The organism is Caballeronia hypogeia (assembly GCF_001544875.2).
Classification (GTDB): Bacteria; Pseudomonadota; Gammaproteobacteria; order Burkholderiales; family Burkholderiaceae; genus Caballeronia; species Caballeronia hypogeia.
This window is the reverse complement of the sequence record NZ_FCOA02000024.1, coordinates 57,510-115,180: the sequence shown is the minus strand read 5'-3', so window position 1 is coordinate 115,180 and position 57,671 is coordinate 57,510. Positions and strand designations below refer to the sequence as shown.

At 65.4% G+C, this 57,671-nt stretch carries 51 protein-coding genes (2 of these 51 cut by a window edge); 35 read left to right on the top strand and 16 right to left on the bottom strand.

The window, feature by feature from the left end; all coding sequences use genetic code 11:
• The 6 genes from AWB79_RS27870 to AWB79_RS27845 all read right to left on the bottom strand — a co-directional run.
• A protein-coding gene (locus AWB79_RS27870; protein ID WP_061170682.1) for an NAD(P)/FAD-dependent oxidoreductase crosses the window boundary here: on the bottom strand, positions 1–350 show its start. The gene continues 883 nt to the left of window position 1, outside the view; only the first 350 of its 1,233 coding nucleotides appear in the window; the start codon lies at positions 348–350; its stop codon lies off the left edge, out of view.
• A 4-nt stretch (positions 351–354) separates the two neighbouring features.
• A complete protein-coding gene (locus AWB79_RS27865) occupies positions 355–987 on the bottom strand; it encodes an NUDIX hydrolase (protein ID WP_061170681.1) in 633 nt (210 codons plus the stop codon).
• Between the two features lie 82 nt (positions 988–1,069).
• A complete protein-coding gene (locus tag AWB79_RS27860; protein WP_061170680.1) occupies positions 1,070–2,329 on the bottom strand; it encodes a metal-dependent hydrolase family protein in 1,260 nt (419 codons plus the stop codon).
• Positions 2,330–2,337: 8 nt separating this feature from the next.
• Complete coding sequence (locus AWB79_RS27855) at positions 2,338–3,612, bottom strand: MFS transporter (RefSeq protein ID WP_061170679.1); 1,275 nt, start codon at positions 3,610–3,612, stop codon at positions 2,338–2,340.
• Positions 3,613–3,776: 164 nt separating this feature from the next.
• Positions 3,777–4,676 (bottom strand): LysR substrate-binding domain-containing protein, encoded by a 900-nt coding sequence (locus AWB79_RS27850; RefSeq protein ID WP_061170678.1) that lies wholly within the window; start codon positions 4,674–4,676, stop codon positions 3,777–3,779.
• 86 nt (positions 4,677–4,762) lie between these two features.
• Positions 4,763–5,035, bottom strand: a complete 273-nt coding sequence (locus AWB79_RS27845) for a hypothetical protein (RefSeq protein WP_061170677.1) — start codon at positions 5,033–5,035, stop codon at positions 4,763–4,765.
• Between the two features lie 99 nt (positions 5,036–5,134).
• Between AWB79_RS27845 and AWB79_RS27840 the strand changes: the two genes are divergently transcribed.
• Positions 5,135–6,523: an FAD-binding oxidoreductase gene (locus tag AWB79_RS27840; RefSeq protein ID WP_061170676.1), complete on the top strand. Its 1,389-nt coding sequence runs from the start codon at positions 5,135–5,137 to the stop codon at positions 6,521–6,523.
• Here AWB79_RS27840 and AWB79_RS27835 read toward each other — a convergent pair.
• Complete coding sequence (locus tag AWB79_RS27835; RefSeq protein WP_061170675.1) at positions 6,520–7,575, bottom strand: DMT family transporter; 1,056 nt, start codon at positions 7,573–7,575, stop codon at positions 6,520–6,522. The genes AWB79_RS27840 and AWB79_RS27835 overlap by 4 nt on opposite strands.
• 131 nt (positions 7,576–7,706) lie before the next feature.
• Between AWB79_RS27835 and AWB79_RS27830 the strand changes: the two genes are divergently transcribed.
• A complete protein-coding gene (locus tag AWB79_RS27830; protein WP_061170674.1) occupies positions 7,707–8,003 on the top strand; it encodes a hypothetical protein in 297 nt (98 codons plus the stop codon).
• A 67-nt stretch (positions 8,004–8,070) separates the two neighbouring features.
• On the top strand, positions 8,071–8,409 hold the full coding sequence (locus AWB79_RS27825) for a cupin domain-containing protein (RefSeq protein ID WP_061170673.1): 339 nt from the start codon (positions 8,071–8,073) through the stop codon (positions 8,407–8,409).
• On the opposite strand, the gene AWB79_RS27820 is transcribed toward AWB79_RS27825, so the two are convergent.
• Complete coding sequence (locus tag AWB79_RS27820; protein WP_061170672.1) at positions 8,406–9,308, bottom strand: LysR family transcriptional regulator; 903 nt, start codon at positions 9,306–9,308, stop codon at positions 8,406–8,408. The two genes, AWB79_RS27825 and AWB79_RS27820, sit on opposite strands and share 4 nt — an antisense overlap.
• A 122-nt stretch (positions 9,309–9,430) precedes the next feature.
• Here AWB79_RS27820 and AWB79_RS27815 point away from each other — a divergent pair, with 122 nt between their 5' ends.
• From AWB79_RS27815 to AWB79_RS27800, 4 genes are all read left to right on the top strand, one after another.
• A complete protein-coding gene (locus tag AWB79_RS27815) occupies positions 9,431–10,372 on the top strand; it encodes a hydroxymethylglutaryl-CoA lyase (RefSeq protein ID WP_061170671.1) in 942 nt (313 codons plus the stop codon).
• A gap of 7 nt (positions 10,373–10,379) precedes the next feature.
• Positions 10,380–11,528, top strand: coding sequence for a CaiB/BaiF CoA transferase family protein (locus AWB79_RS27810; protein ID WP_061170670.1), 1,149 nt, complete (start codon positions 10,380–10,382; stop codon positions 11,526–11,528).
• A 61-nt stretch (positions 11,529–11,589) separates the two neighbouring features.
• Positions 11,590–13,029 (top strand): MFS transporter, encoded by a 1,440-nt coding sequence (locus tag AWB79_RS27805; protein ID WP_061170669.1) that lies wholly within the window; start codon positions 11,590–11,592, stop codon positions 13,027–13,029.
• Between the two features lie 110 nt (positions 13,030–13,139).
• Entirely contained in the window at positions 13,140–13,400 is a 261-nt protein-coding gene (locus AWB79_RS27800) for a hypothetical protein (RefSeq protein WP_061170668.1), read from the top strand.
• 61 nt (positions 13,401–13,461) lie between these two features.
• Here the strand turns inward: AWB79_RS27800 and AWB79_RS27795 are convergent, their stop codons facing one another.
• Positions 13,462–13,782 (bottom strand): hypothetical protein, encoded by a 321-nt coding sequence (locus AWB79_RS27795; RefSeq protein ID WP_074169442.1) that lies wholly within the window; start codon positions 13,780–13,782, stop codon positions 13,462–13,464.
• Positions 13,783–14,664: 882 nt separating this feature from the next.
• On the opposite strand from AWB79_RS27795, the gene AWB79_RS27790 reads away from it, so the two are divergent.
• Positions 14,665–15,822 carry a porin gene (locus AWB79_RS27790; protein ID WP_061170666.1) on the top strand — a complete coding sequence of 386 codons (1,158 nt, stop codon included), beginning with the start codon at positions 14,665–14,667 and terminating at the stop codon, positions 15,820–15,822.
• A gap of 79 nt (positions 15,823–15,901) precedes the next feature.
• Here AWB79_RS27790 and AWB79_RS27785 read toward each other — a convergent pair whose 3' ends face one another.
• Positions 15,902–18,301: an ATP-binding protein gene (locus AWB79_RS27785; RefSeq protein WP_082862490.1), complete on the bottom strand. Its 2,400-nt coding sequence runs from the start codon at positions 18,299–18,301 to the stop codon at positions 15,902–15,904.
• A gap of 384 nt (positions 18,302–18,685) precedes the next feature.
• Here AWB79_RS27785 and AWB79_RS27780 point away from each other — a divergent pair, with 384 nt between their 5' ends.
• Positions 18,686–20,392, top strand: a complete 1,707-nt coding sequence (locus tag AWB79_RS27780) for a ShlB/FhaC/HecB family hemolysin secretion/activation protein (protein WP_061170701.1) — start codon at positions 18,686–18,688, stop codon at positions 20,390–20,392.
• A 39-nt stretch (positions 20,393–20,431) separates the two neighbouring features.
• On the opposite strand, the gene AWB79_RS27775 is transcribed toward AWB79_RS27780, so the two are convergent.
• From AWB79_RS27775 to AWB79_RS27755, 5 genes are all read right to left on the bottom strand, one after another.
• A complete protein-coding gene (locus tag AWB79_RS27775) occupies positions 20,432–22,777 on the bottom strand; it encodes a beta strand repeat-containing protein (RefSeq protein ID WP_061170664.1) in 2,346 nt (781 codons plus the stop codon).
• A gap of 289 nt (positions 22,778–23,066) precedes the next feature.
• Positions 23,067–23,435: a hypothetical protein gene (locus AWB79_RS27770; protein WP_061170700.1), complete on the bottom strand. Its 369-nt coding sequence runs from the start codon at positions 23,433–23,435 to the stop codon at positions 23,067–23,069.
• A 94-nt stretch (positions 23,436–23,529) separates the two neighbouring features.
• On the bottom strand, positions 23,530–26,397 hold the full coding sequence (locus AWB79_RS27765; protein WP_082862486.1) for an EAL domain-containing protein: 2,868 nt from the start codon (positions 26,395–26,397) through the stop codon (positions 23,530–23,532).
• 125 nt (positions 26,398–26,522) lie between these two features.
• Positions 26,523–27,806 (bottom strand): ATP-binding protein, encoded by a 1,284-nt coding sequence (locus AWB79_RS27760; RefSeq protein ID WP_061170662.1) that lies wholly within the window; start codon positions 27,804–27,806, stop codon positions 26,523–26,525.
• Positions 27,807–27,808: 2 nt separating this feature from the next.
• Entirely contained in the window at positions 27,809–28,465 is a 657-nt protein-coding gene (locus AWB79_RS27755; protein WP_061170661.1) for a response regulator, read from the bottom strand.
• 670 nt (positions 28,466–29,135) lie between these two features.
• On the opposite strand from AWB79_RS27755, the gene AWB79_RS27750 reads away from it, so the two are divergent.
• The 23 genes from AWB79_RS27750 to AWB79_RS27640 all read left to right on the top strand — a co-directional run bounded on the left by AWB79_RS27750 (position 29,136) and on the right by AWB79_RS27640 (position 53,996).
• A complete protein-coding gene (locus tag AWB79_RS27750) occupies positions 29,136–30,461 on the top strand; it encodes a T6SS effector BTH_I2691 family protein (RefSeq protein ID WP_157695869.1) in 1,326 nt (441 codons plus the stop codon).
• A 349-nt stretch (positions 30,462–30,810) separates the two neighbouring features.
• Positions 30,811–32,235, top strand: coding sequence for an aldehyde dehydrogenase (gene aldA / locus AWB79_RS27745; RefSeq protein WP_061170659.1), 1,425 nt, complete (start codon positions 30,811–30,813; stop codon positions 32,233–32,235).
• Between the two features lie 116 nt (positions 32,236–32,351).
• Complete coding sequence (locus AWB79_RS27740; RefSeq protein ID WP_061170658.1) at positions 32,352–33,650, top strand: MFS transporter; 1,299 nt, start codon at positions 32,352–32,354, stop codon at positions 33,648–33,650.
• Positions 33,647–34,864 (top strand): mandelate racemase/muconate lactonizing enzyme family protein, encoded by a 1,218-nt coding sequence (locus tag AWB79_RS27735; RefSeq protein ID WP_061170657.1) that lies wholly within the window; start codon positions 33,647–33,649, stop codon positions 34,862–34,864. The genes AWB79_RS27740 and AWB79_RS27735 overlap by 4 nt, the downstream gene beginning before the upstream one ends.
• Positions 34,865–34,882: 18 nt before the next feature.
• On the top strand, positions 34,883–36,532 hold the full coding sequence (locus AWB79_RS27730) for a GMC family oxidoreductase (protein WP_061170699.1): 1,650 nt from the start codon (positions 34,883–34,885) through the stop codon (positions 36,530–36,532).
• Between the two features lie 598 nt (positions 36,533–37,130).
• Entirely contained in the window at positions 37,131–37,817 is a 687-nt protein-coding gene (locus AWB79_RS27725; protein ID WP_061170656.1) for a beta-ketoacyl synthase chain length factor, read from the top strand.
• Positions 37,804–38,595 (top strand): lysophospholipid acyltransferase family protein, encoded by a 792-nt coding sequence (locus tag AWB79_RS27720; protein WP_061170655.1) that lies wholly within the window; start codon positions 37,804–37,806, stop codon positions 38,593–38,595. Before AWB79_RS27725 ends, AWB79_RS27720 begins: the two co-directional genes overlap by 14 nt.
• Positions 38,576–38,875, top strand: a complete 300-nt coding sequence (locus tag AWB79_RS27715; protein ID WP_061170654.1) for a phosphopantetheine-binding protein — start codon at positions 38,576–38,578, stop codon at positions 38,873–38,875. The genes AWB79_RS27720 and AWB79_RS27715 overlap by 20 nt, the downstream gene beginning before the upstream one ends.
• 2 nt (positions 38,876–38,877) lie before the next feature.
• Positions 38,878–39,129, top strand: coding sequence for an acyl carrier protein (locus AWB79_RS27710; protein WP_198399113.1), 252 nt, complete (start codon positions 38,878–38,880; stop codon positions 39,127–39,129).
• A complete protein-coding gene (locus AWB79_RS27705; RefSeq protein WP_096031623.1) occupies positions 39,126–39,761 on the top strand; it encodes a COG4648 family protein in 636 nt (211 codons plus the stop codon). Before AWB79_RS27710 ends, AWB79_RS27705 begins: the two co-directional genes overlap by 4 nt.
• Positions 39,758–41,446, top strand: coding sequence for an ApeI family dehydratase (locus AWB79_RS27700; protein WP_061170652.1), 1,689 nt, complete (start codon positions 39,758–39,760; stop codon positions 41,444–41,446). Before AWB79_RS27705 ends, AWB79_RS27700 begins: the two co-directional genes overlap by 4 nt.
• Entirely contained in the window at positions 41,443–43,182 is a 1,740-nt protein-coding gene (locus AWB79_RS27695; protein WP_061170651.1) for a glycosyltransferase family 2 protein, read from the top strand. Before AWB79_RS27700 ends, AWB79_RS27695 begins: the two co-directional genes overlap by 4 nt.
• Complete coding sequence (locus AWB79_RS27690; protein ID WP_061170650.1) at positions 43,169–44,749, top strand: HAL/PAL/TAL family ammonia-lyase; 1,581 nt, start codon at positions 43,169–43,171, stop codon at positions 44,747–44,749. The genes AWB79_RS27695 and AWB79_RS27690 overlap by 14 nt, the downstream gene beginning before the upstream one ends.
• Positions 44,742–45,179 carry an acyl-CoA thioesterase gene (locus AWB79_RS27685; RefSeq protein ID WP_061170649.1) on the top strand — a complete coding sequence of 146 codons (438 nt, stop codon included), beginning with the start codon at positions 44,742–44,744 and terminating at the stop codon, positions 45,177–45,179. Before AWB79_RS27690 ends, AWB79_RS27685 begins: the two co-directional genes overlap by 8 nt.
• Positions 45,167–45,802: a LolA family protein gene (locus tag AWB79_RS27680; protein ID WP_061170648.1), complete on the top strand. Its 636-nt coding sequence runs from the start codon at positions 45,167–45,169 to the stop codon at positions 45,800–45,802. The genes AWB79_RS27685 and AWB79_RS27680 overlap by 13 nt, the downstream gene beginning before the upstream one ends.
• The gene (locus AWB79_RS27675; RefSeq protein ID WP_061170647.1) at positions 45,799–48,240 is read left to right on the top strand and encodes an MMPL family transporter; all 2,442 of its coding nucleotides are present in this window, start codon (positions 45,799–45,801) and stop codon (positions 48,238–48,240) included. Before AWB79_RS27680 ends, AWB79_RS27675 begins: the two co-directional genes overlap by 4 nt.
• Positions 48,237–49,421: a beta-ketoacyl-[acyl-carrier-protein] synthase family protein gene (locus tag AWB79_RS27670; RefSeq protein ID WP_061170646.1), complete on the top strand. Its 1,185-nt coding sequence runs from the start codon at positions 48,237–48,239 to the stop codon at positions 49,419–49,421. The genes AWB79_RS27675 and AWB79_RS27670 overlap by 4 nt, the downstream gene beginning before the upstream one ends.
• Positions 49,422–49,426: 5 nt before the next feature.
• Complete coding sequence (locus tag AWB79_RS27665) at positions 49,427–49,894, top strand: hotdog family protein (RefSeq protein ID WP_061170645.1); 468 nt, start codon at positions 49,427–49,429, stop codon at positions 49,892–49,894.
• Positions 49,891–50,616 (top strand): 3-ketoacyl-ACP reductase FabG2, encoded by a 726-nt coding sequence (locus AWB79_RS27660; protein WP_061170644.1) that lies wholly within the window; start codon positions 49,891–49,893, stop codon positions 50,614–50,616. Before AWB79_RS27665 ends, AWB79_RS27660 begins: the two co-directional genes overlap by 4 nt.
• Positions 50,616–51,842 (top strand): beta-ketoacyl-ACP synthase, encoded by a 1,227-nt coding sequence (locus AWB79_RS27655; protein WP_061170643.1) that lies wholly within the window; start codon positions 50,616–50,618, stop codon positions 51,840–51,842. The genes AWB79_RS27660 and AWB79_RS27655 overlap by 1 nt, the downstream gene beginning before the upstream one ends.
• On the top strand, positions 51,839–53,065 hold the full coding sequence (locus AWB79_RS27650) for a beta-ketoacyl-[acyl-carrier-protein] synthase family protein (protein WP_061170642.1): 1,227 nt from the start codon (positions 51,839–51,841) through the stop codon (positions 53,063–53,065). The genes AWB79_RS27655 and AWB79_RS27650 overlap by 4 nt, the downstream gene beginning before the upstream one ends.
• Before the next feature lie 59 nt (positions 53,066–53,124).
• Complete coding sequence (locus AWB79_RS27645; RefSeq protein ID WP_061170641.1) at positions 53,125–53,550, top strand: hypothetical protein; 426 nt, start codon at positions 53,125–53,127, stop codon at positions 53,548–53,550.
• An 11-nt stretch (positions 53,551–53,561) separates the two neighbouring features.
• Positions 53,562–53,996, top strand: a complete 435-nt coding sequence (locus AWB79_RS27640; protein ID WP_061170640.1) for an excinuclease ABC subunit A — start codon at positions 53,562–53,564, stop codon at positions 53,994–53,996.
• A gap of 50 nt (positions 53,997–54,046) precedes the next feature.
• Here AWB79_RS27640 and AWB79_RS27635 read toward each other — a convergent pair whose 3' ends face one another.
• Positions 54,047–54,787, bottom strand: a complete 741-nt coding sequence (locus AWB79_RS27635; protein ID WP_061170639.1) for a class I SAM-dependent methyltransferase — start codon at positions 54,785–54,787, stop codon at positions 54,047–54,049.
• A 128-nt stretch (positions 54,788–54,915) separates the two neighbouring features.
• Here AWB79_RS27635 and AWB79_RS27630 point away from each other — a divergent pair, with 128 nt between their 5' ends.
• The 3 genes from AWB79_RS27630 to AWB79_RS27620 all read left to right on the top strand — a co-directional run.
• Positions 54,916–56,163 carry an NAD(P)/FAD-dependent oxidoreductase gene (locus AWB79_RS27630; RefSeq protein WP_061170638.1) on the top strand — a complete coding sequence of 416 codons (1,248 nt, stop codon included), beginning with the start codon at positions 54,916–54,918 and terminating at the stop codon, positions 56,161–56,163.
• 134 nt (positions 56,164–56,297) lie between these two features.
• Positions 56,298–57,215, top strand: coding sequence for a LysR substrate-binding domain-containing protein (locus AWB79_RS27625; RefSeq protein ID WP_061170637.1), 918 nt, complete (start codon positions 56,298–56,300; stop codon positions 57,213–57,215).
• 15 nt (positions 57,216–57,230) lie between these two features.
• Positions 57,231–57,671, top strand: the 5' portion of a protein-coding gene (locus tag AWB79_RS27620) for a LysR substrate-binding domain-containing protein (protein ID WP_061170636.1). The gene runs 441 nt beyond the window's last position; only the first 441 of its 882 coding nucleotides appear in the window; it begins with the start codon at positions 57,231–57,233; the stop codon falls past the right edge of the window.

Here is a 57,671-nt window from a genome sequence, read left to right as displayed (position 1 = left end):
ATGCAATGTTCGATCAGCGTCGAATAGGCCTTCGCGATCCGCGCGTGGCGGTCGGCGCGCGAGTGATGCCAGTAGCTGATGAGGAACGGCATCAGCTTCGGCATGGCCCGCGGGTGATAGCGGACGTCGGTCGAGCGATTGGCGGCATAGCGCGCGAGCGCGGCGAGATCGCGCGGAAACGCATACGGATACACGCCTTCGCGCTGGATCAGGCCGGCGTTGCCGAGCGAGGTTTCCTGCCCCGGCGCCCGGCGATCCACGAGCGCGGTGCGCAGGCCGCGCCGCTGCAGATGCACGGCGATCGAAACGCCGACGATGCCGCCGCCGAGAACCATTGCATCGAATTTCATGGCTTCAGTCGAAATCCACGTCGTTGCTGCGGCGCAATGCGTCCAGCCGGCGGATCTGCTCTGGCATGATGCGGCCGAGCGACAGGGGCGGCAGACCGTCGAGCGCGAAAAAGCCGACCGCGTCCGTCTCCGCGCCGACGAGCTTGCCGGCCTTCACGACCTCGCCGAGAAAGACGAGCTTCCAGATGTGGAACACCGAAGGCGGATGAGGATGCTTCGCCATATCCCAGGCTGCGAGCAGACGCACGATATCGACCGTATAGCCGCTTTCCTCGCGCACTTCCTTGGCTGCATTTTCGGCGGGCGACAAACCGACGTCGGCCCAGCCGCCGGGAAGCGACCAGAGGCCGTCGGCGGCCTCGCGCACGAGCAGGATGTGCCCGGCTTCGTTGAACACCGCGCATCGGACATCGAGCTTCGGGTTCGCATAGCCCGTTTCGAATGCGAAAAGCTCGGCTACGCGGGCGACGTCCATCGATGCGATTTCAGCGATCTGCGCATGCGCGATCGCCGCGACTTCTTCGTAGCGTTCACGGTCGAATACGCCGGTCGTGTAGTGCAGGCCGGTTTGCGCGAGCGCGAGGAGCCGGCGCGCCTGCTCCAGACGTTGGATGGATTGCGGGTCCTCGGGTGGCATGGGCTATTCGTCTTGCGTGTGCGGGGGATCTCCGGCGCATGATAGCACCGGCATTTTCCCCGACGGCGGGCGCCCGCGCCATTCATTCGGCGACGGGCTCCAGCAGCCGTCCCGCCTCCTTCATGCACGCGCCGCTCTTGATGACCAGCGGAATGTGCTCGCCCTGCCCGAGGAGCAGCGAAATATCCTCCACCGGGTCGCCATCGACGACGACGAGATCCGCCATCGCGCCGACGGCCACGGTGCCGCGCACGCCCGCTTCGCCCGTGATTTCGGCGGCCACGCAAGTCGCCGAGCGGATCGCCTCGACATTGCCGACGACCTCGGCGCGCACCGCGAATTCATCAGACTGGAAAGCGTGCAGCTCGCCCAGCATGTCGGAGCCGAAGCCGACCTTCACGCCCTCGCGCGCCAGCAGCGCGAGCGCCCGCCGGCCGACCGAGCGCGCGCCGTCGATCTTCGCGAGCGACTCGGCGGGAAAGCCGAGCGCCGGTCCTTGTTCGACGAGGCGATCCAGCGTGGCGATCGTCGGCACGACGGCGACGCCGCGCTCGACCAGCAGCCGCGCGGTTTCCTCATCGATCAGATTGCCGTGCTCGATGCATTTCACGCCGCACTCCACGGCGCGGCGAATCGCGCGCGCGGTGTAGGCGTGCGCCATCACATAAGTGCCCGCGGCTTCCGCCTCCTGAACCGCGGCGCGCAGTTCCTCCGCCGAATACTGCGTGTTGGTGATCGGATCGTTGGGCGAAGCCACTCCGCCCGACGCCATCACCTTGATCTGCGACGCGCCCTTGAGCAGCTCCTCGCGCACCGCGAGCCGCATCGCATCGACGCCGTCGACCACGCGCGCGATCGCGCCCTGACGGCCGAGGCAGCCGCATGCGTCGTCGAGCTTGTCGTTGCGCTGGCGGAAGTCGCCATGCCCGCCCGTCTGCGACAGCGCCTTGCCCGACGACAGGATGCGCGGTCCCCACAGCACGCCGCTGTTGACGGCCTCGCACATGCCGAAGTCGGCGCCGCCCGCGTCGCGCACGGTGGTGAAGCCGCGATTGAGCATGCCGCGCAGGATCGGCAGCGTCCTCAGCGCGGCGAGGAAATTCGGCATGGCGGCGTTGGCGCCGAGATTGGTGTTCGACGCGACGACGTGAACGTGCAGATCGATAAAGCCGGGAAGCAGCGTCCTGCCCGGAAGACGTATCCTGCGCGCGCCGGCGAACTGCGACGGCACGTCGCCGATCGCGGCGATCCTGCCATCGGCTATGCAGACATCGACGTGGGTACGACGCTGGTTCGTGGCCGGATCGAAAACGTTGACGCCTTCGAGTACTAACGTGCTCATGTCTTTCCTCAGGACTGGTGGGGCTTCATCAGGCGCGTGCCGATCAGACTCACGACCGCCGCGAAGATGATGTAGTAAGACGCGGATTCGGCGTCGCCGGTGGCCTGCGTGAGCCACGTGATGATGAACGACGCAAAGCCGCCGAAGATGGTCACCGCGCCGTTATAGGCGAGCGACAAACCGGTCGTGCGCACGCGGCTCGGGAACATCTCGGTGAACAGCGCGAGAATCGGGCCGGTGTACGCGGCGATCAACACGCCGAAGATCGCCTGGAAGATCAGCAGCGTGGTGAAGTCGGGCGACCTGATCAGATGCGAGAACAGCGGATAGCTGGCGATCAGGATGATCAGCGCGGCGACCGAGACGACGCGCTGCTTGCCGACCTTGTCGGAGAGCGCGCCGAACACCGGCGCCATCACCATCAGCACGACGCCGCTGACGATGCCCGACGTGAACCCTTCGCGCTGCGTCATGTGCAGATACTTCACGACGTAAGTCGGGATATAGAACAGGATCACGTAAGTGCAGACGGTCCACAGCACGACCATCAGCAGGTTGGAGATCACGCCGCGCGGATACTCGCGAATCACGTCGCGCAGCGGCGTGTTGGTGTGATGCTTCTCGGACTTGAACTCGGGCGTCTCGTCGATCTTCAGCCGGATGTAGTAGCCGACGGGCGCGACGAGCATCCCGATCACGAACGGAATGCGCCATCCCCAGGAGGTCAGCGATTCGGCGGACAGGCTCGTCGTGATGAGCGTGCCGGTGAGGCTGCCGATGACCACCGCGAAACCCACGCTCGTCTGGATCCAGCTCGAATAGAACGCGCGCCGGTTCGCGGGCGCGTGCTCGGTGAGAAACGCGGTCGCGCCGCCCATCTCGCCGCCCGCCGACAAGCCCTGCAACAGCCGCGCGATCACGATGAGGCACGGCGCCGCAATGCCGATGGATTCATACGTCGGCGCGAACGCGATGATCGCCGAGCCGAGCGCCATCACCAGCATGGCGAGCGACAGGGCGCGCTTGCGTCCGACCTTGTCGGCATAGATGCCGAACGCGATGCCGCCGAGCGGCCGCATGACGAAGCCGACGCCGAACGTGGCGAGCGCCAGCAGCAGCGAAGTGGTCTCGTTGCCCGAGGGAAAGAACAGCTTGCCGATGATCGCGGCGAAAAAGGCGTAGCCGGAGAAATCGAACCACTCCAGACCGCTGCCGATCACCGTCGCGAGGATCGCCTGCCGGCGAGTCACTGTCCGTGCGGGCGGCTGCCCGGCCACCAGCATCTCGTTTGATGCACCAGTTGCCATCTGGACCTCTCCGAATAGTCGTTGAGCGAGGTGAGCGTTCGCGAATCGTCACGGGATCAATGTAATTTTCGAGATGGCGAAGCCATAACGCTAATTTCGCAAACGCGCTTGCAAAAAACGCAAGCCGGTCCGGGCGCAGCTCAGATGGATGCGGCCTGGCTGATGGCCCAGTCGCGAAAGCGTCGTGCGGCCGGCGTCTCCGCGCGTTCGGAGGGCCACGTGACGAAGTACGCGCCGCCCATGGTCGCGTGCGAGTCGGATGCGCGCACGAGCGCGCCATGTTCGATGAGCGGATCGATCACGCGCTTCCAGCCGAGCGCGACGCCCTTGCCATGCGCGGCAAGCTGCACGATGAGCGGATAGCTGTTCACGATGATCGTCTGACTGAACGCCGGCCGTTCGAGCCCGGCGCGCTCGAACCAGCTATGCCACGACATCCAGCTTCGCTCGGCGTCTTCCAGAACGAGCAAGGTGCAAGACAGCAACTCGACGGGCGCGAGGGTGCGGCCATCGAGATAGGACGGCGAGCAGACGGGAAACACTTCCTCGTCGAAGAGCTTTTTCGTGTGCGTGCCGGGCACGTCGGCCTGACGCAGGTAGAAGACGCCGACGTCGTACTCCGCCGGCGAAACCACGCCGAAATGGTCGCGCACGATGATGCGCAGCTCGACATCGGGATTGGCGTCGATGAACGAGCCGATGCGCGGCGCGAGCCAGAACGCGGACAGTCCCGCCGTGCACGACACGGTGAGGCGCGACTTGACGACGCGCGCCATCAGGCTCGACGTGACGCTGGTGCACAGCTCCAGCATGCGCCGCACGTCGACGGCGTAGGTTTCGCCCGCGGGCGTGAGCCGCAGCGCGTTGTGCTCGCGCACGAACAGCCGGCGGCCGAGAAAGCCTTCGAGCTGTGAGATCTGACGGCTCACCGCGCTCGTGGACAGATGCAGCTCCTGCCCCGCGCGCGTGAAGCTCAGATATCGCGCGCTGGCTTCGAAGGCTTGCAGGCAGGCGAGCGGCGGCAGCGGAGAGAGAGCCATGACAGGTGGCGCGAGCGTGTTGCGCGACTTTCGGATGAGATGCGTGCAGCATAGCCGAACGCCGGACCCGTCAATTTTCGAAAGCGCTAGCCGCCCGACAGGCCGCGCGCCTGATCCAGCAGCGCGGCGGCGGCGAGATATTCCCGGCGCCCGGCCATCGTGAGCGCGGCAATGGCGGTGTCCTTGAACAACTCATCGTCGGATGTCGCCGGCGTTCCGATGCGCGTCCGGCGCAAGCGGAAAAACGCCAGCATCTCGAAGGCCTGCGCGCGTTGGGCTTCGTCGGCCGCGCCCGACGCGACGAGTTCCGCCGCGCCGACGAGCTGATCCAGCGCGCTTTCGTAATCTGCCCGTTCCATCGCAATGCTCCCCGAAGAAGGTTGGCCGCTAATTCTCGCTCGTTTTGGTTCAAACTAGCGCATCGCCCATCAACTCGAAACAACGAACGGAGACAACGCATGGCGGCAAGCGAAGCGGTAATGGCATTGCGTGAAGCGCTCGGCGCGCAGGTCGTGGCGCTGCCCGACGAATTCGGCGACCGGCGCGTGGCCGACTGGAGCGGCGTGCCCGGCGCGACGCCGCTCGCGATCATCCGCCCGCGCACCACCGATGAAGTCGCGCAGGCGCTCGCCATCTGCTCGAAGCACAAGCAAACGGTGGTCACGCAAGGCGGACTCACCGGTCTCGTCGGCGGCGCGAATCTGCTCGGCGGCGAAGTGGCGCTGAGTCTCGACCGCATGAATCGCATCGTCGAGATCGATGCCGTGTCCGCCACCATGACCGTCGAAGCCGGCACGCCGCTGCAAGTGGTTCAGGAAGCGGCGAGCGCGGCCGGCTTCTACTTTCCGCTCGATCTCGGTGCGCGCGGCAGTTGCTCGATCGGCGGCAATCTCGCGACCAATGCGGGCGGCAACCGCGTCATCAAGTACGGCATGATGCGCGATCAGGTGCTCGGCGTGGAAGCGGTGCTCGCGAGCGGCGAGATCGTCGGCGGGCTGAACAAGATGATCAAGAACAACAGCGGCTACGACTTGCGGCACTTGCTGATCGGAAGCGAAGGCACGCTCGCGGTCATCACGCGCGTCGTGTTGCGGCTGCGCCCGCAGCCGACGGCCACGGCGACCGCATGGTGCGGCCTGCCGGACTTCGCCGCCGTCACCACGTTGCTCACGCGCGCGCAGGCGAGCCTCGCGGCGGGCGTGTCGGCGTTCGAGGTGATGTGGGCGGGCTATCACGATACGGTCATCGCGAACCTCTCGACTCTGCGCGCGCCGCTGGCCGAAGCGCATCCGTTCTATGTGCTGCTCGAGAGCGTCGGCGCTGATCCCGTGCGCCACAACGAAGCCTTCGAGGAGTTTCTCGGCGCGATGCTCGAAGCGGGCATCGTGAGCGACGCGGCGATTGCATCGACGGAAGCGCACGCACGCGATTTCTGGGCGATTCGCGACGCGCCCGGCGAATACGACCGCTTCATTCCGAACCATGCCGCCTACGACGTGAGCTTTTCCATCGCGCAGGTCGGCGACGCCGCGCAGCAATGCGAGGCGCGTCTGCGCGCGCACTGGCCCGACGCGATCGTGATGACCTACGGCCATCTGGGCGACGGCAACATCCATATCGTGGTGGACGTGCCGGGCCGCGGCAAGCAGGATCACGACGACGTCGACCGCGTGATCTACGACGTCACACGCGAGTTCGAAGGCTCGATCTCGGCGGAGCACGGCATCGGCGTGAAGAAGCGCGAGTATCTGCACCTCGTGCGCCGCGACGCCGATATCGCCTCGATGCGCGCGATCAAGGCCGCGCTCGATCCGCTCGGCCTGCTCAATCCCGGCAAGGTGTTCTAGCCGCGCTTGTGCGAATGGCGGTGGTGAATGTCGGGGAAATGCGCGTGCGTGTGCGTGATCGGCAGATGCACGTGCGCGTGCGTATGCGGTTCGTCGCCGGAATACGGAAAGTCGTGCTCGTGCCGATGATGCTCGTCGTGCGTATGGCGATGCGTATGTTCGAGCCGCTCATGCGTGTGTTCGTGCTCGTGCCGTTCGCGCACGTGCAGCCACACGCCGAGCGCCATCAGCGCGGCGGCGCACCAGAACGCGAGGCCCGGCGCTTGCGGCCAGATCGCGAGTGAGAGCGCCACGCCAGACACCGGCGCGACCGAGAAGTACGCGCCGGTGCGCGCCGTGCCGAGATGACGCAGCGCGATCACGAACAACACGAGACTCACGCCGTAGCCGCCGAAACCGGTCGCCATCGCGGCGAGCGCGACATGCGGCGCGGGCGGATGCGCGCCCATCGCGAGCGCGATGCCGAGGTTCGTCGCGCCCGCGACGAGCCCTTTCGCGCAGGCGATGACGGTGGCGTCGGCGGTGGAAATCTTGCGCGTCAGATTGTTGTCGATGGCCCAGAACAGGCACGCCAGCGCGATCAGCAGCGCGCCGCCCGAGGTTTGCGTGCCGCCCGGTTGCCACGCGAGCACCGCGCCGCCCGCGACGATCGCGACCATGCCGAGAAACACGGAAACATCCACGTTCTCGCGAAACACGATCCACGCGATGAGCGCGGTCAGCACGCCTTCGAGATTGAGCAGAAGCGCGCTGGTCGCGGCGGGCGTGCTCGTCAGGCCGAGCATCAGCAAGGCGGGACCCGCGACCCCGCCGAACGCGATCGCGCCGACAAGCCACGCGAGTTCGCGCGGACGCACGCCTGCCGACTTCGCTCGCATGATGCGGCGGCCGAGCAGAACCGCGCCGAGGCCGATGCCGCTGCCCAGATAAAACAGGCCGGCGACCATGAATGGCGGCATCGGACCGAGCAGCGCCTTGGCGATGGGCGTGGTCGCGCCGAAGAGCGCGGCGGCGGTGAGGGCGATGAGAATCGCGGTATATCGGTTCTGCATGAGGTTCAGTCTAAATCGACCGGGGCATCCCGTTGGTCCGGCAAATTGCGGGGAACGCTCTCATTTTTTGCTCATTCTCGCCGCGCAGAATGCGTCCATCGACAAACAACTGCAACGCCGGAGACGAGCAAATGAACGCGATCAAACATTTCATGCTGGCCGTCAAACTGCTCGGGCTGGCCACCGTAGCGCAGGCGCATCCGTTTATCGGCGTAGGTATCACGGGCGGGCCGGTGTTTCCGGTTGCCTCCAGCGCACAAAGCGCGGCGCCGCTGCCGGTCTATGCGCGCGCGACCGATTCCGGCCCCGCGCCGCTGCCGCCCGAAGCGCCGCCTGTGCACTATGCGCAGCCTGCCATCGGAAATATCGACGCGATCATGGGGCGGGCGAGCGCGGTGAACGATCCTGGCCTGGCGAATGGGGCGTGAATGCCATTCGCAACAACGTTAGAAATACTCGTTTGTAGCGTTTCCCGCGTTGCGTTAGCCTGAACGAATGACTCAGATCATCGACTACGCAGCCATCGCCGATGCCGCGCGCGACGGCTACATCAACCGCGTCATTTCGAGCGTCAACGATCACGATGTCCACATCAGCGTGATGGACGCGCCGTATCGATGGCACTTTCATCCGAACTCGGACGAGACCTTCATGGCGATCGAAGGCACGCTCGTCATCGGGTTCCAGGAAGGCGACGTCGAGTTGCGCGCCGGACAGTTGCTTACCGTGCCGGCGGGCAAGCCGCATTGCACGCGACCCGGCGGCGCGCGCTCGGTCAATCTGACCGTCGAGAAAAAGGATGCGGAAACGGTTTTCTGCGCCGCGCCGCGCTAACGCAAAGCCCGCGTTTCCAGATGCTCGACGAGCCGTTGCGCCGCCGGCTGCAACGCGTCGAAGTCCCTGAAACACACGACGAAGCGGCGCTCCGCGAAGGCATCGGATAGCGGTATCGCTTCGACGCCGAGCGCCTGACGATACGCGCCCGCCACTTCCATCGGCACCACGCTCACGCCCAAACCCGCCGCGACCACGCGAAACGCCGCGTCGAAACTCGACACGATCACGCGGTATGACATGGTCTTGCCCGCCTGCGCGGCCGCGCGCTGCAGCATGGTGTGAACGGCGGTCGCGGGCGGCAATCCCACATGCTCGAATTCGAGCGATTCCTCGAAGCTCACCGCGCTTAGCCGCGCGAACGGATGATCGGCGGGCACGGCGAGCGCGAGCCGGTCACGCCGGTATGGGCGATGCTGCAAGCCGCGCAAATCCACGCTGTCCCAGCACACGCCGACGGACGCGACACCCTCGCGCAACTGCCGCACCAGATCGTGCGAGAGCCGCTCTTCCACATCGACCTTGATGTTCTGATTCGCGCTCTCGCGCATGAACGAAGCGATGTCGTCGAGCAGCGCTTCCGCTATCGCCGATGCCGACGCGCAGATGCTCACGCGCCCCTGCAGGCCGCCGCCGAACGCGGCGACATCGTTGGCGATGCGCTCCATCGTGAAAAGCACGCTGCGCGCGTGCTCCAGCAGCGCGATGCCCGCGGGCGTCGGCTCCACGCCGCGCCGCGAGCGCGACAACAGCGGCACGCCGAGCGAGGTTTCGAGTTGCGCGATGCGCTTGCTGATCGCGGATGGCTCGATATGCGATTCCTGCGCCGCCCGCGCGATGTTCTGGTGTTCGCACACCGTCACGAAGAGGCGCAGCGTTTTGAGGTCGATATCGCGCATGGTCGATCGTAATTCATCTGACGTTCCGAACCGGAAGCATGGACCTTCCAAAATACCGCTTTTAGGGCATTTGCGGAATCTCTAAAGTCGAGGCCATACAAAGACGATAGGGAGACGACACCATGCCCGCGTTCCCACAGAACGCCGTGATCCGCGAAGTGGGGCTGCGCGACGGCCTGCAAAGCATTCGGACGATCGTGCCGACCGAACGCAAGATCGAATGGATCGACCATGCCCACGCCGCCGGACAGCGCGAAATCGAAGTCGGATCGTTCGTGCCCGCGCGCCTTCTGCCGCAACTCGCCGACACCGCCGAACTCGTCGCGCATGCGAAGACGCTGCCGGGACTGTTCGTATCGGTGCTCGTGCCGAATCTGAAGGGCGCGGAGCGCGCCATCGAAACGCAGGCGGATCTGATGCTCGTGCCGCTTTCCGCGAGCCGCGAACATAGTCTCGCGAATCTGCGCAAGACGCCCGAGGACGTGGTCGCGGAAGTCGCCCGCATGCGCGCCGCGCGTGATGCGGCGGGCGCGAAGACGCTGATCGAGGGCGGCATCGGCACGGCGTTCGGCTGCACGATTCAGGGCCGCGTCGATCAAGCCGATGTGCTGCGCTACATGCAGGCCTTGCTCGATGCGGGCGCGGATCGCGTGTCCATCGCGGACACGGTCGGTTATGCCGGTCCGCGCGCCGTGCGCGAACTCTTTGCGAAGGCGCGCGATATCGCGGGCGAGCGCTTCTGGTGCGGCCACTTTCACGACACGCGCGGCCTCGCGCTCGCCAACGTATTCGCCGCGCTGGAAACCGGCGTCGCGCGTTTCGATGCAACGCTCGCTGGCATCGGCGGCTGTCCGCATGCGCCGGGCGCGAGCGGCAACGCATCGAGCGAGGACCTCGCGTTCATGCTCGCCGACATGGGCGTTGCAACCGGCATTGACATCTCTGCCTTGCTGACGCTGCGCGCGAAACTCGCGCGCTGGCTCGAAGGCGAAACGCTGCACGGCGCGCTCGCGCTCGCGGGCTTGCCGGTCACTTACGAATCGAACACTGCAATCGAAGCCTGAGGACGACATGACTCATTCAACTTTGCCGCTCGAAGGCATTCGCGTGATCGAATTCACGCATATGGTGATGGGCCCGACCTGCGGCATGATCCTCGCGGATCTCGGCGCGGAAGTCATCAAGATCGAGCCGCCCGGCGGCGACAAGACGCGCAATCTGCCGGGGCTCGGCATCGGCTTCTTTCGCTCGTTCAATCGCAACAAGAAGAGCGTGGTCATCGACATCAATACCGAAGAAGGGCGCGAAACCGCGCTCGAACTGATCGGCGAATGCGACGTGCTGCTCGAAAACTTCCGTCCCGGGCTGATGGCCAAGTTCGGACTCGATTACGAGACGCTCTCGAAGACGCATCCGAAGCTCATTTACGTGTCGCACAAGGGCTTTCTTCCCGGCCCGTACGAAAAGCGCCTCGCGCTCGACGAAGTCGTGCAGATGATGGGCGGTCTGGCCTACATGACCGGTCCGGCGGGCAGGCCGCTGCGCGCGGGGACGTCGGTGAACGACATCATGGGCGGCATGTTCGGCGCGATCGGTGTGCTCGCCGCGCTGCGCGAGCGCGATCTCACCGGACGCGGCCAGGAAGTGCAGAGCGCGCTGTTCGAAAACTGCGTGTTCCTCTCGGCGCAGCACATGCAGCAATACGCAATGACGCGCGAAGCGCCGCCGCCGATGCCGTCGCGCGTATCGGCGTGGAGCGTGTATGACGTTTTCACGCTGGCCGAAGGCGAGCAGTTGTTCATCGGCGCGGTCAGCGACAAGCAGTTCGTCACGCTGTGCGACGTGCTGGAGCGCCCGGATCTCGCGCGGGAACCGGGGTTCGCGACCAACGCGATGCGCGTCGCGGTGCGCCCGCACTTGCTGGAGCGACTCGGCGAGATCCTCGCGCAACATCGCGCGGAGGAACTCGCGCCGAAACTCGAAGCGGCCGGCATTCCGTACGCGCCGATCATGCGCCCCGAGCAACTGCTCGACGATCCGCATCTGAAGGAAAGCGGTGGCCTCGTGCCGATGCAGACCGACGACGGCGGCACCACCGATGTCGTCCTCTTGCCGCTCACGATGGGCGGACGCCGGCCCGGCGTGCGGCAAGCGCTCGCGCGCGTCGGCGAGCATACGGAGGAAGTGCTCGGGCGCATGACGAAACGCGTGACGGCTTAACACATCGCGACGGGCGCAATCATAAAAACACCGCGCCTTCGAAACACATGGAGACAAAGCAATGCAGCCAACTTTCAGCGCGGTCGCGGAGCCGCTCGCATCGCCCGGCATTCACGTTCACGCGGCGCCGGGCGCGCAGATTTCCGCGCGCATGGATCGACTGCCGGTCACGCGGCATCTGTGGATGCTCGTGTTTCTCATCTCGCTCGGCGGCTTCTTCGAAATCTACGACCTGATCTTCACTGGCTATGTCGCGCCGGGCATGGCCAAAAGCGGCCTGCTGCAAACCACGACGCATGCGTTCTTCGGCTTCACGGGCATCGCGGGTTTCATCGCGGCGACCTTTGCCGGGCTCTTTATCGGCACGTTCTTTTTCGGCTGGCTGCCGGACCGCTGCGGGCGGCGCAGCGTATTCACGTACTCGCTGCTCTGGTACTCGATCGGCTCGGCGATCATGGCGTTCCAGACCACGCCCGAAGGCGTGATCTTCTGGCGCTTCGTGACGGGCATCGGCGTGGGCGTGGAGATCGTCACCATCGACAGCTACGTGACCGAGCTCGTGCCGCAGCACATGCGCGGCCGGGCGATGGCGTTCAATCAGATGGTGATGTTCGCTGCCGCGCCCGTCGCCGCGATCCTGTCGTACTGGCTCGTGCCGGAAACCGTGTTCGGGCTCGACGGATGGCGCATCGTGGTGCTCGCGGGATCGGTCGGCGCGGTGGTCGTATGGTTCATCCGCCGCGCGGTGCCGGAAAGCCCGCGCTGGCTCGCGATGCACGGCAGGGTCGAGCAGGGCGAGCGGATCGTGAGCGATATCGAACGCGCGGTCGAGCGCGAATCGGGCGCGCCGCTGCCGGCGCCCGCGCCCGTGGTCGATCAGCCCGCGCACCGGCGCGCGTCGCTCGGCGAGTTGTTCGTCGCACCGTATCGCTCGCGCCTCATCATGCTGATCGTCTTCAATTTCTGTCAGGCGATCGGCTATTACGGCTTCGCCAACTGGGTGCCGACGCTGCTCGTCGGGCAGGGCATTCACGTGACGAAGAGCCTGCTGTATTCGTTCATCATCGCGTTCGCGCTGCCCATCGGACCGCTCTTCGCGATGTTTTACGCCGACCGCATCCAGCGCAAATATCTGATCGTCGGCGGCGCGCTCGTCGTGATCGCGAGCGGCCTCGCGTTCGGGCAGATGAAGTCGCCCGCGGCGCTCATTGCGCTCGGCGTGCTGATCTCGCTCGCGGGGCAGACCATCTCGGTGTGCTATCACGCGTATCAGACCGAGCTGTTTCCAACGGCTGTGCGCTGCCGGGCGAGCGGCATCGTGTACTCGGCGAGCCGCGCGGGCGCGATGATGTCGGGGTTCATCATCGCGTCGCTGCTGAAGGACTTCGGCGTGCCGGGCGTGTTCACCGGCATTACGGTGTGCATGCTGCTCGTGGCGCTGGCGATCGGCGTGTTCGGGCCGAAGACCAACGGGTTGCGTCTCGAAGAGCTGAATCACTGAGCGTCGCGGAACGCCGTATGCTATCTGAATCAATGACGCCGTGCATTTCGCTTTCGTCACAAGCGCACGGCGCGATCCTTCAGCTCGGCTGATAGCGGCGGGGTGCCTCGATGATTCGGTCCTACAACCACAAAGGCTTCGTGCTCGAAGTCGCAATCGAGACGAGTAGTCGGCTCGTGCCTGCTCCCGAGTCCGTGCAGTATCTGGCCGTCGTGACCATCAGCCGGTCGGGAAGACCGGTGACCGCATTTTCACCGCTTTGTGTCGAGAGCAGACGCTATCGGAACTTCGCGTCCGTGGATGAGGCGTTGATGAGCGCACACACGGCGGGGCGCGCATTCGTCGACAACTGGGTGCAGGCGCCGGCGTGATTTTCGTGGTTAGGCGCCGCGACGAAGCTAGCCGTCTTCGTCACGCGAAAGCCGGCACGCTTCAGGCCGCTGCGCGTCGGCTTTGCTGACCTTCCTGTACGTCGGCGGCGGACGACGCGTCATCGAGCGCCGAATCGAGCAGGGCGAGCTTGCGTTGCAGGGAAGCTACGCGCTGACTCTGCGACGGCACGAGATCGTATTCCGCGTCGAGCTGAGCGACGCGCATGTCCCAATAGCGGGTCGGCAGCCGGTCCGAAGACGCGCTGCGTTCTACGAAATTCGACAGGATCATTTCCAGATGACGCAATTCGCTCTCGGCGAGTTGAGCGGGTCGTCGCTGTCGGAAGGCTGGGACGGAGGTTGCGTTGGCGCTTCGTTTCATTTGCATTTCCGGCTAGGTAATCGAGTCCACATAACAAGCAATCGACGTACCGATTATCCGGATTGACCCTGCTCCAAATGTTTCGAATTGAAACTCCAACCATGGCCGATTCGCCGCAGAGCGAGTCTGCAAACGTTTTCCAGGGCGTTACATTTTCACGGGGTGGGCGCAAAAAATTGTTCGTATCCGCTGCCTTTCGGTCCCGGATTGTGGTGAACAGACGCGCAATCCGGGAAAAAATTTCAAAACAGACGGGATATTCCGAAGAACATATCGCCCGCTGAAATGGTTGCATTTTCTAAATGCGAACCGTTTTCATGTGGGTAAAACATTAAACGACAGGAAGTTGAAAGCATTCGCCGATAAATAAGGATTGCCGAATTAATCGGACGGCGCGCAAATCTAAAGCGCATGAAAAAAATCGAATGCGCGACTCGGCGTCGGATTCGAAGAACGAACAATCCGATATCGAGGCAGCTTAAAACGGAGCGGTCTCCTCTCGCGAAACCGCTCCGTGTCCTCAGAAAATCTTCTCGGAGATCTGTTGACGCGAACAAGCTTAACAACCGTGTCGGTCGATATAAACCTCACGCGGCGCAATGATCTTCTCCTGGATTCGCATTAATAACGTCGTGCATGTGCAACAGCAAATCGGGGATCAAATACGCGCCATGCCGGCTAAGCGCTTGACCTTAAAAGAGTGTTAAGGCCCTCGCGGACCCTTTCGCAAATTCAGCAAATGATTATTGCGTGTGATGCGCCGACACTTTCAAGGGGTCGTCGCATAAAGTGTGTCCCAGTTTCCTGAAGGCAATACGCGGCCATTCGGTCCGTGACACACGGGAAGCTTTCGCTTTAGCTTTAACAGGACACTAGAGAACCATGAAAAAAACCCTTCTCATCGCGGGCATTCTCGGCACTTTTACCGCGGCTGCCCACGCGCAGAGCAGCGTCACGCTGTACGGCACGATGGACGCAGGTCTCGTCTACACCAACAACGCGGGCGGGCATAACAACTGGCAGCAGGGCAGTGGCGCGGTTTCGGACACGTACTTCGGACTGAAGGGCAGCGAAGATCTGGGCGGCGGGTTGCACGCGCTCTTCAAGCTGGAGAGCGGCTTCAACCTCAATAACGGCCGCTTCAACGAAAGCAATACGATGTTCAACCGCCAGGCATATGTCGGTTTGCAACACGATCAATTCGGTACGGTCACGCTCGGCCGCCAATATGATTCGATGGTCGATTATCTGTCGCCCCTCGCCGAAGCAGGTGCGGGCTATGGCAATAATCTGACCGCGCATCCGTTCGACAACGATAATCTCGATCATTCGTTCTCGATCAAGAACTCGGTCAAATACCAGAGCGTGAATTACGGGGGCTTCAAGTTCGGCGGCCTGTATGGCTTTTCGAACGACGCCGGCCAGTTCGCGAACAACCGCGCATGGAGCGCGGGCGTCTCGTACGGCAATGGTCCTCTGAATGTCGCGGCTGCATATTTGCAGACGAATAACTCGCGCAACAACCTGAACGCTAACGGCGCGGTTTCCGCCGGTCAGGGCAACAACGCGAATCTGACGGCCGAACTGCAGCGCACCTTCGGCGCGGGCGTGAACTACACCTACGGCCCGGCGACGGTCGGCTTCGTGTGGACCAACACCCACTACGACAACCTGCTGGCCGCATCGCAAGGCGGCACGTCGTTCGCGCTGCCGGGCAACTCGAACCTGCACATGAACAACTTCGAGCTGAACGGCCGTTACGCGCTGACCCCGGCGCTGAGCCTCGACGCCGCGTACACGTACACGGACGGCAAGGTGACGGGCGCCAACGGCACGGGTGATCCGAAGTGGCACACGGTTTCGCTGCAGGCTGACTACTCGCTCTCGAAGCGCACCGACGTGTACGTCGAAGGCGTGTATCAGCACGCGTCGGGCGAGCTGGGCAATGCGGGCGCCAATGTGGCGATGATCAACACGCTGTCGCCGTCGTCGACGGGCAATCAGGTTGCCGCGACGGTGGGTCTGCGTCACCGCTTCTGAGCGTCGCGTAACACCGCATAGCGTTACAGAAAGCGAAACGGCCGCGATCGATGAGATCGCGGCCGTTTTGCATGGCGCGTCACTTCCCGTCCTGCTCCGAGCGCCGGATGAGCTGCCCGATGTCGTGCCCCGCGCCGCCCGTGCCCGCCGCGAGCCGCGCGAGCGCCGAAGCGGCGGTATCGCGCCGCACGCCGCTCTCGGGGCGGAACTGCTTCGGCAGCGCCATGTAGAAGGTGGCGCCGCGATCCGGTGCGCCTTCGGCCCACGCGCGCCCGCCATGCCGCTCGACGATCCGCCGCACGTTCGCGAGCCCGATGCCCGTGCCATCGAACTGATCGTTCACGTGCAGGCGCTGGAACACGCCGAACAGTTTGTCGACGTAACGCATGTCGAAGCCCACGCCGTTGTCGCGCACGAAATAGACGACATGGCCGACGAGTTCGCCGCTGCCGTCCTCGGCGCCGACTTCGATATCCGGCTGCTCGCGCTGCCCGCTGAACTTCACGGCGTTCGACATGACGTTGGCGAACGCGACGTGCAGAAACACGTGATCCGCTTCGATGGGCGGCAGCGCGGCGATGCGCCAGCGCACGCGCGCCGACGCGTGTTCGTCGATGTCGTTCTGAACCACGGTATGCACGAGGGCGTGGACATCGACCGTGTGCGGGCGCAGCACGGCGCGGCCGAGTTGCGCGAACGAGAGCAGATCGTCGACGAGACGTCCGCCAAAGCGCGCCGACGTCACGATGCGCTGCAAATAGCCACGGCCGCGCTCGGACAGCTTTTCGCCGTCGATCTGCCCGAGCAGGTCCGCAAAGCTCACCACGTGCCGCAGCGGCGCGCGCAGATCGTGCGACACGGTGTACGAGAAACCTTCGAGCTCGTGATTCGCGCGGCCCAGTTCTGTGGCGAGCTGCGCGATTTCCTCCGCGCGCCGCAGCACGATGCCGAGCACGGCCGCGCGAAACTCCAGCGCGATTTCGCGTTCGGCGGCGCGCCAGGGCAGTGAGCGATTGCGCACCACGTCCGTCCACGTGTCGAAGCTCATGCGCGGCGAGAGCGAAGCGGCCAGTCCCGTGAGTTTCGCGCGCGGATCGCCCGCCCATTCGATTGTCTGGACCACTTCGCGGCGGAACCAGATCACATAGTTGCGATAGATCTTCGAGATCGATACCGCGAGAAAGCCGGCCACGTCGGGTGAATCGGAGAGCGCGGGGCAATCCTGCGAGGCGCGGTCGGACAACACCACGTCCTCGCTCTGATCGTCGAGCCAGTCGACCAGCGCTCTCACGCTGTGCTCGTCCGGCGTCATGCCGACCAGCGACGTGCGCCCTTCGAAGATCACGGCCGCGCCCGACGAGCGCGTGAAGCCGAGCAGCCCGGATGCGTCGCTCACGAGCGCTTCCACGAAACTGTCGGTGTTCGCCATCGAGGAAAGCAGCGTCGAGAGCATGCGGCGCAGTTCGAGCCGATATTGCGCTTCAGCCTGCGTCTCGCGCGCCTCGATCTGCAGCGACACGATCTGCGCGACATGTTCGCACGCGGTGCGCACTTCGAACGGCGGCAGGCGCGGCGTCGCGTGGTGACAGGAAATCAGGCCCCAGAGCTTGTCGTCGACGACTATCGACATCGACATGGACGCGAGCGTGCCCATGTTGCGCATGTATTGCAGATGCACCGGCGACACGCTGCGCAACGATGCGTAGGTCAGGTCGGTCGGGCGGCCGGTCGCCGGATGCAGCATAGGCACGAGCGGCGCTGCTTCGTAGTTGGCGTTCGAGATCAGCCGGATGCGATTCTTTCGATATAGCTCGCGCGCCTGCGCGGGAATGTCGGAGGCGGGAAAGTGCTGGTTCAGATACGACGGATAGCCCGCTTCGAGCGCTTCCGCGAGCACGTTGCCGTGGCCTTCCTCATCGAACTGATAGACGAGCGTGCGTCCGAACCCGGTGATGCGCGCGATCTCCGTCGCGGCGAACTGGCAGAGTTGCTCGACCGTGCGCATGGTTTGCACTTCGGTGACGAAGGAACGCACGAGCGGGTACATCGTGGAGAACACGTCGGCGGTGTCCTGCGCGGGCTCCACTTCGACGAACAGCAGTCCCTCGTACCGATGCACGACGATCGCGAGCGGTCCGCGCGGCGTCCAGCCTTCGATGACCACGTTGCCGACATGCAGCGCCGTGCCGTCGCGCGCGAGTTGCGCGAGTTGCTTCAGACCCGCGCTCGCGCGCTCGCTCGCGTGCTGGCCGAGCAGATCGGACAGCGCGCGGCCGAGGCATGCTTGGGGCGCGAGATGCGCGAACTGCTCGACGTTGGCGCTGACCTGCAGGATGTGGCAATGCGCATCCACGCCGAAAAACACGCCGTGAGGCTGGATTCCGCCCGGAATGTGAATCGGCTCGCGCGCGCATTCAGCCTGAATCGTGGCGTTCGGCGTGTCGGAGCCGGTGGCGCCGGCGGTGGAAGTTTTGTCCATCATCGTCCTGGCAAGGCGGTTTGGCTCGTGAATGGACCCGTCATTCAATCATAGATGGGTCGGGCGTCAGGAAGAAACACGCGTGGTGTGTCGTGACGCATGTGTCGCCTTCGCGTCAGGTGATTTCTACATGATGCGCGGCTTGCGCCGGGTCATTTCTACGCGAAGCATCCAGCCCACAAAAAAGGCGGCGGATGCGCATGCTTTCTTCACGAGCAACATGGGTTCGCTCGTTGCATGAAGCGTTCCGCGACGTCGTCGAATCGCGTGCGCCCGTCGCGTGCCGCCCGCTGATACCATGCGAGGCCGACCTACGCGATCAACGCCGCAAAATTGACACGCGCACGCATCGTCACAACAGTGCTTTTGCCCGCGATCGCCTGCATGTTACAGGCACGCGATGCCGCCGCGCAGTCGTATCGCGATGTCGCGCCGATCGCGCCGCCGGCGCTCGAACGGCCGCGCGCGTCGCCGTCGCCGCCGGAGCCCGCTGACGACTCGCGCAAGATCGCGATCGAAGATCTGCGAGGCATCGCTTTCGCACGGGCGGATACGAGATCGACGTCTGTACAGTCGTCGGCGGATGGCGCGATCACCGCGTCGGGCGTGCCCTTGCTCACGTCCGAATTTCTCGACGGCTTCGCAGCCGATCTTCACAGGCCGCTTACCTTCGCGCGACTCGCGGAGATTCGTCGCGCGGTCGTGCGGCTTTATCGCGATGCGGGCCAGCCGCTCGTCGATGTCTATGTGCCCGAGCAGGACGTGAGCAACGGGGTCGTGAAGATCGTCATCGCGGAATTTCGCGCGGGGCGCGTGATACCGAAGGGCAATCGCCATTTCTCCGATGCGCTGCTCACGCGCGAGATGCCGCTTGCACACGGCGAGCCGATCCGCGAGGCCGACGTCGCGTCCGGTCTCGCGCTGCTCAATGCGAATCCGTACCGGCACGTGGACGTGATTTACGCGCCCGGCGCCGCGCCCGATTCGACCGATGTCGTGCTGCAGACCGAAGACCGCTTTCCGTTTCGCATCTATGGCGGCTACAACAACGACGGCGTGCGCGATCTCGGACGCGATCGCGTGCTCGCGGGATTCGACTACGGCAATCTCTTCGGCATCGATGCGCGCATCGGCTATCAGATGACCGCGAGTAACGACCTGTTGAGCGGCAATCCGGATATCGAAGGGCGGCCGGACCGGCCGCGTTACATCGCGCACGCGTTCAACCTGATCGCGCCGCTGCCTTGGCTGGACCGCGTCGAACTGTTTGGCGTATTCGCCGAAAGCACGCCGCGCCTGCCCGACAGTTACGGGCAGACCGGCCTGAGTTCGCAGATCAGTTTTCGCTACGACTGGCGCCTGCCGCCGCTCGACCACGCGGGCGCGTGGCAGCAGCAGGTGCAGTTGGGCTACGACTTCAAGCGCTCGAACAACGACCTCGAATTCGGCGGCTTTCAGGTGTTCAATGCGAACACCCATATCCATCAGTTCGTCCTTGCCTACGATCTCGCGAACAGCGACGCATCCGGCGACACGCATCTGAATGCATCGCTCTTCGTGAGTCCCGGCTACTTCGACAGCGACAGCAACGAGGACGCCTACGATGCCGCGCGGCTCGGCGCGAAGCCGCGCTATCAGTACATGCAATTGTCGGCGCAGCGCGACATGCCGCTGGGCAAGTCGGGATTTTCGCTATCGGCGCGCGGACTCGCGCAATGGACCGGCAGCACGCTGTTGCCGAGCGAAGAGCTCGGTCTCGGCGGCGACGCCACCGTGCGTGGCTACGAGCCGTATTCCGCGCAGGGCGATCGCGGCTGGAACGTGCAGACGGAGTTGCGCGCACCCGCCATATCGGCGGGCATCGCGGCCATGCAGCCGTTCGTGTTCTTCGACGCCGGCCACGTGTGGAATCGCATTCCCGAGGCGGGCGAGGTGAACGATGCGTCGCTGGCGAGCGTCGGCGCGGGCGTGCGCGTGCAGATCGGTCGCTTCGTCAGCTTTCGCGGAACGTATGGCTTTCCGCTGAAGGCCGTGGTGCCGAACGGATCGAAAGCGCCGGTGGGCGAGATTTTTCTGGTGATCGGAAGCTGATGCGAAGGACGGCGCACGGCGCGCCGTCCGGTCAATGCATCAAGGCTGCGCCTGCTGCCATTGCAAAATCGGATGCGTCGCGCCCGCGGGCATCGCCCACACGCCGCCGGCCGGAATGTTCCAGTCGAGATAATTTCCGACGTTGCTCATTTGAGCCGTGGAGAGTCCGTTCGAATCGGGCGGCGTCGTGCCCGAGTTCGAGCCGGCGGCGCTCGTGCGGCTCGTCGTGTCGCGGTTCCAGTAGACGTTGTTGTGAATCGCGCCCTGGTTGTAACCCGCGATACCGCCTTCCGGATCGCCCGGAGGCCCGCCGCCGCCCACTTGCCCGATCGCGAACGATTCGTTGATCACGCCGGTCGCGCCGTTGTCGTACACGAGACCGCCGCCGCCGAATCCGCCGACGCCGCCCGTCGCGTAAGACTGCGTGATGAGGCCGGTGTTGTACGCGACGAGGCCGCCGGTCTCGCCGTGCGTGCCGGCGCGCGTCAGGCCGGTCGCGTACGACTGCGCGATGGTGCCGTTGTTCACGCCCACGAGCCCGCCGGCCGGCGACTGATAGCCGACCTCCGCCGTGCTCGCTGAACGCTCGATGACGCCGTCGTTCACCCCGACGAGCCCGCCCGAGCCGGACCCGCCGAAGCCGTTCTGCCCGACGCTGCCCGAGGTGTTGACGTAGGTGACGAGCCCGTTGTTGAGCCCCGCGAGCAGCCCGAGCCCGCCCGACGAGTAGCCGCCCGTGCCGCCATTGGTCAGATTCAGATTGCGCACGACGCCGCTCGCGCCGATCACGCCGAACATGCCGAAATAGTCGTTGGTGAAGTCGGACGTTGTCTGAAGCTGGTCGATGGTGTGGCCGAAGCCGTCGAACTGTCCGGTGAAGGGTGCGGCCGTCGTCTGGCCGATCGGCGTGAAGTAGTTCGGATAGTCGGTGCCGCTCGCGTCGATATCGCGGCCGAGCGCGTAGTTGCCCGCGAGATTCTGCGACACGGCGGCGAGATCGCCGAGCGTGTTGACGAGCTTGTACGCGGTGATCTGCGTGACGAGTCCGCTATACGGCGCGGCGCTCCAGCCGCTGTTCGTGAGCAGCGTGCCGGGCGAGTAGCCGCCGTTCATGTCGTAGAGCATGCTGACGATGCCGCCGCTCTTCGACCAGTCGATCGTGCCGCTGTTGGTCACGCCGCCGCCGTTGTCGGCGCCGGCCGAATCCGCGCGCAGCGTGAGATTGCCATTGCCGGTGTTGCCGATGACCGACCCCGCGCCGATCGACACGCCGTGCGCCGCGCCGAGCGTGAGCGATGCGTTACCGCTCCATTGCACATTGCCGTTCACGCTCAAATCGCCGCTGCTGCTTTCGGCGTCGACCGATGTGCCGTTGCTCAGGCTGCGCGCGAGCGCGTCCGCGTTCGACGAATCGACGCTGAAGGCCGGCGCGCCGAGCTTCCAGGTGCCCGCGCGCACGTCCGCGCCCGTCAGGTCGAGCGCGTTCGCGTGCGTTTCCACCGTGCCGCCGCTGCCGTTCGCGTTCGCGGCGGCGACCGCGCCGTTCACGTGCACCGTGCCCTGATCGGCGACCAGCCAGACATGGCCGTCGCGCGTCGCGGTGCCGGTCGCGCGGATCGCGCTGCTGTTGCCGGCCAGCGCGTAGACGTTGCCGTCGGCGGCTTGCAGGCTCGCCTGCGCCGCCTGGATCGCGCCGCCGTTCATCGCGGTGCCGCCGCTGCCGGCCTGCACGAAAACCTGCTGCCCGCCGGACGAGTCCTGCAACAACACCTGATTGCCGGTCGCGAGTTCGGCCGTGCCTTGTGGCGCGCTGATGCTGCCGCCATTGACGGCCGCCGTGCGCGACACGAGGAACACGTCGCCGCCGCTCGAACCGATCTGCCCGAGATTGATGACCATGCCATTACCGCCGCCCGACAGCGTGAGCGGTCCGCCCTGCATGAATGCGTTGTTGTCGATGTCGAGCGCCGACGCGACGAAGCGCCCGCCCGTCGCGACCACGCCGCCGGGCCCGACGAGCACGCCTTGCGGGTTGACGAGATAGACGCTGCCGGTCGCGTTCAGTTGCCCGAGAATCACCGACGGATCGACGCCGGTCACGCGATTGAGCGTCGCGCCGCTACCGTTGTTGAACGTGACCTGACGCCCGCCGCCTATCGAAAAGCTGTCCCAGGTGACCACGCCGCGCGACGTGGTCTGGTTGATGGTCATCGACTGCCCGGTGCCGCCGCCGGTGATCGCGCCGCTGCCCGCGACGAACTGGCCGCCGCTCGGCAAGGGCGGCGCGGCATTGGCGAGACTGGCGCACGACAGGCCGGCCAGGAGCATCGCGACTGGTCTCAGGCGCACGCGATGGAAATGAAGCGGACGAATGCTGCGCTGCATGGCTACCTCCGTTCGGTGTCGTTGGTTTCATCGTTCTTGGCCGCTGACGGTGTAGCCGCTTTTCGCCCCGCCGATGCAGTCACGGTCGGGAGGCGCGAACATCGACGTACGAGCAGGCGCGCCGATGGTAGCCCTGCGCCTTGTGCGTCAATGTGGGATTCCGCACATTCGTGCGGCTCAAAAAAATGGCAGGGCCGCGACGCGAGGCGCATCGGGGCGCACGCGCGGCGCGGCATGAAAATTGAACGGCTTTTGCGGGGGAAAAAGACTGAAGGATGCGGAAAAGGCGCTATGCGGACGGCTTGCGCCGGCTGCTCAGCTCAATCCAGCATTCGTGATAGACGCGCTGGACGAGTGCGCTTTCGTAGTCGAGATCCTCGCCTTCGAGAATGCGCTCGATGTCGCCGCGCGAGGCCTCGGCGTCGAGCGTGGTGGCGAAGCGCGCGGCGAGCGCCTGCGCCGTGGCCGACAGGCGCGCGACCTCGATCCAATCCGCCGCGCGATGATGCCGGTCGAGCCAGCGATGCGCGGCGCGCACGCGAAACGAGGTGTCGGGCCACTCGCCTTCGAGATAGTAGGCGCCAAGGAATCCGCAAGTGAGCCAGCACAGCAGATGCACCCGGTCGTCGGGTCCGAGGGGATAGCGCACTTGGCTCATGATGGCGACACCGGAATGACGCATCGACGATAGCATGGCGCGTATGCGCCGGGCATGCGGCTCGCGTATGTACTTAGGCGGCGCGCATGCCCGCTCAATCACCAGACGAAGTGCGCGCTGCGATCAGCTTCGCCACCTCGTCGGCCGGAACCGGCTTCGTGCAGAGGAATCCCTGATACGCGTCGCAGCCGTGCTGAAACAGGAACTCGCGCTGCGCCTCGTTCTCCACGCCTTCCGCGATCACCTTGAGCCCGAGGTTGCAGCCCAGCGCGATGATCGTGCGCGCGATCACCGCGTCGTTGGGATCGTCGAGCAGATCGCGGACGAACGAGCGGTCGATCTTCAGCACGTCGAGCGGCAGCCGCTTCAGATACGTCAGCGACGAATAGCCGGTGCCGAAGTCGTCGAGCGCGAAGCTCAGGCCGCGCGTCTTCAACAGGTTCATGCGCGCGATCGTGTCCTCGCCGTGATCGAGCAGGATGCTTTCCGTGAGTTCGAGCTTGAGCCGGCACGGATTCGCGCCCGCCTGCGTGAGCGCATCGAGCACCAGCTCCGCGAAATCCGGATGATGAAACTGCCGCGCGCTCACGTTGATGGAGACTTCGAGACCGGCCATGTGCGGATCGGCGGACCATGCCGCGAGCTGGCGGCACGCGGCGTCCATGACCCACGCGCCCAGCACGAGAATCAGCCCGGTCTCCTCCGCGAGCGGCACGAAGTCGGCGGGCGAAACCAGCCCGCGTTCCGGATGCCGCCAGCGCAACAGCGCCTCGACGCCGGGAATCGCGCCGTCGCGATCCACCTGCGGCTGATAGTGCAGCTCGAGCTCGTCGTCGCGAAGTGCGCGGCGCAATTCCGCTTCCGTCGACATGCGCGCGCTCACGGCTTCCTGCATCGACGGATCGAAGAAGCTCATGGCGTTGCGGCCGGACGCTTTCGCCTGGTACATCGCGAGATCGGCCTGCATCAGCAGCGCGACGGAGTCTGCCGCGTCGTCGCAAAAGAGCGTGATGCCGATGCTCGGCGTGCTCGTGTGCAAGTGGCTGCCGAGCTGATACGGCTGATTCAGCGCGTGGAGAACGCGCTCGCCTGCGGCGCGGGCGCGCGCCGACGCCTCTTCGCCATACGCGCCGAGGCCTTCGAGCAGGAGCACGTATTCGTCGCCGCCGAAGCGCGCGACCGTGTCGCCGCAGCCCACGCACGCGCGCAGCCGCTCCGCGACCTGTTGCAGCAGCAGGTCGCCGACGGTGTGGCCGAGCGTGTCGTTGAGCGTCTTGAAGTTATCGAGGTCGATGAACACCAGCGCATTCGCCGCGCCGCTCCTCGCGCTCGCCGCCATTGCCCGCTGCAGTCGCTCGGTGAGCAACTGGCGGTTCGGCAACTGCGTGAGCGGATCGTGAAACGCCAGATGCTGGATGCGCCGCTCGGCGGCCTTGCGGCGGCTGATATCGGTCTTGATCGCGAAGATGGACTCGGGCTCGCCTTTCTCGTCGCGCATCAGGGTCCATTGCACGTCGACGGAGAGCGCCGTGCCGTCCTTGCGATGCTCCGTGATCTCGCCGCTCCATTCGCCGAGTTCGAGCACCTTGCGCGTCGCCTCGCGCAGCACGCCGGGATCGTGATAGAGCAGCTCCTCGACCGAACGCCCGACGGCTTCCTCGACAGTCCATCCATAAAGCCGTTCGGCACCCTTGTTCCAGTAGCGCACGCGGTTGTCGATGCCGCGCACGACGATCGCGTCCTTTGCCTTGTCGAGCAGCGACGCCTGTTCGCGGATACGCGCTTCGGCCTCGCGCCGCTCGGTCAGATCGACCACGGCGCCGACCATGCGCGTCGCGTGGCCGTCGACATCGCGCATGATGTAGCCGCGGTCGAGCACGTAAGCCGTGGTGCCGTCGTTGCGGATGAAGCGGTACTCGTCCATCCAGTGATCGTCGCGGCCGTGCACGGCGGCGTCGAGATTGGAGAGCACGCGCTCGCGATCATCGAGATGAATGCGGCTCGCCCACAGGTTCATCGAACCCTGAAAGTCCTCGCGCGGGTAGCCGAACATGCTTTCGACGTTGTCGCTGCGCCAGGTCGAGTTGCTCGCGACATCCCAGTCCCAGATGAGATCGGTGGTCGAGCGCGCGATGATGCGCAGGCGCTCCTCGCTCAGTTGCAGCGATTCCTGCGCCTTGTGCTCGCGCGTCGTGTCGCGGAAATAGACGGTGAGACCGTCGTCGGACGGATAGGCGCGCGTTTCGCACCACACGCGATACGGCGCGTAGTAATCGTCGAAGACCACCGTGCGGTTGTCGCGCATGGCGCGATGAAACTCGCGATGGATCGTCTGACCTTCCATGCCGCTGAACTCGTCCCAGATGACCTTGCCGATGAGTTCCGCGCGCGAACGCTGGAACAGGCGCTCGGCCTGCGCGTTCATGAAGGTGAAGCGCCACTGGCGATCGAGCGTGTAGAACGCGTCGGTGATGCTTTCCAGCGTGTTGGTCAGGCGCGCGGCGAGTCGCCGGGCGTGATCCTCCGCGCGCTTTTTCGCGGTGATGTCCTGCAGCGCGCCGCAGAGGCCGGTGAGCGCGCCGGCGCCGTCGAAGCGCGGCTCGCCGATCGCGCGCACCCACACGCGGCGTCCGGTTGCTGTGACGATCTGGAATTCCTCGTCGAAGGCCTCGCCGCGGCTCACGCAGGCATCGACGACATTGCCGATCCGCGGGCGCCATTCGGGCGCGACGAACGCGAACGCTTCCTCGACCGAGGGCGTCGCGCCGGACGGCATCTCGTGAATCGCGCAGGCTTCGTCGGACCAGACGACACGGCCGGCCGCGACATCGAACGACCAGCCGCCGAGCTGCGCGATGCGGCTCGCGATCTGGCGCAGCAGGGCGTTGTCTTCGGTCGGCGCGGCGCGCGCATGGGCGCCGTCACCTCGATTCCCGGGTGGCAAAACAGAAAAAGACGACATGTTCGATCAGGCTCGTGCGGTTCCAGGCGAGTGGACGCATCGCTTCGCGCGCGCGAGGCCGTCCAGACGCTGGGAGTCTGTCGGGTTAACGGCGCGCGCGGACGGACCTTGAACGCATGCGCGCGCTAGATCGTGACGGTGACGGAAAGCCCGCCCGGCGCGGCGTCCCCGAGCTCGATCCGCGCGCCCATGCGCGCCGCGATCGTACCGACGATCGACAGGCCGAGGCCGGAGCCATCCGCATCGCTGCCGAGCACGCGATAGAACGGATCGAACACGCGCGCGCGTTCTTCCGGCGCAATGCCCGGGCCGCTGTCCTCCACGCGAATCCACGCGTTGGCGCCCGACACGCCCGCCGCCAGATCCACGCGGCCGCCTACGGGCGTATAGCGGATCGCGTTGTCGACGAGATTCTTGACCAGGATCGTCAGATCGGCCTGCGGCGCGTGGATGAGCACGTCGTCGTCACTCGACACGCCGATATCGATGTGCTTTTCCTCCGCGAGCGGCATCAGATCCTCCAGCACGTTGCGGAACACTTCCTGCACGCGCAATTCCGCGGTGTCGACATCGGTGCGTTGCTGCAGGCGCGCCAGCGTCAGCAGTTGATGCAGGAGCGAGCGCGTGCGCGCGAGGCCGCGCCTCAGGGCATCGAGCCGTTCGCGCGCGGCGTCGGGCAGATCGGAGGCGTTCAGCCGTTCCGCCTGCAGCGACAACGCGGTCAGCGGCGAGCGCAGTTCGTGAGCTGCATCGGCGACGAAGCGGCGCTGCAGCGCAACCGACGCATCCACGCGCCCGAGCAGCCGGTTGATTGCGACGACGAACGGCGTGATCTCGCTCGGCAGCGCGCCGCCGGAAACGGCTGAGAGATCGTGTTCGGGACGCCGGTCGAGATCGGCCGAAAGCTGCGCGAGCGGCCGGAACATGCGCCGCACGATCAGATGGAGCGCGGCCATCAGCACGAGCGCGAGCGCGGCAAAGGGCATGACGGTGGCGAGCGCGCTGTTGCGGGCGATTTCATCGCGGCCCGCGGTTTTCTGGCCGATCACGACGCGCACGCCGTCATCCAGCGTCTTCACGACGAGCCGCCAGCGCGTCCCGGCGACGCTCGCGTTCTGCACGCCGTCGGCGAGATCGGAGGCGAGCGCGAGCGGCACGCGCTGGTCGATCGTCTGAATGACGAGCTTCGATTCCGGGTCCGCGTCCGCGACGCGCCCGAGCGCCTCGCGCTCCATCACCGCGAGCGTACGCGGCGTGACGAGCGCGGCGATCTGCCGGAGCTGGCCGTCCTGCAACTCGTTGGCTTCGTGGAACGCCGTCTTGAAGGCAATGAGGCCACCCACCGCCGCGACCGCGACGATGAGGGCCGACATCCAGGCCGAGAGCCTGAACTGTAGCGAACGCGTCATGGTTACTTGGAGACCATCCAGCCGACCCCGCGCACGTTCCTGATCGCGGTCGCGCCGAGCTTCTTGCGCAGCGAGTGAATCAGGAATTCGACCGCGTTGCTTTCCACTTCCTCGTTCCAGCCGTAGATGCGGTCTTCCAGTTCCGCGCGCGAGAGGATCGCGCCGGGGCGGATCATCAGCGCCTGCAAGAGCGCGAATTCGCGGCTCGACAGGCGTGTCGCGACGTCGCCGGACGTGGCTTCGCGCGTGGCGGGATCGAGCGTGAGCACGCCGTTCGTCATCAGCGGCGCGGCCTGTCCGCCACGCCGGCGGATCACGGCGCGCATGCGCGCGCGCAACTCGGCTATGTCGAATGGCTTGATGAGATAGTCGTCGGCGCCTTCGTCGAGTCCGCGGATGCGGTCTTCGACCGAATCGCGCGCGGTGATGATGATGAGCGGCACCGGATTGTCCCCGCGACGCACGGCGCGCAGCACCTCGAAGCCATCGGCGCCGGGCAGGCCGAGATCGAGCAGGATCGCATCGTAGACGTGCGTCGTGAGACTCGTGAGCGCGAGCTTGCCGTCGCGCACCCAGTCGACGGCGTAGCTGCTGTCGCGCAGTTCGTCCTGGACCGTTTCGCCGATCATGCGGTCGTCTTCGACGAGCAATACCCTCATGGCGTATCTCCTCGGGCTCATGGCGTCGGACGGCGCGAACGGACGGGGATGAGCGTGTGGGTCATCTTGCGAATTCGTCAAAGTTCACGAAAGCCGCAAGGTTAGTTGCGGAAAGCTTAGGAGATGCTTAGGACGGTATTGACGGAGTGGCGCGAGGCAGGAATCGCGGCAAATCGAAGGTCCGGCGCGAGTGGCTGAACCACAACGCGCCCTTTTTTCCTTCCTTCCGGCGATGTCAGGTCGATTCAGCGCCCTTTTTGACAGCTTTGAAGGCTGTCGTTCGCCTTCGCTGCGGGGCGTAAGCCAGCGCGAAATGAATCGCATGCCTGATCATCGATTTTTTCGAAGACAGAAAAACTGCAATCCAGAGAGAGATGTATCTGAATTGTTAGTTTGATCCATTCCGTATTTTCAACCACTCGGGTATGTTGGCGCCCTTACTGGCGCGATTCGGTTCCGAGAAGGCGTCAACGCGCGAAAGAAAATCCGCTTCAACAGTACTGCGAATGAGAGATCGCGGAAAGATCCGGATCAAAGAGCAGAACGATGACATGGCGCCCACATCGCATGAAACCATGAAGGTTACCCACAGCCAGGCCCATGTCATGGTGCGGGCCGGCGCATCGTTGACGTCGACCGGTGGACAAAAATTACTTGAGGAAACTCAACCATGGCTTCGGTAACCGAACCGGTTTGCAGTCTTTGCGATAAACGCGGTTTGCTAATCATGCCGGTGCGTTATGCCATCGTTCCGCACGATCCTGGCTTGCCAGTCGTTTCGGCTCCACTGATGGTAGAGGACGCCGCCGACAGCGTCGGCAAGGGCAAGCGGCAGGATTTGCAGTTGAAGGGCGGCGCAATCTACACCACTCGCCTTATGCGTAGCGGATACCTTTACGTGTACGACGAAAAGCGCGATCGCATGGATGGCTACTGGGTCACCCGCGATGGAAATTTCATGAGCTTCCCGCCTGAGGCCACAATCCCCGAGCAAGCAAAATCAGCTACTCCGTGCGACTTCGTCGGCCATAAGGAGCTGGCGGGCTGCATTGCTATCAGTGACGCGGAGCACGCGGGAATCGTCTGGCTGGGCTTCTCGGACGTCCAGTGGACGTCGGCGGTGATCAAGGCGCATAAGGGTGAGACGGGCAAGACGCAACGGAAACTCCACATGCGATCGTTCGACGCGGGCGCCTGGGCCAAGGCGCACAAGGCGCTCCCCGGCCTGCCTGCTTCAAGCGGCCGGGGCAACGTGCCGCATGCGGTCGGAATAGGCGCACTAGACACCACCGTGGCCGAATACGCTCAGGTAGCGAAGGGGGCGCAAAACAGGTCCGCGTCGTTCGTAGCACCCACGGGGTCGAATTATCGCGCGCGAGCGGGCGCTGCATCCGCCGTTCTTGAAGCCTGCGCGCGTCGGAGTCCGCGTTTCGGGGCGGCAGTCGTGGCAGTCGACGATCCATCCGGCATTACCCAAGATCTGGCGGCGTTGATCCAGTGGCATCTCGACCGGTTGCTCGATACGCCTGCGCCATCAGGCAAGTTTGGCAATGGATACGGGTATGCCACCACCTATCGCAACCTCGTTGCACTCGATGCCTCGCTCCAGGCACTGAAGACTTCGAACGACGAAAAAGTCAAACTCCAGGTCTTTGCTACTGCCGAGGGCCTGGCCGACTATATGAAAGTCAGCTACGAGGAGGCCCGCGAAATACGGGCGTCTGTTGCGACAGATCCGGCGTTGGCAAATCGCCCGACTGGACCTGCAAGCTTCGGCAGCAGCAGGCCTGCGGCTGCGGAACTCGCAAGACAGCAAGCATATGACCAGTTGATGAGAAATCCCTCGCCGGCTACGGTGCGCAAAGCGCAAGAGTCTTCCTGGAGCGAGTACCTTGGAAGAACGGTCATCAGCCAGCCCGACGGGCCGTACAGAAATTGGCAAAAAGAATTCGCGAACGCTTCTGAATTGGTCAGGCGCGACTACCGAACATGGTGACGCTGCTCTGCGCATGAGCGGATGAGGCGATGCACGCCAGCGCGGCCAGGGAAATTGCTTTGATTCTCATGAAAGTCTCAAGTGTTTTACTTATTTTGAAGAAATCCTAATTAACGGACAGAACGCAGTGATGCGAGCCGATTGTGCTGTATCAGCCAGCCACCGCAAAAGGATTTAGTCGAACAGGTATCGTGAGTTTTTCGAATGTTCTTCCAGAAAATTCTTCGCTTGTCGCTGCACTGCGACGCTTGGAAGAATGAGCCGCAAATGCGTTGCCAATTCGCAGCGGTTGCCTGGAAACCCCGGCAGCCGGGCGACGCGCCGCACAGCGATCAAGGAAACCGCCCCAATGAAGCCAGAACGGAATTTCGTGAACGGACGTTTCATCGAGCCCGTGAGCGATGACGTCACCGCCATCCTGAATCCCGCGACCGAAGAGGTGCTGGGCCACGTCCACAACGCGTCGCGCGAACAGGCGCTGCAGGCGGTCGAGCAGGCCGCCGCGGCGCAACGTCTCTGGCGCGTGATGCCCGCCGCCGAGCGCGCCGCGCACATGCAGCGTCTCGCCGACGCGCTCGTCGAAGCCTCCGCCGAGATCGGCGCCGCGCTCGCGATGGAGTCCGGCAAGAGCCTGCTCGACGCGACCAACGAGGCCGTCTACGCCGCGCAGATCACGCGCTATCACGCCGAATGGGCGCGCCGGATCGAAGGCGAAGTCATTCCGAGCGACACGCCCGACGAAAACCTCGTGCTGCATCGCGAGCCGATCGGCGTCGTCGCGTGCCTGATTCCGTTCAACTTCCCGATCTACACGCTGATGCGCAAGGTCGCGCCGGCGCTGATCGCGGGCAACACGGTGGTCGTGCGGCCGAGCAACAACACGCCGCTGTCGGCGTTCGAACTCGCGCGCGCCGTCGAACGCGCAGCGCTCCCCGCGGGCGTCGTCAATATTCTGGCGATGGATCACGCGACGGCCGAAGTCGTCTGCACGCATCCCAAGGTGGGCATGATCACGCTGACGGGCAGCGTCAACGCGGGCCGCAAGGTGCTGGAGTACTGCAAGGCGAATATCGCGAAGCCTTCGCTGGAACTGGGCGGCAAGACGCCCGCCATAGTCGAGCCGGACGCCGATTTGCAGAAGGCCGCGCGCGAACTCGTCGCCTCGAAGCTCACGCACGGCGGGCAACTCTGCACGGCCATCGAGCGCGTCTATGTGCACGAGAGCATCCATGACGCATTCGTCGGCATGCTGCGCGAGCAGATGAAGGCGAAGCAGATCGGCGACCGTTACGAAGACGCGAACTGCATGGGTCCGCTGGTCAACAAGGCCTCGCGCGACGGCATTCACGCGATGGTCCGCCGCGCGATCGAAGCGGGCGCCACGCTCGAAACCGGCGGCGAAGTGCCGAACCGCCGCGGCTTCTTCTATCCACCGACGCTGCTTTCCAACTGCCGTCAGGACATGGAGATCGTGCAGGAAGAGACCTTCGGCCCGGTGCTGGCGGTGCTCTCGTATTCCACCATCGACGAAGCGATCGGCATGGCGAACGATCACCAGTTCGGGCTCTCGTCGGTGCTCTACACCGAGAACTATCGCACGGCGATGAAGGTCGCCAATTCGATCGAAGCGGGTGAGCTGTATATCAACCGCACGCCCGCCGATCCGTACCAGGGCTTTCACGCCGGCTGGAAGCGCTCCGGTATCGGCGGCGACGACGGCAAGCACGGCATGCTCGAATTCACGCAAACGCGCCTCGTCGTCATGAAGTACTGATTTTCGCGGCCGGCAACGGCCGCTTCGCATTCATCCATCGCCCGACAAAAACATATTGAAGGCCCAGCCGCGCGGCATCCGCCGCCGCGCGCCGCTGCCCTTCGAGGAGCACACCCGTGTCATCGAATCCCGCTCAATCCGGCCAGAGCGTCGCCGCGCCGCGCGAAGCCACGCGCGCCGACCGCTATATCCAGCTCGCGCTGCTCGTGATCGCCGCCGGCGCGATCTATCCGATGCTGTATCTGCGGCAGGTCTATCAGCCGACGATGCTCGAAGTCTTCCATATCAGCGAGTCGCAACTCGGTTACCTGTATTCCGCGCTCGGCACGATCTTCCTCATCTGCTATCTGCCGAGCGGCTGGCTCGCGGACCGCGTCGCGCCTCGCGTGCTCATCAGCTTTTCGCTGATCGCGACGGGCGCGCTCGGGCTCTGGTACTCGACGGCGCCTTCGTTCGGCGCGCTGATCGTGATCTTCGGCGCCTGGGGCCTGACGACCGGCCTCACGTTCTGGGCCGCGATCATCAAGCGCGTGCAGACGATCGCCGCCGCCAGCGAGCAAGGCCGCTTCTTCGGCTTTCTCGACGGCGGACGCGGGCTGATCGAAGCGCTGCTCGCGACCGTCGCGATCGGCTTGTTCGCGTGGATCACACAGACGCACGGCGATTCGCCCGCGACAGGTTTTCGCATCGTCGTCTATATGTACGCGTTCCTGTGCATCGGGCTGGGCGTCGTGCTCGGTCTGGTGCGCGATTCGCAAGGCGCGCAGGCCGCGCAAGCGAAACGTGAAAAGCGCAACGTGCTCCGCGATCTCGGTGTGCTGCTGAAGAACCCGCAATTGTGGCTACTCTCCGCAATCGTCTTCTGCGGCTATCAGGTGTTCTGGGCGACGTACAGCTTTTCCGCATATCTGCACGAGAAGGAAATCGGCTTGTCGGTGGTCGCGGCGGGCTTCATCACCACGGCCAAACTGTGGATGCGCCCGATCGGCGGCATCGGCGGCGGCTTTCTCGGCGACCGTTTCTCGAAGACTTCCGTGCTTGTGTTCGCGCTGTTCGCAGCGGCCATTGCGCTGCTCGGGCTGATGGCCGCGCCTTCCATTGGCAGTCACGTGCTCATCGCGGTGATCGTGCTGTTCATCGGCGTGATGACCTACGCGATTCGCGGTCTCTACTGGTCGCTGCTCGATCAGTGCAAGGTGCCCGCCGAAGTCATGGGTCTCGCCATTGGCCTCGTCTCGGTGATCGGTTATTCGCCCGATGCGGTGCTGCCGCTCATCAACGGCTATCTGACGCAGAACTATCCGGGCGTGCACGGCTATCAGCTTTATTTCGGCTATATCGCGTGCATGTCGACGCTGGGCGGCATCGCGGCGCTCGTCTTCAAACATCGGCTCAACAAGCAGGATCAAGCATGAAAATCGCTTCGCTCGAAACCTATGTCGTCGCTGTTCCGCCGCCGCACGTGGGCGGCATGTACTGGATCTTCGTGAAGCTGCGCACGGATTGCGGCATCGAGGGCGTCGGCGAGATCTATTCCGCGACGTTCCATCCGAAGGCCATGACGCCGATCATCGAGGACGTGTTCGAACGCTATCTGCTCGGCCACGATCCGCATCGCGTCGAGCGCTTCTATCGCGAGGCGTATTCGAGCGGCTTCACGCAGCGCCCCGACCTCACGATGATGGGCGTCGTGAGCGGCCTGGAAATGGCGTGCTGGGACATTATCGGCAAGGCGGCGGGCAAGCCCGTGTATGAACTGCTCGGCGGGCGCGTGCATGAGCGTCTGCGTTCGTACACGTATCTGTATCCGAAGAACGCGCAAGGCGAATACGACTACGACGATCCCGATCTCGCCGCCGAATGCGCCGCGCAGAACGTCGAGATGGGCTTCACGGCGGTCAAGTTCGATCCGGCGGGGCCTTACACCGCGTATTCGGGCCACCAGATTTCGCTCGAAGTGATGGACCGGTGCGAACTGTTTTGCCGCAAGGTGCGCGAGGCGGTGGGCAGCAAGGCCGATCTGCTGTTCGGCACGCACGGGCAGATGGTGCCTTCGTCGGCGATCCGGCTTGCAAAGCGCCTCGAAAAATACGATCCGCTGTGGTTCGAAGAGCCGGTTCCGCCGGGGCAGGAAGACGCGATGGCGCAAGTCGCGGAAAAGACCAGCATTCCGATTTCCGCCGGCGAGCGCCTGACCACCAAGTACGAATTCGCGAAGCTGCTGGAAGCGCGCGCGGCGTCGATCCTGCAGTTCAACGTCGGACGCGTGGGCGGTCTGCTCGAAGCGAAGAAGATCGCGAGTCTCGCCGAGGTGCATTACGCGCAGATCGCGCCGCATCTCTACAACGGTCCGGTGGGCGCGGCCGCGAGCATTCAGGTCGCCGCGTGTTCGCCGAACTTCCTGATCCAGGAAAGCATCGGCACGTGGGACGGTTTCCACGCCGAGGTGCTCAAGACGAAGATTCGCTGGGAAGACGGCTACATCATTCCGTCCACGGAGCCGGGGCTCGGCATCGAACTGAACATGGATGTGGTGCGCGCGCATACGCCTTATACCGGCGCGCGTCTGCACCTGCAAATGGCGGCAAAGCCCGCCGACGTGAAGGATCTCGCGCCCGCGAAGGGCTGAGCGCAAAACATGAAGAACATGGAATTCGATTACATCATCGTCGGCGCTGGCTCGGCGGGCTGCATTCTCGCGGACCGGCTGACGGAATCGGGCGAGCATTCGGTGCTGCTGCTCGAAGCGGGCGGCGCCGACGATTCATTCTGGTTCAAGATTCCGGTCGGGTTCACGAAGACCTACTACAACCCGGAATTCAACTGGATGTACTACAGCGAGCCGGAAGCGCAACTGAACAACCGCTCGCTGTATTGCCCGCGCGGCAAGGTGCAGGGCGGCTCCGGCTCGATCAACGCGATGATCTACGTGCGCGGCCAGCCGCACGACTTCGACGACTGGGCGCGCGCGGGCAACGCGGGCTGGGGTTTTCGCGACGTGCTGCCGTATTTCCGCCGCCTCGAATCGCACTGGGCCGGCGACACCGAATATCACGGCGCGAACGGGAAAATCAGCATTTCGTCGATGAAGGACGGCGCGCATCCGATCTGCGGCACGTTCCTCGAAGGCGCGCGGCAAGCCGGATATCCGGTCACGGGCGACATCAACGGCGCGGATTGCGAGGGCGCCACCATCTATGACCTGAACGCGCGCAATGGCCAGCGTTCGTCGAGCAGCTTCGAATATCTGCATCCGGTGCTCGGGCGCAAGAACCTGCGCGTGGAGCGCAATGTCAGCGTGAGCCGCGTGCTGTTCGAGGGCAAGCGCGCGACCGGCGTGATGGCTTCGCGCAACGGCGAATCGCTGCGCTTCGGCGCGAAGCGCGAAGTGATTCTCTCGGCGGGCGCGGTCGATTCGCCCAAGCTGATGCAGCTCTCCGGCCTCGGCGACGCCGCGTTGCTCGCGAAGCACGGCATTCCGGTCGTGCACGCGTTGCCGGCCGTCGGCAAGAACCTGCAGGATCATTTGTGCGTGAGCTTCTACTTTCGCGCGACGGTCAAGACGCTGAACGACGAACTGGGCTCGCTCATCGGCAAGGCGCGCGCCGCTATGCGCTATCTGACGGCGCGCAAGGGTCCGCTTTCGATGAGCGTCAACCAGTCGGGCGGCTTCTTCAAGGGCGATGAGGAAGAGACGGAGCCGAATCTGCAGCTTTACTTCAATCCGTTGTCGTATCGCATTCCGAAGAGCAGCAAGGCGCAACTCGAACCCGAACCGTATTCGGGCTTCCTGCTGTGCTTCAACCCGTGCCGCCCGACCAGCCGCGGTTCGGTGGAGATCGCATCCGCTCGCGTGGAGGACGCCGCGAAGATCAGCATCAACGCGCTGACGACGCCGAAGGACCTCCGCGAGGCGGTGCAGGGCAGCAAGCTCGTGCGCAAGATCATGAGTTCGCCGGCGCTGCGCGGGATCACGGCGGAGGAAATCTCGCCGGGACCGGACGTGAACAGCGATGCCGACATGCTCGACTACTTCCGCGACCAGTCCGGCTCGATCTACCACCTGTGCGGCTCCTGCGCGATGGGTCCGGACGCGCGCACTGCGGTCGTCGACGAGCGGTTGCGCGTGCATGGCGTGGAAGGCTTGCGGATCGTCGATGCGTCGATTTTCCCGAACATCACGTCGGGCAATCTCAATGCGCCGACCATGATGGTCGCGGAGAAGGGCGCGGACATGGTTCTGGAGGATGCGGGCATGGTCGTCGAGGCGGTTTCGCGACAGGCGGCGCTCGTCTGAACGACGCGGCGACAAATTCAAACAAGGCGCCCGCGTTCTTCATGACGTCGGGCGCGTCTTCAAAATCGGCGCGATGCCCGACGCGTCGAATTAAAGTTTCCCGATGTTTTGCCGTAATAGATCGATAAGGAAAATCCCGAGTTTTTGAGGTTTAGGCTTATCGACGAATAGCGCAAACGTTAATACAGTCGCGCAATCGGAACATTCGGAATAACGCGGCTTATCGCGAGGAAAAGCCGGCGCCGCACGCCTGCCTGAGCACCTCCGGCGCAATGCCCGAAGTGATCCGGAGCGAGTCGTCGCGATAATGCGACGACTAAAAGCGTTATCGCTTTTATGCTGATTTTTGACCGTAATCGACTGTAAAATCCCGACGCTGTCAAATAGAAGAACCGGACGACGGCACGACGACTAGAGTCGCATCGCTAAATAATTTTGGCATCGCGCCGTAAACCTGCTCGCAGTCCACGTACTAAATAACAAGCACCGGGTGGCTCCGCCGCCGTACGGAGCGCGCCCTGGCGTGCCGCCGTCGGTCATTCCTGCCCGGCTACAGGAACCACCGCGAACCAACGCGAACCGTCGCGTCAACACCGACATGCCCGATCTGCACTGGACCATTCCGGTTGCTCGCTGGTCCTTCTGGCCTGCCGTTGCATCTGCCGCTCCCGACGTCGGTTTCATCGAGCCGATGACTCGACGCCGGCTGAGCACGCTGTCGCGTGCCGCGCTGAAGGTCGCACACGATTGCGCAGCCGATGTGCCCGCCGTGCGCGTGGTGTTCGCGTCGCGTCACGGCGAACTGGGCCGCACGACCGAAATCCTCCATACGATCGACGCGGGTGGAACCGTTTCACCCACGTCCTTCAGCCTTTCCGTGCTGAACACGATGACCGGCGTGCTCGGCATCGTGCGCGGGGACCGCACGGCCGTCAGCGCGCTGTCGGCGGGGAACGAAACGCTCGGCTATGCGCTGCTCGAAGCGCACGCGCAGTACGCCACGGACGCATCGAGCCCGGTGTTGCTCGTGTATGCGGACGAGCCCGCCGATCCCGCCTACGGCGAAGTCGAAGACGAAGTGGAGGCCGGCGCGCTCGCCATTTTGCTCGATGCCTCCGCGAGCGCCGGACGACTGACGTGCGCGCGCGCAGAACGATCCGAGGCGGCGCGCGAGCCGTTCGCATCGCAAAGCCGGGCCGTGCAGCACTGTCTCGATACGCGCGCCGCGAGCGAATGGCGCGGCAGGCATTCCACCTGGCAATGGTTCTGGCATGAAGGCGCTTGACTACTACTGGCGTCTCGTCGCGACGGCTCTGGCGTTCGCCGCGTTCGGTTTCTGCGGGCTGGGCTTTTCGCTGATCGTGTTTCCGCTCGCTTGCGTCTGGCCGCATCGCGACTCGAAGCAGCGCGTCATCGTCGGCATCATTCACGCGTTTTTTCGCGCGCTCGTCGCCGTGCTCGTGCGCGTGGGCGTGATGAAGCTCGACGTGCACGGCGCGCGCGCGCTCATCCGCAATACGCAGCGCGCGGCCATCGTCGTCGCGAATCACCCGACCTGGCTCGACGTAATGGTGTTGCTGTCGCTCACGCCGCGCGCCTGCTGCGTCGTGAAGAGCGCGCACTGGGGCAACCCGTTCTTCTGGGGCGTGATGCGCGCGGCCGAATATGTGAGCAACGCGGACCCTGTCCAGCTCGTCGAAGCGGGTGCGCGGCAACTCGCGCGCGGCTACACGATGATCATCTTTCCCGAAGGCACGCGCAGTCCGACACGCAACCGCATGCATGCCTTCTCGCGCGGATTCGCCCATATGGCGCTGCAATCCGGCGCGCCGATTCTTCCCGTGCTGATCGACTGCGATCCACCCGCGTTCACGAAGGACATGTGCTGGCACGACGTGCCCGAGCGCGCCTTCCGCATGCAGGTGAACGTGCTCGAGCCTCTGCGCGCCGACGAACTCGCCGGGCGCGACGAACCGCCCGCACTTGCCGCACGCACGGTGACGAGCGTGATCGAAGCCCACATCACCCAGCATCTGATCGACTATGGATTCTTTAAAGCTTGAAATCAAACGGCTTCTGATCGAGGCCCTCGATCTCGAAGACATGCAGCCCGCCGACATCGACGATGACGCGCCGCTCTTCGAGACCGACGGTGTCGGCCTGGACTCGATCGACGCGCTCGAGATCGGCATCGTGCTGCGCGAGCACTATCAACTGAACATCGCGGCCAACGACGAGAACACGCGCGAGCATTTTCGTTCGATCAACACGCTCGTCGCGCTGGTGGCGAGCCAGCGCGAGCTTGCGCACGTTGCGGACGGCACAACGAAAGAAGGGGAATGAGCGTGACCGAAAACGAGATCCTTGAGCGCATCCGCGCCATCTTCCACGAGAATTTCGCGATCGCGCCCGAGCGCGTGACGCCCGAGGCGCATCTGTACGAAGAGCTCGATCTGGACAGCATCGACGCCGTCGATCTCGCCATCAAGCTGCAGGAGATGACGGGCCGCCGCATCAAGCCCGAAGAATTCAAGTCGGTGCGCACGGTGGCGGACGTGATCGCAGCCGTCGAGTCGCTGCTCGTCGAGCAGGCATGATGCAGCCGCAGACCGCGCGCGCCGCCGCTGCAAGAGCGCGTGGCCGGACCGGCGTCTTCGTGACCGTCGCGCTCAAGCTCGCCTATCCCGCGGTCATTCTGGGCGCGTGGTTCTGGAACGCGCCGCGCTACGCCGGATGCCTGCTGTTCGCCCTGATCTGGCTGCAACGCTGTGTCGGCACGGGCGTGGTCGGCGTTTCGCTGCGCCGGCTCACGCGCGTCGACTGGAGCGTCGCGTTCGTGCTGAGCGCGGCGTCCGCGGCGATTGTGTGGACCGACAGCGAACGCCTGCTTCATGTGTATCCGTCGCTCGTCAATGTCGGCTTGCTGGTCGCGTTCGGCGCGACGCTCGTGCGCGGACCATCGATGATCGAAAAGTTCGCGCGCATCGGCACGCCCGATCTGAGCGAGGCCGCCGTGCGTCACACGCGCCGCGTCACGCAAATCTGGTGCGCGTTCTTCGCCGCGAACGGCCTGTTCTCGTTCTATACCGCGTTGTACTGGAGCCGCGAGGCATGGTCGCTGTACAACGGCGCGATCTCGTACGGACTCGTCGGGGCGTTGATCGTGGGTGAAATCGCGTGGCGCCATCTCGTGATCCTGCCGCGCGCGCGGCGCATGGAGTCCGCATGATCGCTCTGCATGACTTGCTGTGTGCGCAACGCGACGGGCTGACACCCGTCTGTCGCGACGACTGGGCCATCAACACGCACGCGGAATTTCGCGCGCGTACAGCGGCGCTCGCGTGGTGGTTGAACGAGCAGAAGGCGCGCCGCGTGGCGCTGTGCATCGACGATCCGTTCGACTTCGCCTGCGCGCTCTTCGCGCTGCTCGCATGCGGCAAGGAGCCGGTGATTCCCGCGAGTTCGGCGCCCGGCTATCTGGACGATCTCGCGGACGCCTACGACAGCATCCTGACCGATGCCGACGTACGCGCGCTGGCCGCGACGGAAACGCTCAGGCCTGCCGCTTCGGCGCTGCCGATCGATCCTCACGCGCCGCTCACGCTCTACACCTCGGGCAGCAGCGGCGCGCCGAAGCCGATCCACAAGACGCTCGAGCAGTTCGACGCCGAAGTGCGCACGCTCGAAGCCGAGTGGGGCGCGCTGGTCGGTGACGCGACGATGCTCGCGAGCGTGCCGCATCGCCATATCTACGGCCTGCTGTTCCGCGTGCTGTGGCCGCTCGCGGCGGGCCGCGCGTTCGATCGCGCGCTGTGCGCGGAACCGCTGCAGGTGCAGTCGCGCATCGGGCATTGCGGCGCGACCGTGATGGTGTCTTCGCCGGCGCAACTCGTGCGCTGGCCCTCGCTTGCCGGGTTCGCCGAACTCGCGCCGGCGCCGCGCGTGTTCTTCTCATCGGGCGGCCCGCTCGCGGCGGACGCGGCGCGCGACTATGCCAGCGTGTTCGGCGCTGCGCCCGTCGAAATTTACGGCAGCACGGAGACGGGCGGCATCGCGTGGCGCAGGCAGAACGAGACGGATGCGTGGCGGCCGGTCAGCGGCGTCGATGTGCGTCGAGCCGACGACGGCGCGCTCGAAGTGCGTTCGCCGCATCTGGGTCACGGCGGCTGGCATCGCACCGACGACGCGATTCACCTCGACGATGACGGCCGCTTCCGTCTGCAAGGCCGCCTCGACCGCGTGATCAAGCTCGACGGCAAGCGCATGTCGCTGCCTGAAATGGAAACGCGGCTCGCGCAGCATCCGTTCGTCGCGCAGGCGTGCGTCGTGCCGCTCGCGGGCGCGTCGCGCGAGCGCGTGGGCGCCGTGGTCGCGCTGAGCGACGCGGGCGGCGCGGCGTTGCGAGACCTGGGCCGCGTCGCGCTCGCCAAGTCGCTGCGCCGCCATCTCGCCCGCTATTTCGATGTCGTGTTGCTGCCGCGTCGCTGGCGCTTTCGCATTGCGTTGCCGTTCGATGCGCGCGGCAAGCTGCCCGTCACGGCGGTCGCGGCTGCGTTCGGCGCGCGCGCCGAAGGCTTCGAGCTGCTCTCGGAAGCGCACGACGGCGACAACCTGCGCTACGAACTACGCGTGCCGGCCGCGCTTGCGCACTTCAGCGGACATTTCCCGAATCTGCCCATCCTGCCGGGCGTCGTGCAGGTCGACTGGGCGATCCGGCTCGCGTCGGAGCACGTCGCGGGCGCGCGCGACACCGCCTCGGTGGATCGTCTCAAGTTCATGGCGCCCGTGCCGCCCGGCGCGGTGCTCGATCTGCAACTGGCGCACGACGCCGCGCGCCGCCGCGTGCAGTTCGCCTATCGTCTTAACGGGCGCGACTGTTCGTCGGGCGTGGTCGTCTATCGGGAGCGCGCATGAGCGGCGCGAACCTGCGGACGTGCATTGTCATTCCGATCTACAACCACAAGGAGGCGATCGGCGGCACCGTCGCGCGACTTTGCGTGCACGGCCTGCCGATGTTCGTCGTCGATGACGGCAGCGACGAAGCCACGCAAGCCGTGCTCGCCAGGCTCGCCGGAGAGTACGGCGCGCAGATGACGCTGCTGCGCCTGCCGGTCAACGGCGGCAAGGGCGCGGCCGTGATGGCGGGTCTGCGCGCGGCGCGGCGCGCGGGCTACACGCACGCGCTGCAGATCGACGCGGACGGCCAGCACGACGCGAACGACGTGCCGCGATTTCTCGCGGCGGCGCGCGCCGAGCCGGAAGCGGTGATTCTCGGGCGCCCCGTCTACGACGAAAGCGTGCCGAAGTCGCGTCTCTACGGCCGCTACGTGACGCACGTGTGGGTGTGGATCGAAACGCTGTCGTTCGCGATCCGCGATTCGATGTGCGGCTTTCGCCTGTATCCGCTCGACACGGTTTGCGCGCTGATCGACGGCGTGCGGCTCGGCACGCGCATGGACTTCGACATCGAGGTTCTGGTGCGTCTGTCGTGGCGGCGCGTCGCGTTTCGCGCCGTGCCGACGCGCGTCACCTACGCCGCCGACGGCGTCTCGCACTTCGACGTGCTGTGGGACAACGTGCGTATCAGCGCAAGCCATACGCGGCTCGTGTGCGGCATGCTGCTGCGCCTGCCGATGCTGCTCGCGCACAAGGCGATGCCGCGCAGGACCTCCGCGAATGAAGGCTGGTGGCGCGTCGCCGAACGTGGCAGCCGCCTCGGCATGGCGCTGCTCGCCCTCAGTTGCCGCCTGTTCGGCATGCGCTTCACGGGACTGTGGCTGCATCCCGTCGTCGGCTATTTTCTGCTGACGGGCCGCGCCGCACGGGTGTCTTCGCATCGCTACTTCGCGCATCTGGCGCACGCGGCGCCGGACGAGCGGATGCCGCGTCCCGGCTGGCGCTCCGCGTACCGGCAGATGCTGGCGTTCGCGCAATCGGGCCTGGACAAGCTCGCCGCGTGGTCCGGCCGCATCGCCGAAGACCAGGTGATATTCGACGAACCCGCCGCGTTCGAGGCGCTCGTCGAGAGCGGACGCGGCGCGCTCGTGATCGGTGCGCATCTCGGCAACCTCGAAATGACGCGCGCGCTCGCCGTGCGCAACGGCCACGCGAAGGTGACGGCCATCGTCTACACAGGACACGCGAGGCGCTTCAACAGCGTGCTCTCGTCCGCGCATGGCGATTTCGCCAGCCGGCTCGTGCAGGTGAGCGACTTCGGCCCCGAAACCGCGATGATGATGAAAGCGCGCATCGACGCGGGCGAGATGCTCGTGATCGTCGGCGACCGCGTGCCCGCGCACGAGTCGGGCCGCACGACGCAAGCGCGTTTCCTCGGCGCGACCGCGCCTTTCGCGCAAGGCCCGTATGTGCTCGCGCATGCGCTGCGCTGCCCGGTCTACCTGTTCTTTTGCCTGAAAGAGCGCGACGGTCGGCATCGGCTGTATTTCGAGCCGTTCGCCGAGTGCATCGCGTTGCCGCGCCGCGAACGCGCGCAGCACATCGCGGCGTGGGCGCAGCGCTATGCGTCGCGTCTCGAACACTATTGCCGCAAGGCGCCTTATCAATGGTTCAACTTCTTCGATTTCTGGGCGCGCCCCGGCAAAGCGACGACCGAAGGCTCAGCGCCTGGAGGAAACGATGTCCGAGCATGATCTGATCGACGGCGTGCGCGCCCACGCGGTGACTTTCGGCGGCAGGCGCGTGACGATCGAAGAAGTCGTGTCGATCGCCACGCGGCGCACGCCGGTCACGCTCAATCGCGATCCGCAATGGCGCGCGCGCGTCGAACGCGGTGCGGATTTCCTGCGCCGTCATCTCGCGGCGGGCAAGACCGTGTACGGCGTGAACACCGGCTATGGCGACGCGTGCGTCGTCGATGTGCCGATGCCGCTCGTCGAGGCGCTGCCGCTGCAACTCACGCGCTATCACGGCTGCGGCATGGGCGCGCATCTCGACGATGAAACGACGCTCGCCGTGATCGCCGCGCGTCTGAACTCGCTGGCGTACGGCTTTTCCGGCGTGCGCCTCGTGTTGCTGGAGCGGCTCGCGGATCTGATCAATCATCGCGTGTTGCCGCGCATTCCGTCGGAGGGCTCGGTCGGCGCGAGCGGCGATCTGACGCCGCTGTCGTACGTGGCGGCGGCGCTGGTCGGCGAGCGCGACGTGATGTTCGCCGGCACCCTGCGCGATGCCGCCGGCGTGTGGTCCGCGCTCGGCGTGACGCCGCTCACGCTCGCGCCGAAGGAAGGGCTCGCGCTGATGAACGGCACGGCGGTGATGACCGGCCTCGCGTGTCTGGCGTTCGCGCGCGCCCGTCATCTGACGCGTCTCGCCGCGCGTCTCACGGCGCTTTCGACCGTGGCGCTCGATGGCCGCGCCGCGCACTTCGATGCAACGATTTTCGCGGTGAAGCCGCACGCGGGTCAGGCTGAAGCCGCCGCGTGGATCCGCGCCGATCTGGCGGGCCGCGACGACACGCCGGGGCATCGCCTGCAGGACCGATACTCGATCCGTTGCGCGCCGCACGTGATCGGCGTGGCGACCGACGCGCTCACCTGGATGCGCCGCGATATCGAGAACGAGCTCAACAGCGCGAACGACAATCCGCTGATCGACCCTGACGCGGAACGCGTGCTGCACGGCGGCAACTTCTACGGCGGCCATATTGCGTTCGCGATGGACGCGCTCAAGACGGCCGTCGCCAATCTCGCGGATTTGATGGATCGTCAGCTCGCGCTGATCGTCGACGACAAGTTCAACAACGGCCTGCCGCGCAATCTGACGGGCGCGACGCCCGCCCGTGCGCCGATCAATCACGGTTTCAAGGCCGTGCAGATTTCGGCGTCCGCGTGGACCGCCGAGGCGCTCAAGCACACGATGCCCGCGAGCGTGTTCTCGCGCTCGACGGAGGCGCACAACCAGGACAAGGTCAGCATGGGCACCATCGCCGCGCGTGACTGTCTGCGCGTGCTCGAACTGACGGAGCAGGTCGCGGCCGCCCATACGCTCGCCGCCGTGCAGGCGTTGAAGCTGCGTCTGCGTCTCGATCCCGCAGCGGCCGTGCCCGCGCCGTTGCGCGAGTTCGCGGAGACGGTCGCGCAGGTCTCGCCGTTCGTCGATGAAGATCGTGCGCTGGAGCGCGATCTGCGCGCGTTGACGACGCGCATCGCGGCATGCGCGCTCGTCGATGCCGCAGCGGAGGAACCGCGTCATGGCTGAGCGCATGCAGACCCGCACGCTCAAGGCGAGCGCGGTCGTCGAGGTGCAGTTTCACGACGTCGACGCCATGAACGTGTGCTGGCACGGTCACTATCTGAAGTATTTCGAGGCGGGACGCTCGGCCTTGCAGCGCGCCTTCGCTTACGACTACCGCGAAATGCAGGCTTCGGGTTACGTGTGGCCGATCGTCGAGGCGCATCTGAAGTACGTGCGGCCCGCGACCTACGGGCAGCGCATCGAAGTGCGCACGGAACTGCTCGAATACGAGAACCGCCTGAAGATCGGCTACGAACTCGTCGATTGCGAGACGGGCGAGCGCCTGACGAAGGGCTACACGATTCAGGTCGCCGTCGACGCGGCCACGCAGGAGCTGCAGTTCGTGTCGCCGCCGGTCGTGTTCGAGAAGCTGGAGCGCGTATGGGCGTGTTGACCGTGTTGCGCGCGACGCTCGCGGCGCTGCTCATCGCCGCCGCGCCATTGCATGCGGCGGACGCGAATCAGGCGCTCGTCTCGCAGGTCAGCGCGCGTCTCGCGCAGATGAAAGGCGTGCGCGCGCAGTTCACGCAGACGCAGACGCTCGCCGCGATGAAGCAGCCGCTCGTCAGCACGGGCGCGCTCGTGTTCTTGCGCGATCGCGGCGTGATCTGGCGCGTGGACACGCCTTACGCGGCGACCTTCGTCATCACCGATTCAGGCGTGACCGAGGTCGATGCGAACGGCCGGCCCATCCGTACCAAAAGCGCGCGAGGTGTTCGCGGCGTCGCGCAAGTCGCGAAGATGATGCGCGCCATGCTCGGCGGCGACCTCTCCGCGCTGTACTCGCAGTTCGATGTGGATGCGCGAGGCTCGCCGTCGGACTGGACGCTTTCGCTCAAGCCGAACCAGCCGCAACTCGCGCAGGCGATCAAGGGCCTGCACATGACGGGCGGCGCGTTCCTGCGTGGCTTGCGGATCGATCTCGCGAGCGGCGACGTCACGCGCATCGAGTTCACGAAGAGCGAAGCGGCCGACGATCCGTCGCCTGCCGAGCGCAGCTTGCTGGACGCGTCATGACTCCGTGGCATTGGCAACGCTCGCGGATGTCGCGGTGGCGCGTGCGGGCCACATGGTTCGTGCTCGCGCTCGTCGCCGTGCTGTACTGCGTATTCCGCTTTTCCGGGCCGGCGCCGCTGGAAACGAATCTGCTCGCGTTGCTGCCCGCGACGGAGGCGAACCCGGTCGCCGAAAAGGCCGTGGATCAGCTCGCGAATGCGCTCGGCGACCGCACGGTGTTCCTCGTATCGAGCCGCGACGCGGATCGTGCGAAGGCCGCCGCCAGACGATTCGGCGCGACCTTGCAAGCGAGCGGCGCGTTCGCGTCCGTGACGGCGGAATTGCCGCCGTTCGACCTCGGGCAGATCGGCGCGCTCTACACGCCGCATCGCTTCGGCTTGCTGACGCCCGCCGACCGCGCGGCGCTCGCGCATTCATCCGAAGGCGCGGCATCGCTGCGCGACGCGCTGATGCAGCGCATCTACAACCCCGTGCGCGGTCCGCTCGCGACGCCACTCGCCGACGACCCCTTCGGGTGGCTGGAGCACTGGCTGTCCGATCTGCCGCTCGCGACCTCGAATCTCGATCTCGAAGACAACATGCTCGTCGCGCATCGCGCAGAGCTCACCAGCGTGCTCGTCGTCACCACGCTGCACGGCTCCGCGTACGAGTCGCGGGTGCAGCGCGCGGTGCTCGCGGCGGCGTCGAAGGCGGAGACCTCGTTGCGCGCGGCGTGGCCCGATGCATCCGTCGCGCGCGCGGGCGCCGTGTTCTACGCAGAGTCGGCGCGGCGCGCATCGGAGCGTGAAGTGCATCTGATCGGCATGGCGTCCGCGTGCGGCATCGCGCTGCTGATGCTGTGGGTGTTCCGTTCGCCACGTCTCCTGTTGCTCGGATTTCTGTCGACGGCGCTCGGCATTGTCGGCGCGCTGGCCGTCACGCTCGCCGTATTCGGCAAGCTGCACCTGCTGACGCTCGTGTTCGGCGCGAGCCTGATCGGCGAGGCCGTCGATTATTCGATTCAATACTTCGTCGTCTATCTCGGCGCGCCGCGCGACTGGGACGCGCATCGCGGCGCGCGCTCGGTGCGCCCCGCGCTCGCCGTGGCGCTCGCCACCAGCCTGCTCGGTTACGCGATCCTCGCGTGGGCGCCGTTTCCCGCGCTCAAGCAGATCGCCTGCTTCGCGATGACGGGCATCTGCGTCGCGTTCGCCTCCGTCATGTGGTTGCTGCCCGCAATGCTGCCCGCAGCGTCCCGTCAGGCGCCGAAGGCCGCGCAACGGCGTCTGTTCGAGCGCGCGGCCGTGCTGCTCGTGCGCTGGCAACGCGCGATCGGCGGGCGGCGTTCGTGGGCCGTCGCCCTCGTGCTGGCCGCCGTTTGCGCGCCGGGCTGGCTGCAGCTCCAAAGCGACGACGACATCCATCTGCTGATCCAGCGCGATCCGGTGCTCGTCGCGCAGGAGAACCAGGTGCGCGACGCGGTCGGCATCGACAACACTGCGCAGTTCTTCGTGGTGCAGGGCGCAACGCAGGAAACGGTGCTGCGACGCGCGGAAACGCTGGGCGCGAAGCTCGACGCGCTGCCGGCCGGTCAGTCGGTGGACGGCTGGCGCTCGGTCACGCAGTTCGTGCCGTCGGCGCGGCGTCAGTCCGAAGACCGCGCGCTCGTCGCGCAACACGTGTTCGCCGATCCGGCTGCTCTGCGCGCGACGCTTTCGCAAGCGGGTTTCCGCGACGCGATCGCGCTCGCGTGGATCGACTCGTTTTCTCGAGCCGGCGAGCAGCCGCTGACCGTCGAGCGCTGGCTCGCGGCGCCCTGGTCGAAGCCGTTCGCGCATTTATGGCTCGGCGCGGTGGCGACGAACGGTCAGCGTGCCTACGCGGCGATCGTGATGCCCCAGCGCGTGACGCCGCACAATCTGCCCGCGCTGATCGAGCTGGCGCGCGTCACCGAGGGCGTCGCGTTCGTCGACAAGGCGGCAGGCGTATCGAAACTGTTCGGCGAATATCGCGTCGACAGCGGCATGTGGCTCGGCGGCGCGCTGCTGCTCGTGCTCGCGCTCGTTGTCGGGCGTTATCGTCTTCGCGGAGGAATCGCGACGACGCTGCCCGTGCTGCTGGCCGTCGGCGTGACGCTCGCGGCGTTCGGCTATGCGCGCGTGCCGCTCAATCTGTTCAATTGCCTCGCGCTGATGCTGGTGCTCGGCGTCGGCGCGAACTACGCCGTGTTCCTGCGCGAAGGATGTCAGCGCGACGGCGCCGATCTCGGCGCGGTCTGGACCGGCGTGCTGCTGTCGGCAGCGACCACGCTGCTGTCGTTCGGCATGCTCGGCATGAGCGCCATGCCCGCGCTGAAGAGCTTCGGCGTCACGCTCACGCTCGGCATTCTGGTGTCGGTGCTGCTCGCGCCCATGGGCATGCCGGCGGGAGTACCCAAGGAAGGGAGAAAACACGCATGACGCTGCCGCCTGTCTATCTGCATGCGCTCGGCATGATCAACGCACTCGGCGACGATACCGATTCGATCGCGGCCGCCCTCGCCGCGTCGCAATCGCCCGGCATGGGGCCGATGCCCATGAAGCGCGGCGACGCGTTCGTCGGCCGCGTGCTCGCGCCGCTCGAAATCGCGCCGCCCGCCGCGCTCGAACGCTTCGACTGCCGCAACAACCGCCTGCTGCTCGCCGCGCTCGAATTGATTCGCCCCGAGATCGAAGCGGCGCGCGAACGCTACGGCGCCGGGCGGATCGGCGTCGTGCTCGGCACCAGCACCTCGGGCGTCGGCGCGGCGGAAGCGGCGTTCGCGCATCGCACGAAAGCGGGATCGCTGCCGGACGGCTTCGACTATCGGCAAATGGAGATCGGCACGGCGGCGCCGTTCGCGGCGGCCGCGCTCGCGGTGCGAGGCCCGGCGTTCACGATTTCGACCGCGTGCACGTCGAGCGCCAAGGCGTTCGCCGCGGCGCGCCGCCTGCTGCAACTCAACCTGTGCGACGCGCTCGTCGTGGGCGGCGTAGATACGCTGTGCGAGCTGACCGTGCAAGGCTTCGCATCGCTCGATTCGACCAGCCCGGCCCGCAGCAATCCGATGAGCCGCAATCGCAACGGCATCAACGTCGGCGAGGGCGCCGCCCTGTTCCTGATGACGCGTAACGAAAGCGCCGTGCGTCTGGCCGGCGTGGGCGAATCGAGCGACGCGCATCACATGTCGGCGCCCGACCCGCAAGGCGTCGGCGGCGAAATGGCGCTGCGCGCGGCGCTTGCCGATGCGGGCGTGACGCCGGGCGGCATCGGCTACGTGAACATGCACGCGACCGCCACGCGCAAGAACGACGAAATGGAAGCGCGCCTGATGGCCCGCGTGTTCACGGACGGCGTGCCCGCGAGCGGCACCAAGCCGCTCACCGGCCATTTGCTCGGCGCGGCGGGCGCGACGGAAATCGGCTTCGCGTGGCTCACGCTCGCGCGCGCCGGCGCGCCGCTGCCGCGGCATTGCTGGGACGGCGAAGCGGACGCGGCCTTGCCCGCGCTCGATCTCGTGGAGTCCGAACGCCGCCTTCCGGGCGCGACGGGCACGCGCTACGTGATGAGCAATTCGTTCGCCTTCGGCGGCAGCAACGTCAGCCTGATTCTTGCGGATTGAGGACCATGAACGACACGACCTTTCCTCCCATCGAGGCGATCATCCCGCATCGCGGCACGATGCTGCTGGTGGACGCCGTGACCGCGTGCAGCGACGACACGCTGTCGGCGCGCGCCACCGTCCGCCCCGACGCGTGGTACGCGGATACGAACGGCGCGATGCCCGCGTGGATCGGCATCGAGCTGATGGCGCAGAGCGTGGCGGCGCACGTTTCGCTCGTCGCCATGCGCGCGGGCGGACGCGCGCGTCCCGGCGTGCTGCTCGGCACGCGCAGCTATCAGGCGCACGTGAGCGCGTTCGCGCCCGGTGCGCGACTGAGCATCGGCGTGCGTGAAGTGCTGCGTGGCGAGGAAGGCCACGGCGCGTACGAATGCACCATCGAACATGACGGCGAGCGCTACGCGGACGCCGTCATCAAGGTTTTTCAGCCGCATGATTTTCCGACCTTCATTGAACGGAGCATGAGCGCATGAGCCGTCGAGTACTCGTAACGGGCGCAAGCCGCGGCATCGGCCGCGCCATTGCATATCAACTTGCCGCCGACGGCTTCGCCGTCTCCGTGCATTGCCGCACGGGCCGCACCGAGGCCGAAGCGGTGAGTGCGGGCATCGCCGCGCAGGGCGGTTCGGCGCGCGTCCTCCAGTTCGACGTGCGCGACCGCGCCGCCTGCCGCGCGGCGCTGGAAGCCGACGTTGCCGCACACGGTCCGTATTACGGCGTCGTGTGCAGCGCAGGTGTGACGCGCGATGCCGCGTTTCCCGCGCTGACGGACGAAGACTGGGACGTCGTGATCGAAACGGGCCTCGACGCGTTCTACAACGTCGTCCACCCGCTGACCATGCCGATGGTCCGCGCGAAGCAGGGCGGCCGCATCGTGACGATCGCGTCGGTGTCGGGCGTGATCGGCAATCGCGGGCAGGTGAACTACAGCGCCGCGAAGGCCGGGCTGATCGGCGCGACCAAGGCGCTGGCCGTCGAGCTCGCGTCGCGCAACGTGACGGTGAATTGCGTGGCGCCGGGGCTGATCGAGACGGGCATGCTGGAGAGCGCGCCGGTCGAGCATGCGCTCAAGACGGTGCCGATGAATCGTGTCGGCCAGCCGGGCGAAGTAGCCGCCGTGGTCGGCTTCCTCATGTCCGACGCGGCTTCGTATGTGACGCGTCAGGTGATCGGCGTGAACGGCGGGATGATCTGATGAAACGAGTCGTGGTAACGGGCATGGGCGGCGTCACGGCGCTGGGCGAGCGCTGGAGCGAAGTCGACGCCGCGTTGAAGGCCGGCCGTAACGCGGTGCGTCGCATGGACGAATGGGACTTCTTCGAGGCGCTGCACACGCGTCTCGCGTGCCCGCTGCCCGCGTTCGTGCAGCCGGTCGCCTGGCCGCGCAAGAAGACGCGCTCGATGGGCACGGTCTCCATGTACGCCGTGCGCGCGAGCGAACTCGCGCTCGCGGATGCGGGCCTCGCCGGCGACACGTCGATCAGCGACGGGCGCATGGGCGTGGCGTACGGTTCGTCGTCCGGCTCGGTCGAGCCGATCCGCGCGTTCGGCACGATGCTCAGCACCGGCTCGATGAGCAACGTCACGTCGAACAGCTACGTGCAGATGATGCCGCATACGACGGCTGTCAACGTCAGCCTGTTCTGGGATCTGAAGGGACGCGTGATTCCCGCATCGTCGGCGTGCGCGTCGGGCAGCCAGGCGATCGGCTTCGCGTTCGAGGCCATCGCCACGGGCAGGCAGACGATGATGCTCGCGGGCGGCGCGGAAGAGCTGTCGGGCCCGGCAGTCGCCGTGTTCGACACGCTTTACGCGACGAGCACGCGCAACGACGAGCCGAAGCTCACGCCGCGCCCGTTCGATGCGAAGCGCGACGGCCTCGTGGTCGGCGAAGGCGCGGCCACGCTCGTGCTCGAGGAGTACGAACACGCGAAGGCGCGCGGCGCGACGATTCACGCGGAGATCGTGGGCTTCGGCTGCAACTCGGACGGCGCGCACATCACCCAGCCGACCGCGAGCACCATGGCGCGCGCGATGCAGCTCGCGCTGGACGACGCGGGGCTCGCCCCGGAGGCGATTGCCTATCTGAACGCGCACGGCACGTCCACGGATCGCGGCGATATCGCGGAAAGTCACGCGAGCGCGCAGATCTTCGGCGAGCGCATGCCGATCAGCTCGCTCAAGAGCTATGTCGGGCACACGCTCGGCGCGTGCGGTGCGATCGAAGCGTGGTGGACCATCGAGATGATGAAGCGCAACTGGTACGCGCCGACGCTCAATCTGACCGAAGTCGATCCCGCCTGCGCGCCGCTCGACTACATCCGTGGCGAAGCGCGCGCGATCGACGCCGAATACGTGATGAGCAACAACTTCGCGTTCGGCGGCATCAATACGTCGCTGATCTTCCGGCGCGTTAGATGAGGGCCACGCGGGTCATGCAGCGCGTCGTCGTGACGGGCATGGGTATCGTCTCGTGTCTCGGCAATTCGCTCGATGCGGTGAGCCGCGCGCTGCGCGACGGCCGCAGCGGCGTGACGCGCGTCGACGCGTGGCGCGAGCGCGGTTTCCATTCGCAGGTCGCGGCGGTGGCGTCGGTCGCGGACGAAGCGCCGTTCGATCGCAAGCAGGAGCGCTTCATGGGCGACACCGCGCGCTTCGCGTGCCACGCGGCCAGGAAAGCGATCGACGATGCGCAGCTCGACCAGACCACGCTGCGCTCGCCCCGGACGGGCGCGGTGATCGGCTCGGGCGTCGGGGCGATGGCGGAGTACGACGTCGCGCTCGGCGTGGCGCAAACGCATGGCGTCGACCGGACGCCGCCGTACACGGTGCCGCGCGCGATGAGCAGCACGGCGTCGGCGAATGTCGTGCAGGCCTTCGGCATCGAAGGGGTCGCGTATTCGCCTTCGTCGGCCTGCACGACATCGGCGCTCGCGATCGGGCAGGCGATGCAGCTCATCCAGACCGGACGGCAACAAGTCGTGCTCGCGGGTGGCAGCGAGGCGCTGCACGACAACATGACGCTGATGTTCGATGCGATGCACGTCTTGTCGCGCGGCTTCAACGACACGCCGCAGCACGCCTCGCGCCCCTACGACATCGCGCGCGACGGCTTCGTGATCGGCTCCGGCGCGGGCGTGCTGGTGCTGGAATCGCTCGCGCACGCGCGGGCTCGCGGCGCACGCATCCACGCGGAACTGACGGGCTTCGGCGAATGTACCGACGGCGGCGGCATGGTGAGCCCGCGCAGCCATGGCATCGCGCGCGCGTTGCGCATGGCGCTCGACGAAGCCTGCGAGTTGCCCGAATACATCAACACGCAAGCGCCGTCCACGCCGCTCGGCGATGTCGAAGAGGTGCGCGCGTTGCGCGATGTGTTCGGCGCGCGCGTGCCGCCGTTCTCGTCGACCAAGGGCATCACGGGGCATTCGATCGGCGCATGCGGCGCGCACGAAGCGATCTACACGCTGCTGATGATGCGCGACGGTTTCATCGCGGGAACCGGGCGCATCGAGTCGCCGGATTCGTTCGTACACAACATGCCGCTCGTGCGGACATCGCGTGAAGCACGCATCGATCGCGCGATGTCGGTGTCGTTCGGTTTCGGCGGAAGCTGCGCCGGCCTGATGTTCGGAAAGGTTTGACCGTTGCCCGTCGGCGTTGTTACGGGCGTGATTTCATCAACCAGGAACGTGATCCAGAAATGAAAAACAAGATCGTTTTGGCGCTGGCGGCGGGCATCGTGATCTCGCAGACCGGATGTACGACGCAGGTTCGCTCGCTGCCCATGCCCGCTGAAGTGCAGGCGCAAAACAAGCAGGGCGTGCCGCTGTATTTCAGCGATCAGCCGCATGCCAATGTGAAGCAGTTGATTGAAACCAAGGAAGTGCGGGCGCGCGTCGCGCGCGAAATGAGCGGCCAGGAAGCGACTTGCAACATCGCGCTCGCCAAGGCGCTTCAAGAGTTGCGAGATTATGCGGGCCAACGTCACGCGAACGCGGTCGTCAACGTGACGACGCGCTTCCAGCGCAACGAAAAATCGTCGTCGACGGAGTTCATGTGCGGTTCGAGCAACAACGGTTCGACGCTCGCCGTGCGCGGCGATGTCGTAGTGCTCGAGACGCAATGAGGATCAAAAACATGAAGCTGCAGATGATCTGCGCGGGAATGGCCGCGTGTCTGCTCTCGTCGCACGCGTTCGCGCGCGATTCGATCGAGCGCTATTCCATCGACGCCGCGCTGAAGAGCGAAAGCGGCGTGATCGATTCTGATGTCGGGCTCTATTTCGCGGGACAGCAGCATCCCGGCGTCGCGAAGTCGTTTGGCGTGTTCGCGACCAGCAAGAAGACCAACGCGTTCGGCAAGACCGATGAAGCCGCGTGCCAGCACGTGCTTCTCTCGGCGATGCGCGAGTTGCAGGCGCGCGTGCGCAAGGAAGGCGGCAACGCGGTCATCAACATCAAGAGCAACTACCGCAATGTCGAGCAAGAGAGCGCGACGGAGTTCACCTGCGGCGCGGGAGCGGTGATCGCGGGTGTCGCGCTGAAGGGAGAAGTGGTGACGCTGAAGAAGTAAGCCAGGACGCGAGGCGCGGCGTGCTCTTTTGCGCACGCCGCGCCTGGCGCTCAGAGGCTCTTGACGGCCGCGACGTTGACGAGCGTTTCGCGCCGCTTGCCGGGCTTCGGCGCATGGAGGCCGATGCGCTCCAGGAGTCCGAAATCCTTCGCACGGCTCCACCACAAGTAGGGCAGCGACACGTTGCGAGGCGCGAAGCTGAATCCGCCATTGCGGATCATGTCGAGATAGCCGTCCGCGCTCTTTTGCACATGCATCGGATGGCGGAACAGAAGGCGGATGACCCACGACTTGATATAGGCATCCGTCGATTCGGCGAACAGCAGCACGCCGCCGGGCTTGAGCACACGACGGAATTCGGCGAGCGCGCGCTCCTGCTCGACGAGATGATGGAAGGTCTGGTGACAGAAAACGACATCGGCGCTCGCATCGCCGAGCGGCAGACTGGCGCAGTCGCCGTGCAGCACTTCGATGCGTGTGGCGGCGGTGTCTGGATCGCTCGCGCAGGCCCGCGCGGCGTTTTCAGCGAGCGCAAGCGAAGGCTTGTGAAAGTCGATGCCGACGATGCGTTGCGGCGCAAACGCTTTCGTCAGCAGGCGAAACGAGATGCCCTGCCCGCAGCCGACATCGACGATCGTGGGATGCGCGGGCAGCGGCCCGTCGATCAGTCTCTTGAGGTCGTTGATGGCGACGCGCAGCACATGATGTTCCCAAGTGTGCGTGCGCAGGAACCAGACGCCGAATGCCGTTTCCGAAACGAACGGCACACTGGATGATTCGGTGTTCTGCACAGTTGAATCCGGTAGAGTTTTTTTGAAGTTGAATCTTTGATTTTTTGATGGCTCGATTGTAATCGCTGATACCTCGCGTTACGCCTCATTCGCTCGGTGATTCGCAGACGGCCTCATGAGAAATAGCAATGAATAAGGAATGTTCAATGAATGTTTGCGTCGATGTCGCCATTGTCGGAGCCGGCCCTTCCGGCGCGGTCGCCGCAGCGCTGTTGCGCAAGGCGGGACGTTCGGTGCTCGTGCTCGAGCGTCAGCATTTTCCGCGCTTTTCGATCGGTGAAAGTCTGTTGCCGCAAAGCATGGCCTATCTCGAAGAAGCGGGCATGTTGCAGGACGTCGTCGAAGCCGGCTTCCAGTACAAGAACGGCGCGCACTTCGTTCATCGCGATCGCGTGTCGGCTTATGACTTTCGCGACAAGCATTCGGACGGCTGGGGCACGACATTCCAGGTCGAACGCGCGGTGTTCGACGATCTGCTGATCCGTCGCGCGGCGAAGCAGGGCGCGGAAGTGCGCTTCGGCCATACCGTGCTCGACATGACGACGGGCGACGCGCCCGCGCTCGAAGTCGCCGACGAAGCGGGCACGCGCTATCGCGTGGATGCGCGCTTCGTGCTCGACGCGAGCGGATTCGGCCGCGTGCTGCCGCGCTTGCTGAACCTCGAAGCACCCACGCGCCTGCCCGCTCGCGCCGCGATCTTCACGCATGTGCGCGACGGCATTGCGCCCGAGGCGCACGATCGCAACAAGATCACGATCGCGGTGCATCCCGAGCATCGCGATGTCTGGTACTGGATGATTCCATTGGCGAACGGGCGTTCGTCCGTCGGATGCGTGGCGCACGCGGAGTTTCTCGACGTGCCGGAAGCGGACCGGGAAGCGAAGCTGCGCTCGCTGATCCAGACCGAACCGACGCTGAATCGCCTGATCGGCGATGCGCCATTCCTGATGCCGGTGCGGCATCTCGGCGGCTATTCGGCGAACGTCGAGCGGCTGCACGGGCCCGGTTACGCGCTGCTCGGCAATGCGGGCGAGTTTCTGGACCCCGTGTTTTCCTCGGGCGTGACGATCGCGCTGCGATCCGCGCATCTCGCCGTCGAGACGCTGAAGCGTCAGTTGAACGGCGAAGCCGTCGACTGGCAGGCGGGCTATGACCAACCATTGCGCAAGGGCATCGATACGTTTCGCGCATTCGTCGAAAACTGGTACACGGGGAAATTGCAGGACATCATCTTCGCGACCGGGCAGACACCCTCCATTCGCCGCATGATCAGCGCCGTGCTCGCCGGGTACGCCTGGGACGAGACGAATCCTTATGTCGTCGAGCCGGTGCGGCGATTGAACACGCTGCACGAGGTGTGCACGCGGCGTGAGTGAGGTGCAAGTCCCTTCAAAGCGGCATAATTCGCTTCGATTCGTAAAATGCTGCCTCAGAGCCGCATGTTCCGGCGTGAAAGCGTGTTAAATGCGCCCGTCACACGCCCGGATGGGAGATCGATTTGAAGCGAAAGATGCCCGCCCTGAACGCGCTGAGGGCCTTCGAGGTCGCCGGACACACCGGCAGCTTCACGCGCGCCGCCGAAATGCTGCACGTCACGCAAAGCGCGGTGAGCCGGCAGGTGCGTCAGCTCGAAACGCAGCTCGGCGAGCCGCTGCTGTTGCGCCGGCATCATCATCTGGAGCTTTCGGCAACCGGGCGGCTGCTGCTTCAGGCGCTCAAGATGTCGTTCGACCGCATCGAGCTGACGGTGCGCAGCATCCAGGAAAAGACTCATCTGAAGCGCCTGCGCATCAACGCGCCGCCCACGTTTTCCAGCCGCTGGCTGATGCCGCGCCTCCAGTCGCTGCGCTCGGCCGCGCCCGAACTCGAAGTGACGCTGACCACGAGTCGCAAGGACGATCTCGTCGAATCGGGCGCGCTCGACTGCGCGATCCGCTTCGGCAACGGCGAGTGGGACAGCCTCGACAATCAGTTGCTGATGAACGAGCGCCATATCGCCGTGTGCTCGCCGGCGCTCATCGGGGATCGCGATACGGCGGACATCGATCTCAACGAGTTCACGCTGCTGCACGTGCTCGCGGCGAGCGACCAGCGCTATCTCACCTGGCAGCACTGGCTCAAGGCGGCCGATATCGCACACGTCGATACGCGCGGCGGCTATGAGTTCGACCTGCTCGACCATGCCATTCGCGCGGCAGTGGACGGGCTCGGCGTCACCATCGCGGACCGTCACATGATCGCGCACGAATTGCGGCAGGGCACGCTCGTGCCGATCGTCGATGTCGAAGTGGACGGGCATCAGTCGTACTGGCTCGTCACGCGCACCGGCCAGGACGATGCGCCCCAGGTCGCGCTGTTTCGCGAATGGCTGCGCGCGGAAATCGACAAGCAGGCGCGCGGGCGAAGCAGCAAGCGCGCGCGGGCATAAGCGGGGGAAATCATCGTGCGGCGCTTGCCATCCTTGACCGCGTTGCGCTTTTTCGAGGAAAGCGCGCGCCATATGAGTTTCAACAAATCCGCCGCCGCGCTGTGCGTGACGCCGGGGGCGGTCAGCCGCCAGATCCGTTTGCTCGAGGACGCACTCGGCACCAAGCTGTTCGATCGCGATCACAAGGGTATTCGCCTGACGAAGCAGGGCGAGGAATTGCTCGCGTGTCTCTCCGACGCCTTCGATTCGATCGAACGCGTGACGCTCGCGCTGTCCCGGGCGAAACGCAGCGAGCGCAAACGCCTGACCGTTGGCGCGCCGCCGACTTTCGCGACGCGCTGGCTCTCGCCGCGGCTCGGCGCGCTGATCGACGCGGTTCCCGACATCGACCTCTCCGTGCGCACCGACGCCGCCGACGACCGTCAGTGCAGCGTGCGCTTCGGCTACGAGGCGCGG

Coding starts and splice junctions, on each gene's coding strand:
- AWB79_RS27685 (WP_061170649.1), top strand. CDS start 44,742: ATGGCTGAGCGCATGCAGACCCGCACGCTCAAGGCGAGCGCGGTCGTC.
- AWB79_RS27755 (WP_061170661.1), bottom strand. CDS start 28,465: ATGAGGGTATTGCTCGTCGAAGACGACCGCATGATCGGCGAAACGGTC.
- AWB79_RS27855 (WP_061170679.1), bottom strand. CDS start 3,612: ATGCTGGTGGCCGGGCAGCCGCCCGCACGGACAGTGACTCGCCGGCAG.
- AWB79_RS27860 (WP_061170680.1), bottom strand. CDS start 2,329: ATGAGCACGTTAGTACTCGAAGGCGTCAACGTTTTCGATCCGGCCACG.
- AWB79_RS27820 (WP_061170672.1), bottom strand. CDS start 9,308: ATGCGCGATATCGACCTCAAAACGCTGCGCCTCTTCGTGACGGTGTGC.
- AWB79_RS27775 (WP_061170664.1), bottom strand. CDS start 22,777: ATGCAGCGCAGCATTCGTCCGCTTCATTTCCATCGCGTGCGCCTGAGA.
- AWB79_RS27830 (WP_061170674.1), top strand. CDS start 7,707: ATGAACGCGATCAAACATTTCATGCTGGCCGTCAAACTGCTCGGGCTG.
- AWB79_RS27790 (WP_061170666.1), top strand. CDS start 14,665: ATGAAAAAAACCCTTCTCATCGCGGGCATTCTCGGCACTTTTACCGCG.
- AWB79_RS27700 (WP_061170652.1), top strand. CDS start 39,758: ATGATCGCTCTGCATGACTTGCTGTGTGCGCAACGCGACGGGCTGACA.
- AWB79_RS27800 (WP_061170668.1), top strand. CDS start 13,140: ATGATTCGGTCCTACAACCACAAAGGCTTCGTGCTCGAAGTCGCAATC.
- AWB79_RS27695 (WP_061170651.1), top strand. CDS start 41,443: ATGAGCGGCGCGAACCTGCGGACGTGCATTGTCATTCCGATCTACAAC.
- AWB79_RS27660 (WP_061170644.1), top strand. CDS start 49,891: ATGAGCCGTCGAGTACTCGTAACGGGCGCAAGCCGCGGCATCGGCCGC.
- AWB79_RS27680 (WP_061170648.1), top strand. CDS start 45,167: ATGGGCGTGTTGACCGTGTTGCGCGCGACGCTCGCGGCGCTGCTCATC.
- AWB79_RS27705 (WP_096031623.1), top strand. CDS start 39,126: ATGATGCAGCCGCAGACCGCGCGCGCCGCCGCTGCAAGAGCGCGTGGC.
- AWB79_RS27675 (WP_061170647.1), top strand. CDS start 45,799: ATGACTCCGTGGCATTGGCAACGCTCGCGGATGTCGCGGTGGCGCGTG.
- AWB79_RS27785 (WP_082862490.1), bottom strand. CDS start 18,301: ATGGACAAAACTTCCACCGCCGGCGCCACCGGCTCCGACACGCCGAAC.
- AWB79_RS27840 (WP_061170676.1), top strand. CDS start 5,135: ATGGCGGCAAGCGAAGCGGTAATGGCATTGCGTGAAGCGCTCGGCGCG.
- AWB79_RS27765 (WP_082862486.1), bottom strand. CDS start 26,397: ATGTCGTCTTTTTCTGTTTTGCCACCCGGGAATCGAGGTGACGGCGCC.
- AWB79_RS27815 (WP_061170671.1), top strand. CDS start 9,431: ATGCCCGCGTTCCCACAGAACGCCGTGATCCGCGAAGTGGGGCTGCGC.
- AWB79_RS27770 (WP_061170700.1), bottom strand. CDS start 23,435: ATGAGCCAAGTGCGCTATCCCCTCGGACCCGACGACCGGGTGCATCTG.
- AWB79_RS27845 (WP_061170677.1), bottom strand. CDS start 5,035: ATGGAACGGGCAGATTACGAAAGCGCGCTGGATCAGCTCGTCGGCGCG.
- AWB79_RS27780 (WP_061170701.1), top strand. CDS start 18,686: ATGTTACAGGCACGCGATGCCGCCGCGCAGTCGTATCGCGATGTCGCG.
- AWB79_RS27645 (WP_061170641.1), top strand. CDS start 53,125: ATGAAAAACAAGATCGTTTTGGCGCTGGCGGCGGGCATCGTGATCTCG.
- AWB79_RS27850 (WP_061170678.1), bottom strand. CDS start 4,676: ATGGCTCTCTCTCCGCTGCCGCCGCTCGCCTGCCTGCAAGCCTTCGAA.
- AWB79_RS27715 (WP_061170654.1), top strand. CDS start 38,576: ATGGATTCTTTAAAGCTTGAAATCAAACGGCTTCTGATCGAGGCCCTC.
- AWB79_RS27630 (WP_061170638.1), top strand. CDS start 54,916: ATGAATAAGGAATGTTCAATGAATGTTTGCGTCGATGTCGCCATTGTC.
- AWB79_RS27690 (WP_061170650.1), top strand. CDS start 43,169: ATGTCCGAGCATGATCTGATCGACGGCGTGCGCGCCCACGCGGTGACT.
- aldA (WP_061170659.1), top strand. CDS start 30,811: ATGAAGCCAGAACGGAATTTCGTGAACGGACGTTTCATCGAGCCCGTG.
- AWB79_RS27670 (WP_061170646.1), top strand. CDS start 48,237: ATGACGCTGCCGCCTGTCTATCTGCATGCGCTCGGCATGATCAACGCA.
- AWB79_RS27750 (WP_157695869.1), top strand. CDS start 29,136: ATGGCTTCGGTAACCGAACCGGTTTGCAGTCTTTGCGATAAACGCGGT.
- AWB79_RS27655 (WP_061170643.1), top strand. CDS start 50,616: ATGAAACGAGTCGTGGTAACGGGCATGGGCGGCGTCACGGCGCTGGGC.
- AWB79_RS27795 (WP_074169442.1), bottom strand. CDS start 13,782: ATGAAACGAAGCGCCAACGCAACCTCCGTCCCAGCCTTCCGACAGCGA.
- AWB79_RS27730 (WP_061170699.1), top strand. CDS start 34,883: ATGGAATTCGATTACATCATCGTCGGCGCTGGCTCGGCGGGCTGCATT.
- AWB79_RS27720 (WP_061170655.1), top strand. CDS start 37,804: ATGAAGGCGCTTGACTACTACTGGCGTCTCGTCGCGACGGCTCTGGCG.
- AWB79_RS27650 (WP_061170642.1), top strand. CDS start 51,839: ATGAGGGCCACGCGGGTCATGCAGCGCGTCGTCGTGACGGGCATGGGT.
- AWB79_RS27640 (WP_061170640.1), top strand. CDS start 53,562: ATGAAGCTGCAGATGATCTGCGCGGGAATGGCCGCGTGTCTGCTCTCG.
- AWB79_RS27810 (WP_061170670.1), top strand. CDS start 10,380: ATGACTCATTCAACTTTGCCGCTCGAAGGCATTCGCGTGATCGAATTC.
- AWB79_RS27805 (WP_061170669.1), top strand. CDS start 11,590: ATGCAGCCAACTTTCAGCGCGGTCGCGGAGCCGCTCGCATCGCCCGGC.
- AWB79_RS27625 (WP_061170637.1), top strand. CDS start 56,298: ATGCCCGCCCTGAACGCGCTGAGGGCCTTCGAGGTCGCCGGACACACC.
- AWB79_RS27865 (WP_061170681.1), bottom strand. CDS start 987: ATGCCACCCGAGGACCCGCAATCCATCCAACGTCTGGAGCAGGCGCGC.
- AWB79_RS27725 (WP_061170656.1), top strand. CDS start 37,131: ATGCCCGATCTGCACTGGACCATTCCGGTTGCTCGCTGGTCCTTCTGG.
- AWB79_RS27825 (WP_061170673.1), top strand. CDS start 8,071: ATGACTCAGATCATCGACTACGCAGCCATCGCCGATGCCGCGCGCGAC.
- AWB79_RS27760 (WP_061170662.1), bottom strand. CDS start 27,806: ATGACGCGTTCGCTACAGTTCAGGCTCTCGGCCTGGATGTCGGCCCTC.
- AWB79_RS27665 (WP_061170645.1), top strand. CDS start 49,427: ATGAACGACACGACCTTTCCTCCCATCGAGGCGATCATCCCGCATCGC.
- AWB79_RS27835 (WP_061170675.1), bottom strand. CDS start 7,575: ATGCAGAACCGATATACCGCGATTCTCATCGCCCTCACCGCCGCCGCG.
- AWB79_RS27735 (WP_061170657.1), top strand. CDS start 33,647: ATGAAAATCGCTTCGCTCGAAACCTATGTCGTCGCTGTTCCGCCGCCG.